Source organism: Ruegeria sp. AA3 (genome assembly GCF_056542905.1).
Map to the genome: position 1 here is coordinate 1 of NZ_JBQGAQ010000016.1, position 57,140 is coordinate 57,140.

Sequence of the window (57,140 nt, forward strand, 5' to 3'; positions counted from 1 at the left end):
GCTCGATTTCATCGCGCTGGCGGCCCAATTCGGATGTGATCGAGCCAAATAGCTCGGGGTCACGATCGGAAAGGGATTGGGTGAAGAAACCGGTATCACGAAGATTGGCGTTCATAATGGCTCCACAGGGCTGGGGTTTATCTGGCGGATTTCCTATCGGAAACGATAGAATTCAGAAAGGCTGTAAAGCGACGAATTGGCCCGCTATGGCGTCAAGTCTGGCCTATTGCGGAAAGGTATGTTTGTTTCGGAACCAAATGTGCAGCACTGGAAACCATAAAACATGACCAAGAGAATCGCCTTTCTGGCCAGCGATGCCAAAGTGGCGCAAACTGCCCGAGACTCTCTTGTGGCGTGCTATGGAAATGCCGCACCCAGGGATGCGGATGTGGTTGTCGCGCTGGGTGGGGATGGCTTCATGCTGCAAACGCTGCAGGGTATCCAGCATCTGAATACACCAGTCTACGGCATGAACCGCGGGACCATCGGGTTTCTGATGAACGAATATGCCGAGACCGATCTGATGGCTCGGCTTGCCGAGGCAGAGGAAGAGGTCGTCAACCCATTGGCAATGACCGCGATGGATCAGTCTGGTCAAAAACACGAAGCGCTGGCGATCAACGAGGTGTCGCTGTTGCGTGCAGGACCGCAAGCAGCGCAACTCAGGATTAGTGTGGATGGGCGTGTTCGCATGGCCGAGCTTGTGTGTGATGGCGCATTACTCGCCACGCCTGCGGGTTCAACGGCTTATAACTACTCTGCGCATGGACCTATTGTTCCGATTGGCGCAGACGTGTTGGCGCTGACACCCATCGCGGCATTTCGCCCGCGAAGGTGGCGCGGTGCTTTGCTGCCGAAAATGGCAAAAGTCAAGTTCGACGTGATCGATGCTGACAAGCGCCCGGTCATCGTTGCGGCTGATTCAATCTCTTTTCCAGATATCGACTGGGTCGAAATTAGGTCTGAAACAAGCATCCAACACCGGATACTTTTTGATCCGGGGCATGGATTGGAGGAGCGACTGATTTCCGAGCAGTTCACATAAATGTGAGCGAATTGATAAATTTCCTGTCGTTTGTGTGAACCAGTTCACATGCACACCGATAATGGTTTGTTAACTTCAACTTGCCCGGAGAACACGCCAAGGTGGAAGTGAGTGGCCATCTGACGGTGTTTTCGAATATTGCGCAGTTTTTGCGCTGGCGAGGGTGGGTGGTGCTACGCTCGTCTTCTGAAATCCGGGCATATTTTATTATGCGGACCCCGGGCACAAAACCCCGGGGTCAATTTTTTGTAGCAAGCTGCTACATAGGCACAAGTTGGACCTAATTGCTCATTTGCTCCCATAAAATCGGGGCCATCTGCCCGACGCGCTCTTCGATGGCGGCTGCGGCATCTACGGCCATATCTTCGCGCCAGCGCCGGGCAGCGATCTGAATGTTGATCGGTTGGGGGCCATTCGGCAATTCCGCAAGGCGTGCGGGAACGCTGGCAGCGGGCAATCCCAGAAAGTTCATCGCATAAGAATATACTGCACAGCCCAGCACCTCATGAACACCCTCCGCGCCTTCGGTGTCTCGATCAGGCTTGAAAAATGGCTGCGGCAGAAATGGAGACAGGACTAACGGATAATCCTGCAGGAACAATGACCATTCGCGCGCATGGTGGCTGCGCTGCGCAAGGGCCTGAATCAGATCGTCTCCGACAATCGGGGGAAACTCTTGGAAATAAACTTCAAAAATATCGCGGATGGTTTGCGATCCGGCAGCTTCGATATCACCTTTCATCAGGGTCAGCACCTCGCCCATCAGCGCGCGGTAGCCCAACCGGCCGCATTCGAACACAATTGGCGGATCAATCTCTTCAACCAGATATCCGGCATCGATTAAGGCGTCCCGTGCCGCATCCAGCGCCTTGTCTACTTCTGGATGCAATGCGTAGCCGAACGTGTTTTTTGTGAAGGCGACCTTGATCGGTCCGTTTTGCATATTGCCGCGCCAGGGCAGAGGAACATGAAAGGGATCCCGAAGGTCTGATTCTATCAGGCTTGGCATAGACAGGTGTAAATCTGCGGCCGTTCGGGTAATCACCCCCTGAACCGACATCGACTGCGCCAGCATTCCCCGCTCGGCCTTTTGGCTTGGGTTCCACGCGGGTACGCGGCACAGCCCCGGCTTCACCGTCACCGCACCATTGGCTGCGGCGGGAAAACGCAGGCTACCACCGATATCGTTGCCATGACCCAGAGCGCCTATTCCCGCCATAACGGCCGCGCCGGCGCCACCAGACGATCCGCCGGGTGAGATATGGCGGCCCCAGGGATTATGCGTGCGCCCATGAAGCGGGTTGTCCGTATCCGCACGAAATGAAAATTCGGGGGTATTGGTCCGCCCGATGACAATCGCACCTGCTTTATGCAAGTTTGAGACCACAGGAGCATCATCTGGTGCAATGACATCCTTCAGGGCTACCACGCCATTGGTGGTTGCGTGATCTTTCTGATCTACATTCACCTTGATCGTAACCGGAACACCATGCAGGGGACCAGCCAAAGCACCATCACGACGGGCACGGTCAAGAGCGGATGCACGCTCCATCGCCTCCGCACCAAGATCTTCCACAACTGCATTCAACTTGGGGTTCACTTGATGCATACGCGCCAATGCATCCTTGACGACTTCCTCCGCGCTCAGATCGCCCTTTTTTGTCAGAACAGTCAGTTCGGTCGCACTCAGACGCCAGATCTCGCCGTTTGTCATGCTCGTCCTCCTCACCTCAACCTGAGGGGAGGCGGGACCAATGACAAGCCCCAGTAAGACAAAACGGATCCACCCTTCATTCGGCCGAAAATATCCCGGAGCGCGAGGCAGAGCTTCGCATTCGCGCTTTGGCGCAAATCAAGTGCGCCTTTTTGGTGCACTGTTGGATTCCATTGCAAAGTTACTGCGCGTAACCGATGGTTTGCAGGGCCGATTTGATCTCGTCCAGAATAACTGGATCATCGATGGTGGCAGGCATCTTGTATTCATTGCCATCCGCAATCGACACCATCGTGCCTCGCAGGATCTTGCCCGATCGCGTCTTGGGTAGGCGATCTACCACCACCGCATTCTTAAACGCAGCGACAGGCCCGATTTTGTCCCGGACCATCTTGACCACATCCGCCACCACATCCTGGTGGTTCCGTTCAGATCCGGCATTGAGGCACAAGAATCCAACCGGCATTTGCCCTTTTAGTTGGTCCGACACGCCAATCACGGCACATTCTGCCACATCGGGGTGCGCAGCCAGCACTTCTTCCATTCCGCCAGTCGACAAACGGTGGCCAGCAACGTTGATGACATCATCGGTGCGCGCCATGATATAAAGATAACCGTCTTCGTCGATCATGCCTGCGTCACCGGTCTCGTAGTAACCTGGGAAATGCTCCAGATACGACTTCTTGAACCGCGCCTCGGCGTTCCAGAGGGTCGGCAGCGTACCTGGGGGCAATGGCAGCTTGACCGCGATAGCTCCCAGTTCACCTGGTTTCATGGGATGGCCACCTTCGTCCAGAATTTGAACGTCATAGCCTGGCATGGGCTTGGCAGGTGAACCCAATTTGATCGGAAGTTCCTCGATACCAAGTGGATTACCCGCGATTGTCCATCCGGTTTCGGTTTGCCACCAATGATCGATGACCGGGACATTCAACGCATCCTGCGCCCAGATGATGGTGTCCGGGTCGGCCCTCTCACCCGCAAGATATAGCGCCTTCAGGTGGGAGAGGTCGTATTTCGACATCAACTCCCCATTGGGGTCTTCGCGTTTGACGGCGCGAATGGCTGTCGGGGCCGTGAAAAAACTTTTAACCTTATGTTCGGAGATCACGCGCCAGAAGATGCCAGCGTCTGGCGTGCCAACGGGTTTGCCTTCGAACACAATGGTCGTATTGCCATGGATTAGCGGAGCGTAGCAAATATAGGAATGCCCCACGACCCAGCCCACATCTGAGGCTGCCCAGAATACGTCACCTGGATCAACGTTGTAGATGTTCTTCATCGTCCAATTCAGCGCGACCAGATGGCCAGCAGTCGGGCGCACGACACCTTTTGGAGCTCCGGTGGTGCCCGAGGTATACAGGATATACGCCGGATCGTTGCCGTTTACAGGCACACATTCTGCAGGTTCAGTTCCGTATTGGAACCCGTGCCAATTGACATCGCGCCCTTCGATAAGTTGTGCAACCTCCTGTTCACGTTGGAAGATTACGCAGAACTCGGGCTTGTGGCTGGCAAGATCGATCGCGCCATCCAAAAGCGGTTTGTAGTGCACGACACGACCCGGCTCCATCCCGCAGGAGGCGGCGATGATCGCCTTGGGTTTCGCATCATCAATACGCACCGCGAGTTCGTTGCTGGCAAAGCCGCCGAACACTACCGAGTGCACCGCACCAAGGCGGGCGCAGGCCAGCATGGCCTCCAACGCTTCAGGGATCATCGGCATATAGATGATGACCCGGTCCCCTTTCTCAACGCCTTTCGCGCGGAGCGCACCGGCCAGATTAGCGACCCTGTTGCGCAGCTCGACGTAGGAGATTTCGCGTTTGGTATGTGTGATGGGACTGTCATAGATGATTGCGGTCTGCTCGCCACGACCGTTTTCCACATGCCGGTCGACTGCGTTCCAGCACGTATTTACCTTGGCATCGCTGAACCATTCATAGTGAGGCGCATTGTCGTCGAACAGAGCTTTGCTGGGCTCTTGAACCCAGTCGATCCCTTTTGCGGCATCCATCCAGAATGCTTCGGGGTCGTTCTTCCAGCTCTCGTAGACGTCCTGATATGCCATGATGGCCTCCTCCCAAATTCCTCGCGTTTTGTGTTAGGCGCCGAAGGTGTCTCGGGCAAGCGACGCGGAATGCGGCGCGTCAGTTTATCGCAAAATCTTTGCAGAACCTTTCAGATTGGACTGCAAAGTTTTGCAAATTCTCTGATATTTATGACCTTCAAGTTGATCCATCTAAGGTTTTGCAAATCTGCAAACTCACCGCTGCAAAAGCGACAGTGCCAATAGAATCAACTTGGGCAACTGATCCGGAGCCCGGTCGTGTATATCCTCTTACCGCCGCGCCCAGTTTACCCGTAATGTGCCACTGGCGTTCCGGCGATGGCCGCCATGTTCAACAGCCCCCGGGCGGTGATTGATGGCGTTACGATATGGGCTTTGTTTCCCATCCCCATCAAGATCGGTCCCACCTCTAGCCCGTCCGCTTTCATCTTGAGGATGTTACGCACCCCGCTTGCTGCATCCGCGTGTGCGAAAATTAGGACATTCGCAGCGCCTTCCATACGCGAGTTCGGGAAAATACGTGCACGCAATTCAGGATCAAGGGCCAGGTCCAAGTTCATCTCGCCCTCATAGCTGAAATCGCGCGGCTCAGAATCGAGGATTTCAAGGCCCGCCCGAAGGCGCTTGCCCGATCCCTCTGCCTGATTGCCGAATTGCGATTGCGAACAGAATGCAATCTTCGGCTCCAGTCCGAACCGCCGTACGTGTCGAGCTGCGCCGATGGTCGTTTCGGCCAGTTCCTCGGGGGTTGGCAATTGCCGTACATGCGTGTCGGCGATGAATAGGGGGCCGTCTTCCAGAATCATAAGTGACAGCGCGCCGTGCGGGCGTAAATCGCCATCATCCAGAACTTGCTCAACATAATTGAGATGCCAGCGGTATTCGCCGAATGTACCGCAGATCATGCTGTCAGCCTCGCCGCGATGCACCATGATCGCAGCAATTGCAGTATTGTTGGTGCGCATGATGGCTTTTGCGAGGTCCGGAGTGACCCCCCGACGCTGCATGATCTGGTGATATGAGTTCCAGTAGTCGTAGTAGCGCGGATCGTCCTGCGGGTTCACGATCTGGAAATCCTGCCCAGGACGAACTGTCAGCCCCAGTCGTTCGCATCGCGCGTCGATTACGTCCGGGCGACCAATCAGGATCGGGGTTTCTGTGGTTTCTTCCAAAATAGCCTGAGCTGCACGCAATACCCGCTCGTCCTCGCCTTCCGCAAAAACGATCCGCCGGGAAGCAACTGCTGCGGCTTCAAATACTGGCCGCATCAGAAGAGCCGATTTGAACACAGTCTGATTCAGCCGTTCTTTATAGGCTTCGAGGTCATCAATGGGCCGTTTTGCGACCCCACTTTTCATGGCTGCTTGCGCAACAGATGACGAAACGACTCCGACGAGGCGCGGGTCGAAAGGTTTGGGGATCAGATAATCCGGCCCAAAGGTCAACTGCTCACCCTTGTAGGCTGCCGCAGCTTCAGCGCTGGTTGTCGCACGGGCCATGTCGGCAATTCCGTCGACGCAGGCGATTTGCATCTCGTCATTGATTTCAGTCGCACCAACATCCAAGGCACCCCGGAATATGAACGGGAAACATAAGACATTGTTCACCTGGTTCGGGAAATCGCTGCGGCCGGTTGCAATGATCGCATCTGGCGCAACTTCGCGTGCCGCTTGTGGCAGGATTTCCGGAGTTGGGTTGGCCAATGCAAAGATGATCGGGGTTTTGGCCATCTTTTCAACCATCTCGGGCTTCAACACGTTCGGTCCACTCAGCCCCAGGAACAGATCGGCATCCGGGATCACATCATCCAGAGTGCGCAGATCGGTTTTTTGGGCAAACTGATCCTTGTGCGGGTTCATATCCTCGGCGCGGCCCTCATAGACCAGACCGTGAATGTCGCACAGCCAGATATTCTCGCGTTTCGCCCCAAGCTTCACCAACATGCTGAGGCAGGCGATCCCTGCGGCGCCACCACCGGTTGAGACAACTTTGATATCCTCAAACTTCTTGCCTGCCACATGCAGGGCGTTCTTGGCAGCGGCCCCAACAACGATCGCGGTGCCGTGCTGGTCGTCGTGAAAGACGGGGATATTCATCCGCTCTCGGCACAGTTTTTCAACGATGAAACAATCCGGTGCCTTGATGTCTTCAAGGTTGATCGCGCCAAAAGTCGGTTCCAGCGCGCAGACGATATCTGCCAGTTTTTCGGGGTCAGGCTGATCCACCTCGATGTCAAAACAGTCGATGCCAGCGAATTTTTTGAATAGGACCGCTTTGCCTTCCATCACCGGCTTTGATGCCAGAGCACCGATGTCGCCGAGCCCCAGAACCGCAGTGCCGTTCGAAACAACCGCCACCAGATTGCCGCGCGCAGTATATTTTTCGGCATTGGCTGCGTCGCTTTTGATCTCGAGGCTGGCTTCGGCCACACCTGGCGAATAGGCGCGTGCAAGGTCCCGGCCGTTTGCCATCGGCTTCGTGGCCTTGATCTCAAGCTTTCCGGGCTTTGGATGGGCATGATATTCAAGCGCAGCCTGTCGCAGGTTCGGTGTGTCAGACATCGGCAATTCAACTCCGTTCCAATATTCGTTTGATGGTTAAACCATTTCTCAACGCTTGGCTATGTCGCCTCGGATTGCTGTCGAAATAAGGTCTCACGGATACGTTAAGGAGTCGCTGGTTGAGATTTGATGCTTTGCTTCTATGTACAGTCAATTCCCGACAATCTATCGGGCCTCAGAAGCGATGGATCTGATCATGCGCAATAAAAACAAAGCTTGTGCTGACGCGCAAATGGCCACCGCTTTTGACAGGCTTGGCACCAAAGGGGGTGCCTTGGTCGGTTCGCTTTCTTTGGCTGTTGTTCTGCTTTGCGTGATCATGATCTGGCCTTTGCAGGCCGCAGCATTCAACCAAGAGGGCGGCTTGATCGAGACAATTTCAGCCACTGCGTTGCTGACTGCCGGGCTGGTCGCGCTGGTGCGTTTTCCAGGCCTCTCGCGCTTATATATTGCACTTGTCTGCCTACTGTTGGCCGAGCGCGAGCTGGAAGCAGAGGTCTACACCGAAGGCAGCGTACTTTTCGTCGTGCTAGAATGGCTGGATTTACTGCTTGATGCGACCACAGTCCGGATCGCTTTGGGCGTGATTGTCATTGGTGGTTTGCTTTGGCACGGGATACCAAACGGAGTACGGGCACTTAAGATCCGCGCACCATTTCTGACGGTATTTGTCCTAGCCGGAAGTGTTGCGGTACTGGCGCAGATACTCGAAGAAGTCAGTGGATTTTTCTCGGAAGGCCTTTCGGTCACGATGGCTACACGCCTGTTCGTGCTGGAAGAAACGCTTGAAATGTACTTTTCAATTGGCATTTTGGCCGCTGTTCTGATCGGATGGCCAAAAATCAGATCCGAAGAGATACAGAATGACAAGCGATCCGAAAGACTTCCAGACGCGCGCTGAAATCCGCCTGCCGACGCAGGAACTCCGCAACGATATTCCGTTCTATACCAAGGTGCTGGGGATGCGGATGGACATGATCTATCCAGCCGACGATCCAAATACCGCTGTGTTTTCCGGACATGGTTTACGTTTGCGGATCGAGAAAGACGCACCCGAGTCTCCTGGGACCTTGCGTATTTTGACGTCTGACCCCGACAGGTTCGCTGACGGCCAGCGCAGTCTTGTCGCACCAAATGGCACCCGGATCGAAATAGAGGAACTGGATCCACCGCTGGTTATGCCGGAAACGGTTCATTCATTTGTTGTTCGCCGCCTCAAAGATCAGGCGCCTTGGATCATTGGGCGGGCAGGAATGCACTATCGCGATCTGGTGCCTGACAGGTTGGGCGGTTCGATCATCGCCAGTCATATCCGCATTCCCGATGGCGGCCCGGTGCCGGACATGGTGCATTTTCACAAGGTTGGGTTTCAGCTTATCTTCTGCATCCACGGTTGGGTGGATGTGGTTTACGAGGATCAGGGTGAGAAAATGCGTCTGACAGCGGGTGATTGCTTTATTCAACCGCCCGAAATCCGTCACCGAGTGCTTGAGGCATCGGACAACGTGCAGGTGATCGAGATTGGTGTACCGGCTGAACATGTGACCGAGATCGACCACGAGATGGACCTGCCAACACCACACTTCCGACCGGACCGGGAATGGCAGGGCCAACGGTTTGTTTATAATCAGGCCAAAGACGCGGAGTGGATACCTTTCCGTCTGCCCGGATATGTCTGTCGCGACACAACCATTGCCGAAAACACCAAGGGTGTCGCGGGTGTGCAGGTCGTCCGTCGCGGGCAAGGTCAGCCAAAGTGGGCCAGCCACGATACTGATATCCACTTTACCTTTGTGATGGATGGCGAGGTCACACTTGAGGGTGAGGGGCGCGAACCCTATCGGCTGGAACAGGGCGACGCCTTCGTCATTCCACCTGGCATGAGAACTCGTTTGTCTGATCCAACTGACGATGTCGAATTGTTGGAAGTAACGCTGCCCGGCACATTCAACACGACTCTGGGCTAAATGCTTGTGATTATCCGCGCTCGGGGGCTTCAAATTCCCCGGCGCTTTCATTTAGGGTATGACATTCTGACCAAGTGATCAAAAATTGGGAATCGTCATGTCTTTGAAAGATGCTGCTTTGGCTGTTCGTGAAAATGCGCACGCGCCTTATTCGAATTTCAAGGTCGGGGCGGCGATCCGGGCAGGTTCAGGAGCGGTTTACACCGGCTGTAATGTCGAAAACGTAGCCTACCCGGAAGGCACCTGTGCCGAGGCCGGGGCGATCGCCGCGATGATCGCCGCAGGCGACAAAGAACTGACCGAAGTTTACGTGGTTGCCAGCAGTCCGCATCCGGTGCCACCCTGCGGCGGATGCCGTCAGAAACTGGCTGAATTCGGAAAAGGCGATGTGGTGGTCACTATGGCGACTGCCGATGGTCTGGAATCCAAAACCACAATAGCTGATCTGTTGCCGGGTGCATTTGGTGCCGCGCATATGGGGGACACCTGATCAGATGGATGCGCGTTCGATTATCGCCAAGCTTCGCCGTAACGAGATACCGACATCAGCCGAATTGCAGTGGTTCGCACAGGGGTTGGCTGATGGTGGTGTAAGTGACGCGCAGGCGGGAGCCTTTGCCATGGCGGTCTGCATGGGTGGGCTGGGGGCTCAGGGCAGGGCAGATTTGACGGTTGCAATGCGTGACAGCGGTGAGGTGCTGAACTGGGACGTTGATGGCCCGGTGATCGACAAACACTCGACTGGTGGAGTCGGGGATTGCGTCAGCCTGGTTCTCGCACCGGCCCTGGCCGAATGCGGGGCCTATGTACCAATGATCTCGGGCAGGGGGCTGGGCCACACCGGCGGCACTTTGGACAAACTCGAAGCAATCCCCGGCGTGACAACACAGATCGGCCAGACAAGGCTGGCGCAGATACTGAATGAGACCGGCGCTGCGATTGTCGGCGCTACGGGGCAGATCGCACCGGCGGATAAACGGCTGTACGCGATCCGCGATGTGACGGCGACGGTGGAAAGCCTTGATCTGATCACTGCGTCGATCCTGTCAAAGAAGCTGGCCGCCAGCCCGGATGCGCTGGTGCTGGATGTCAAGGTGGGCAGCGGGGCGTTCATGAAGACGCTGGATGAGGCGCGCAAGCTTGCTCGGGCGCTGACCGAAACGGCAAATACTGCGGGGTGCCGGACCTCAGCGGTGATCACCGACATGAATCAACCGCTTGCGCCAGCACTTGGCAACGCGCTGGAAGTTGCCGAAGTGATGAAAGTCATGACCAGTGGGCAAACCTCACCCTTGGCCGATATTTCTGCTGAACTGGGTGGCGTGTTGATGGCAGATGCGGGCATGTGCGCATCGGTTGAAGAGGGCCGGGCGCGGATCGCAGAAGTAATACGTGACGGGCGCGCCGCCGAACGGTTTGGCCGCATGATGGCCGCTGTCGGAGGACCTGTGCAATTCGTCGATACCTGGGCGCGATTCCTGCCCGAAGCAAACGTGATCCAAGAGGTGCCTGCGCCCCGCGATGGCTACATCTCTGCGATAGATGGTGAGGCACTGGGGCTGGCGGTGGTTGCCCTGGGTGGTGGACGCCAGGTTGAGAGTGATGAGATTGACCCGGCGGTCGGATTGTCAGGTATCTTGCGGTTGGGTCAGCACGTCCAAAAGGGCGCGCCATTGGCCGTGGTCCACGCAGCCCGAGAAGATGCAGCGCGACTTGCGTCCGAGGCGGTATTGAATGCCGTAAAGCTTAGCGATGCGCCAGTAGAACAACCTCCGCATGTACACGAAAGGATCAGCGCATGAGCCGCGCTTTCCTTGTTGTTATGGATTCGGTTGGTATCGGCGGCGCGCCAGATGCCAATCAGTTCTACAACGGCACCACGCCCGATACGGGTGCAAACACGGTGGCTCATATTGCGCAGGCCTGTGCCGAAGGGCGCGCAGAAGAAGGACGCTCCGGCCCATTGCATTTGCCAAATCTCGACGCTCTGGGACTGGGCGCTGCAACGCGACTGGCCTCAAATGATGTCACGCCGGGGTTAGAAGCCAAACCAACAGGTCTCTGGGGATGCGCGCGAGAGTATTCACCGGGCAAGGACACGCCCTCTGGCCATTGGGAATTGGCAGGCGTTCCGGTGCCGTGGGACTGGCACTATTTCCCGGATACGACACCTGCCTTTCCCGCCGAGCTGAGCCGGGCAGCGGCGCAGGCTGCAGGTACCGTTGGCATTCTGGGCGATTGCCACGCTTCTGGCACGGCGATCATCGCTGAATTGGGGGCTGAGCATATGCGAACCGGCTGGCCGATCTGCTATACATCTGCCGACAGTGTGTTCCAGATTGCCGCACATGAGGAGAGCTTTGGCCTCGACCGTTTGCTGGATCTGTGCAAGGTGCTTGCGCCGCAGCTTCACGAAATGAAAGTTGGCCGTGTGATAGCTCGGCCATTCATCGGAACACCGGAAACTGGATTTACCCGCACCACCAACCGCAAGGATTTTGCCATCGTACCCCCAAGCCCGGTGCTGACAAACTGGGCGCAGGACGCGGGTCGGCACGTGTATGCAGTTGGCAAGATCGGCGACATCTTCTCGATGCAGGGGATCGACTCGTTGCGCAAAGGTTCGGATGCCGAACTGATGGCCCACCTTTCTGATCTGGTGGATGAGGCCGAAGACGGCAGCCTGACATTTGCCAACTTCGTCGAGTTCGACAGCATCTATGGCCACCGTAGGGATATCAGCGGCTATGCCCGCGCGTTGGAGTGGTTTGACCGCGAGTTGGGTGCCATCCTTCAAAAATTGCTCCCCGACGACCTGATGCTGCTAACCGCCGATCATGGCAATGATCCCAGCTGGATCGGAACCGATCACACGCGCGAACAAGTGCCGGTATTGATTGCCGGACATGGCACAGGTGAAATCGGCCGGATCAACTTTGCCGATGTCGCTGCCAGTATCGCGCATCACCTGAATATCCCGGCGCAAGGACCGGGGCGGAGTTTTCTATGACAGCGGCTGACCAACCCAAGATCGAACTTCACCTGCACCACGAAGGTGCAGCGCCCCCCGCCTTTATTCGCCAGTTGGCCCATGAAAAGCGCGTGGATCTAAGCGGGATTTTCAAACCCGATGGCTCGTATGATTTTCGCGACTTTGCACATTTCCTCAGTGTCTACGAGGCTGCCTGCGAGGTTCTGAAATCGCCAGAGGATTTTCGCCGATTGACGTTGGCCATTCTCGAAGAGAGCGCAGCCAACGGGGTGGTGTATTCTGAAACTTTCCTTAGCCCCGATTTTTGCGGCGGAGGAGATTTGCATGCATGGAAGGACTATTTGACCGCGATCCAGGATGCCGCTGATGAGGCCGAGCGCAAATTCGGGGTTACGCTGCGCGGTGTCGTGACCTGTGTGCGCCATTTCGGACCCGAGCAAGCCAAGCGCAGTGCACATTGTGCGGCCGAAACTGCTGGGAACTGGATCACCGGATTTGGCATGGGCGGCAATGAATCCGTCGGAACGCAGGGTGATTTCAAATGGTCCTTTGAGTGCGCGCGCGAGGCAGGGCTGCAGTTGACCACACATGCCGGTGAATTTGGGGGTCCCGATAGTGTGCGGGACGCAATTCGCGATTTGGGGGTCGAGCGTGTGGGCCATGGTGTCCGTGCCATCGAAGACCCGGACCTTGTGCATGAACTGATCGACCGAGATATCACGTTGGAAGTGTGTCCGGGCTCGAACGTGGTTCTTGGCCTATTCCCCGATTTCGCGGCGCATCCCATTGCGAAACTGCGCGATGCAGGTGTCAAAGTGACCGTGTCTACTGACGATCCACCGTTTTTCCATACCACGATGCGGCGCGAATATGAGATGTTGGGTGCAGCATTCGGCTGGCAAGCCGAAGATTTTGCCGCCCTTAATGTAACGGCCCTTAATGCGGCCTTTTGTGATGAAGAGACCCGCGCACGGGTCAAGAAAAGACTGGAGACATCATGAGCGATCACCTGACCGTCGTCGACCACCCGTTGGTGCAGCATAAACTGACGCTCATGCGGGACAAGGGCACCTCGACCGCCGTGTTCCGGCAGTTGTTGCGCGAGATCACGTTGCTGTTGGCCTATGAGGTCACCCGCGAGATGTCGCTGACGACGCGCCACATCGAAACCCCGATGGAAGAGATGGACGCACCCATATTGGCGGGCAAGAAGCTTGCGTTGGTTTCGATCCTGAGGGCCGGAAACGGGATGCTGGACGGGGTGTTGGAGCTGATCCCCTCGGCGCGGGTCGGCTTTGTGGGTCTCTATCGCGATGAAGAGACGCTTAAACCTGTACAGTATTATTTCAAAGCCCCCGAAGGGCTGAAGGACCGTCTGGTCATTGCTGTTGATCCGATGCTGGCAACTGGCAACAGCTCTGCCGCAGCGATCGATCTGCTGAAAGAGCAGGGGGCCGCAGATATCCGTTTCCTTTGTCTTCTGGCTGCACCCGAAGGCGTGGCTCGCATGAAAGAGGCGCATCCGGATGTCAAAATCGTGACTGCGGCGCTGGATCGTGAGTTGAACTCCAAGGGCTACATCATGCCGGGCCTGGGCGATGCCGGGGATCGGATGTTCGGCACCAAATAGGCGCTATTGCCCGCAGATATTCTGCAGCCGTACCCAATCGCGGTCCGGCAATACCTGTTCCAAAGTTCGACCTGCCATGGGGTCCGCCTCGATCAACCCGAGAACGGACTCACCTGTGATGTCAACAGCATAAGCGTACGGTGTTGAGGGAAGGGCGGCCTGAGCGAACACTGCCAGCAGATCATCATCGCTAATTTGTGGTTGAGGTTCAGCCAGGATTTCTTCGGTGTAGGTATCGACTATTTCAGTGGTCAACTCGCCAGTCGTCAACAGCCGAAACGCGGTTGTTGGGCCGGTACGATCTAACAGGTCGTCCAACGGTGCCTGTTGTGCCGCGCGAGCGCGCGCGGCGATAACATACCCCGCGGCAACGGCGGGGTCTTCATGATCTTCGACCAGCGCGCGATTCAGCAATACAGTCCCCCCCGGCAGGCTTAGGCTGTTGGACAAACCTGCGGGCAGAATCACGATCTGTCGAACACCAGTTCGTTTTGCAAGCCGGTCCAATGAGTCCTGCGCTTCGGGTGAATTGCATGCCTTGCCTGATACCCTTTCAATGCGCTGCAGGATCGTATCTCCGATCTCTTGCTGTTTGATCTCTGGCACGACTGAAACGACATGACGCTGCAAAGCGCCGGGCAACCACAGCAAAAGAACTGCCACAACGGCCAGCGCCACCCCCGCAACGCTGAGCCAGCGCAGACGACCGGGGTGCGGTCTGGCGCGGTCGATAGCACGTTGCAGACGATCGATGGCCTCGATCATCGTGGTTTCCGTTTCTGCAAGCTCCAGCGTTTCGCCAGGATCGCCGTCGGGACAATAGATGGCGGGATACGCACCCGGGTTTTGACGCTCTAACGCAGCCAAAGACCAATGCGTGAGCGCGCTGTCATTAAAATCCGAGATCGTCAGAGTGGCTTCGCCAATCGAAACCACAACCTCACGCCGCTGTTCATCGGGCGAAGGGCGCCACAAACCGGTGGCTTCGATCCGCTGGTACTGTTTGAGTGCGGTCATCGGTTAATGCTGCTCGAGTATTATTTTGCACTAAGCTTAGCATGGCAAAAACCAGCGGCGCAAACCTGTTGCGTCAGGTTTGTGAAATGTGCTGATTGTAGCGGGTAGTTTTCTGGCCAGCACTGGCTAATCAAGCGCAGAGGCGGGAATGCAGTCACAACAACAATCCCATTCGATGCTGGCCTCTTTACTGATGGTCGCCTCGATGGCCATTATCGGCGTCATCGATAACTTTGTGATCCGCGTCGCCGAAAGCATTGGGCTATGGCAGTTTCATCTAAGCCGAGCGACGTTGATGTTACCCCTGATTGCGCTTCTTTCGGTTCTTGGCTTGGGCGGTTTGAAACCGCGCCGGTACGGCATCGTCGCGGTGCGTAGCGTATTGATAACCATGGCGATGCTTTTTTATTTTACAGCTCTGGCTCTGATGCCGATTGCGCAGGCGTTGGCAGGGCTGTTTACCTCACCGATTTTTGTGCTGCTGATTTCCGCGCTTTTTCTGAAGCAGCATATCGGCCCCTGGCGGATCGTGGCCGTTCTTTTGGGCTTTGCCGGAATACTCAGTGTTTTGCAGCCTGACCCCAATTCATTTGATCTTAAGACATTGATCCCAGTAGCTGGAGGTTTTTTCTATGCTCTCAGCGCCGTTGTAACCCGCACGCATTGCCGTGATGAAAGCACCGTCGCCCTGCTGGCCGCGATGGTGGTAACTCTGGGATTGGCTGGGTTGATTGGTCTGATATGGCTGGCTGTGTTTCCGGTTGACGTGCCTGAAGGCCCAGAGGGGTTTGCCATGCGCGGTTGGGTCTGGCCGATACATGAAGCCCTGCCTTGGGTGGTGCTGCAGGCGATTGGGTCTACGATCGCCGTTTTCATGCTGATCAAAGCTTACCAGTTAGGAGAGCCTTCCTACGTCGCCGTATTCGAGTATTCGGTCATGATATTCGGACCCTTCTTTGCATGGATCGCCTTTGGACAATCGGTAGGATTAATGCAGGTCGTCGGTATTGGCATGATCGCAACTGCAGGAATTTTATTGGCATGGAGAGAGAAGCGCACTGCCGGAAAGCTGCCCAAAGCTCTGCCAAATTGAGGACGTGTGTAGATAAAGCAAAGTTACTTGCACATCGCCTATAGTTTCCAGGTGTCGTGCAAAGCGATCTTCGCCGCCCATATTGTTCCGGAACGTCACGTGAAATATGGCCAAAAGGTCCTTATTTCGCCGCAATTGTGGCAAAACTTAGTCAGCTCGTGGCACATAAGCATGGTCAATCTGAACTATGTCGAAGTGCCAAGAGGGGGGCGCAAGTGTTAGAGTTAGTGAGTGTTTCGGGGTATTCGAAACGTGAGGGTCAAGGCCCGCAACCTGTTCAAGAGTCAGCCGTTTCAGTGCGCCGCGGTGGATTGCTGCATGGGACCAGGGTTGCAACAACCAGTGGTTGGAAGCCGGTTGAAAATCTGGTTACTGGCGAACTGGTGCGAACGCTGGATCACGGGTTTAGAGAATTGCGCCGTGTCTGCGCCGACAGCGTCGTGGTTCCAGGGGGGGAACGCAGGCCAGAGTATCTGCCGGTCCTTGTCCCGGCTCGCGCCGCGTATAATGGGCGGCCGGTCTGGCTGATGCCAGAGCAGGGAATGGCGCTGGATCAGACTAAACTGGATCTGGGAATTGAGGGGCTCTCAATTGTTCCTGCGCGTATGCTAAGCGGTGTTGGCAATCTCAGATCAAATACTCCGGCGCAAACCTTTGATGTGACGTCGTTGTATTTTGATCAGGATGAAATTGTCTTTATCGAGGGGGGATTCCAAGCCTACTGTCCTGCGGGAGGTATGGGACCGGTCTGCACATACGAAGTTGCCGACCAAGAAGATGCTGATCTGTTGATCGAAGCGGTGGCCATGAAAGGCGACATATCGGTTTTTGCAAACCCATTGGGTGCGCTGCCTGCGCCCATCCCGCAGGAACCAATATTCCCTATTCGCCCCCCCAAGGGCATGCGTAGGCCAGGGCGGCCAGGGCGGCCTAATGCCCCGATCTTGTTTCTGCGATCGGACTGGCGCATCTGAACGTAATCTGCTGGCGCAAAACAGGTTGCGCCAGCAGTTCAATATCAGGCAGCTTTGGCCGCTGGGTTGAAGCGACCATAGAAACTCTGACCTTTCTCGGCCATTTCGCGCAGGAGCGGCGGGCACGCAAAACGCTCGCCATAGGCCTCGGTCAGTTGGTCGCAACGCTCAGCCGCATAGGGCGTGCCGATGATGTCCAGCCAACTGAGCGGACCACCCGACCAAGGGGCAAAACCCCATCCAAGGATCGCACCCACGTCGCCTTCGCGGATGTCTTCCAGAACACCTTCTTCCAAAGCGCGAACCGCTTCCAAAACCTGCGCGAACATCAGGCGTTCCTGCACTTCGATCAGGTCGGGTTGTTCGGCAGCCAGCGGGTATTTGTCCTGCAAACCCTTCCAGTATTCGACGCGCTTACCCTTGTCGTCATAGTCGAAGAATCCGGCATTGGCCTTGCGGCCTAGACGCCCCTTTTCCTCCATCCAGAAGATCAGATCGTCCGAGGGGCTATCAGGATAGGCATCGCCCATCGCTGCTTTCGTGGCCCGTGCGATCTTGGCCCCGAGATCGATTGAGGTTTCGTCCGTCAACTGGATCGGTCCTACCGGGAACCCCAACTGCCGCGCGGCATTGTCTATCAAGATCGGACTGACGCCCTCGGTGATCATCCGAGCACCCTCGTTGATATAGGGGATGATGCAGCGGTTGGCGTAGAAGAAGCGTGCGTCGTTGACCACGATCGGCGTTTTGCGGATCTGACGCACGTAATCCAGTGCTTTTGCCACTGCCCGATCGCCAGTTTCCTTGCCCTTGATGATCTCAACCAGGAACATCTTCTCAACTGGTGAGAAGAAGTGGATGCCGATGAACTGCTCAGGCCGCACACTCGCCTTGGCCAGATCGGTAATCGGCAGAGTCGAGGTATTCGAGGCAAAGATGCAATCCTCAGGGATGATCGCTTCGACCTTCTTGGTCATCTCGGCCTTGACGCCCGGGTCTTCGAACACGGCTTCGATAATCAGATCGCAGCCTTTGAGGTTCTCTAGATCGGGGGTCGCGGTGATCTGGCACAGCATGGCCTCTTTCTTCTCAGCCGTAACCTTGCCGCGCTTGATGCCCTTGTCCAAATAGGCCTCGGAGTAGGCTTTGCCTTTGTCGGCTGCTTCCTGATCACGGTCGATCAGAACAACTTCCATGCCCGCTTGAGCCGAGACCAGAGCAATGCCTGCGCCCATCATGCCGGCACCCAGAACGCCGACCTTCTTGACCCTCTGATCGGGCACATCCTTGGGCCGCACAGCGCCTTTTTCCAGCGCTTCCTTGTTCAGGAACAGCGACCGGATCATCGCCGACGAGGACGGGTTCATCAGGACGTTTGTAAACCAACGCGCCTCAATCTTCAGGGCGGTGTCAAAGTCAACCAAAGCGCCTTCGTAGATTGAACTCAGCAGAGCCTTGGCGGCGGGGAATGCACCTTGGGTCTTGCCGTTCACCATTGCGCTTGCGCCGACGAAGGTCATGAAGCCTGCAGGGTGATAGGGCGCACCGCCGGGCATTTTGTAGCCTTTCGCATCCCATGGTTTGACCAGATCGGCATCCTTGGCGTTCAGAACCCATTCCTTGGCCACGGCAACCGGATCGTCCGCCACGGCGTCGATCAGTTGCGCGCCTTTGGCCTTCTTTGAGTCCATCATCTTGCCTTCCAGCAGCACAGGAGCCGCCGCCATTGCACCAACCATCCGGCTGTAGCGCATGGTGCCGCCGCCGCCGGGGAAGATGCCCAGAAGGATTTCAGGTAAGCCGATTTTAGCTTTGGGATTGCTGGTCATCACGCGGTGATGGCAGGCCAATGCGATCTCGGTGCCGATCCCAGCACAAGTGCCGTTGATGGCGCAAGCCACTGGTTTGCCGCCTTTTTTGGACTTGGGGTCCATGCCCGCCAGCTCCAATCGACGCAGGATGTTGTGGCCGCTCATGACAAAGTCGAACAAAGCCTGAGCCGGCTCGTCTCCGGCTTCCTGACGGATCGTGGCGAGGGTGCTCAGATCCATGCCGCCCGCAAACGACCCTTCCTTACCGCTGGTGATAACAATCCCTTTGATCTCATCATCTGCCAGCGCCTGATCGATCAGTTCACCGACCAAAGTAAAAGCCTCGCGGCTTAGAACATTCATGGATTTGCCCGGAACGTCCCAGGTAATGAAGGCAACGCCGTCGGCGTCTTTGCTGAGGGTGAAATCAGTCATTGTCATCTCCAATCTGGTCAGCCGTCAGCGGGCTGCCGTCTTTGCGGGTAAAGCGAAAGTCGTCGCTCTCAAACTTCACCATCATGTCTATGTCGCTGTAATAGCCGGTCTCGGTCGGGGTCCGTGTGCCCACCACCAGAAAGGATGCGGGCGCGTCGGTTTTGTTCACAAGGTGATGGCCATTGGCGTCACCTGCAGGCCAGGCGGCGCAGTCACCGGGCAGCATCTCATGCTCGCCATCATCATCGATCAGCACACATTTGCCGCTGAGCATGATGGCAAACTCGTCCTGCTCCATGTGGTAATGGCGCAGCGAGGACAGGCCGTTCGGTTCCAGCCGTACGATGTTGACCCCAAATTGCGTCAGACCGTTCGCATCGCCCAAGGGTTGGACGTAGCGGTCGTCACCTGCTCTTGCCAGTTTGCCGGGATAGCCCGAACCGTTCCGAAACGGTATTTTGGAAAGATCAATTTTAGGCATCAGACACGCTCGATAATGGTTGCCGCACCCATGCCGGACGCGATGCAGAGTGTGGCCAGACCGGTTTCTTTGTCTTGGCGCTCCAGCTCGTCCAGCAGCGTACCTATGATCATTGCACCAGTCGCACCCAGCGGGTGACCCATCGCGATCGAGCCGCCATTGACGTTCACCAGCGCAGGATCGACATCAAATGCCTGCTGGAACCGCAGTACGACCGAGGCGAAGGCTTCGTTGACTTCAAACAGGTCCAGATCGCCAATCTTCATGCCATTGTCGGCCAGAATCTTCTTGGTCACAGGAACCGGGCCGGTCAGCATGATGGTCGGGTCGGTGCCGATTTTTGCGGTCGCCTTGATGCGCGCGCGCGGCTTCAGGCCGTATTTCTCGCCGAACTCCTTGTTGCCGATCAGTACAGCCGCCGCTCCATCCACGATGCCCGAGCTGTTGCCGGCGTGGTGGATGTGATTGATGCGCTCAAGATGCGGGTACTTGATCATCGCAACCTTGTCGAAGCCCGGCATTTGCTCGCCCATCATCTGGAAGGATGGGTTCAGCGCACCGAGGCTCTGCATGTCTGTGCCGGGGCGCATGTATTCGTCGCGGTCCAGAATGGTCAGGCCATTTTGATCTTTGATGGTGATGACCGACTTATCAAAGCGGTTGTCTTCCCACGCTGCTGCAGCGCGTTTCTGAGATTCAACGGCCAGCGCATCCGCATCGTCGCGGCTGAAACCATATTCGGTTGCGATGATGTCGGCCGAGATACCTTGCGGCACAAAATAGGTTTCCATCGCCAAAGACGGATCAACGGCAATCGCCGCACCATCGCTGCCCATGGCCACCCGGCCCATCATCTCGACGCCGCCTGCGACATACGCTTCACCCGCGCCGCCTTTGACCTGGTTTGCGGCCAAGTTCACGGCCTCCATGCCCGAGGCACAGAAACGGTTGATCGCCAGGCCGGGGATCGATTCATCCAGATCCGAAGCCAGAACTGCTGAGCGTGCCAGACAGCCGCCTTGCTCCATCACCTGCGTGACGTTGCCCCAGATCACATCCTCGACGGCGTGACCTTCCAGATTATTGCGCTCTTTCATTGCGTTCAGGGTCAGGGCCGACAGACGCACCGAGGTTACCTCGTGCAGGCTGCCATCCTTGCGGCCCTTGCCGCGCGGAGTACGCAGGGCGTCATAGATATAGGCTTCGGTCATGGGGTCTTCTCCTTAAGCTCGATCCGACGGGTTGCCGGGCATCAGGTCGTAGGGGTGTTTCCAGCCGGGTTGTTCGCTGAGGCGCGTCAGCCAGGCGTCAATATTGGGCCAGTCAGCACGATCAAAGCCGAATGGTTCGGGGTAATAGAGGTAGCCGCAGCAGCTGATGTCGGCGTTGGTTACGCCGTCGCCGACGATCCAGTCACGGCCGTCAAGATGGGCGTTCAGCGTCTGATAAGCTGCCTTGAGGCGACCCTGATTAAACGCGATAACATCCGGGTTGCGGTGCTTCTCGGGCAAGAAGTTGATCAGGAAACGGGTCAGCCCGGCCATCGAGCTAAGCTTGTGGTTGTCCCACAGAACCCATCTGAAGATCTCGTAATTTTCATCACGATCTTTGCCGCCGAATTTTCCGGATTTTTCCGTCACATAAGCCTGAATCGCGCCGGACTGACTGGTGCGAAAATCACCGTCCACCATCACGGGGGCTTCACCCATCTCATTCACTTCTGCCCGAAATTCAGGGGTGCGCGTCACACCCCCGAAGAAATCAACAAAGACCGGCTCCCAGTCCAGGCCGGACATTTCCAACGCAAGTGCGGCTTTGTAGCTGTTTCCGCTTTCACCAAAGCAATGCAGTTGAATGGTCATGAGCGCGCCCCTCCCAAGGCATAAAGATATGTTTTCTGTGCTACCTTCAGTGGCCAGCACGAAGTTTTAACGTTTTCGAGCTTCCAGCTCTGAATTAAATATGCGCAGCCTATGCGTCAGGTTTTCGTGATCGATCACGCTGTTGAAATTCTCAAAAAGGAACGACAAAGCCTCACCTTCATCCAATCCCGCCTCTCGTGCGAAACCGCGGAGCTTACGGTAGCCGTCCTCGGTCATCGCGACCGGAAATCGGCGGGTCAGGCGAAAGCGTTTTGGCATCTTGTCTCCTCCGTTGGTGGGCTCGGGTTGCTTTAACCGAGCCCACACTGAGATCAGAAGTTCGCCGCGTCCAGTGCCATTACCGTGTCTGCTCCGGTCTGGATGCGGGCCAGATGCATGGCTGTCGCGGGCAGGCGGCGGGCCATATAGAAGCGACCGGTATTGATCTTGGTCTCGTAGAACTCTTTATCCGAGGCACCGCCGTCCAGTGCGTCCTGAGCGGCCTTTGCCATCTGCGCCCACATCAGGCCCAGGCAGACATGGCCGAACATGTGCATGAAGTCGTATGACCCGGACAGAGCGTTGTTGGGGTTCTTCATGCCTTCCTGCATGAAGTACATGCCAGCGGCCTGCAGGTCCTTGGAAGCGGCCTTCAGCGGTTCGATGAAGGCTTTATCGTAAGCTTCTTCCTTGCCGCCGTTTTCCTTGCAGAAGCTTTTGACCATCTCGAAGAAGGCCATGACATGCTTGCCGCCGTCCTGGGCCAGCTTCCGACCCACGAGGTCCAGCGCTTGAACACCGTTTGCGCCTTCGTAGATCATCGCGATGCGGGCATCGCGGGTGTATTGCGACATGCCCCATTCTTCGATGTAGCCATGGCCGCCATAGACCTGCTGCGCCTGAACAGTCATGTCGTAGCCTTCGTCAGTCAGGAAGCCTTTGATGACTGGCGTCAGCAGTGAGATCAGCCCGTCCGCGTCTTTGTCTCCCGAGCGGTGCGCCTTGTCGATCATGGTCGCGCCCCACAGGATGAACGCACGTGCACCCTCGGTGAAGCTTTTTTGATCCATCAGGTTGCGGCGGATGTCGGGGTGCACGATCAGCGGATCGGCGGGGCCGTCCGGGTTTTTCACGCCTGTAACATCGCGGCCCTGCAGGCGATCTTTTGCGTATTCCAAGGCGTTTTGATAGGCCGCTTCGGCCTGAGACAGGCCTTGCATGCCCACACCTAGACGCGCTTCGTTCATCATGGTGAACATGGCGCGCATACCTTTGTGCTCTTCGCCCAGCAGCCAGCCGGTTGCCTCGTCATAATTCATGACGCAGGTCGAGTTGCCGTGGATGCCCATCTTCTCTTCGATTTTGCCGACCGAAACACCGTTGCGCTCGCCCAGCGAACCGTCTTCGTTCACGATGAATTTGGGGACGATGAATAGCGATACGCCCTTGATGCCTTCGGGACCGCCAGGGATTTTGGCCAGCACCAGATGGATGATGTTGTCAGCCATGTCGTGATCGCCAGCCGAGATAAAGATCTTCTGGCCGGAAATCTTATAGCTGCCATCGTCCTGCGGTTCCGCCTTGGTGCGCATCAGGCCCAGATCGGTGCCGCAATGCGGTTCCGTCAGGTTCATGGTACCGGTCCATTCGCAGCTGACCATATTGGGCAGGTACTTGTTCTTCTGCTCGTCAGTGCCGTGCGCCAGAATGGCTGAGGCCGCGCCGTGGGTCAGGCCCTGATACATCACAAATGCCTGGTTTGCGCCCGAGAACATCTCACCCACCGCTGTACCGATGACATAGGGCATATTCTGGCCGCCATACTCTTCCGGCATGTCGAGGCCCGTCCAGCCGCCTTCTTTCATCTGCTCAAAGGCGTCTTTGAAACCTGTGGGAGTGTACACAATACCGTTTTCCAACCGGCACCCTTCGGTGTCGCCCACCACGTTCAGCGGGTGCAATACGTTGGAGGCAACCTTGCCAGCCTCTTCCAGAACCGCGCCGGTAAACTCGGCTTCCAGTTCGTCATAGCCGGGGATATCCGACTGTGAGATTTTCAAAACGTCGTGCAGGATGAACTGCGTGTCTTTGGTCGGCGCGTTGTAGACGGGCATGTGAAGCTCCCTTAATTCATATGTCCGGAGGCGGGTTTATTCAGCCGCCTTCTTTTCCTGTTTCATCGAGGCGATCACCTTCTCGCCCCAGCGCAACTGCTCTTTCAACTCGTCGATGGCCTGTGTCAGCTCTTCGCGGCGCGATTCCATGTCAGCAAGGCGCTCGCACGCGATTTCATAGGTGCGGGACATCTGTGTCAGCTGTTGGTCACCCACGTGATACAGGTCCAGAAGCTGGCGGATTTCCTCGAGGCTGAAGCCAAACCGCTTGCCGCGCAGGATCAGTTTCAGGCGTGCACGATCCCGTTTGGTGAACAGGCGTTTTTGGCCCTCTCGGATCGGAAACAAAAGCTCTTTGGCCTCGTAGAACCGCAATGTGCGGGGCGTGACATCATATGTCTCGCACATTTCGCGGATGGTCAGCAGATCTTCGGTCATGGTTCAAACTCTCATCACTGGCGTCATGCAACCTGAGTTGCGCAGTCGATGAGCGTTTTACAACACACAAGTGACGTTTACGTAATGCGGACGCTGCGTCACAAATAAGTTGACGTAACATCCGGTCGCGTAAACAGGGGTTTCGGCAATTTTGTTGCCGTAAGGGAAGGGGGCTATTTCAGCAATTCGACAGTCTGATCGCGCAATTGCTGCAACGCATCCATCGCCTCATCCAACTGCGCGCGTTGCTGACGTAGCTCTTCCATTTGTCGATCTGCCATCTCGATGAAGGTCGCCATCTGGGCCTGATCGCCCTGATCTTCGTAGATCAGCAACCACTGGCGAATCTCTTCCAGAGGAAATCCAAACTTGCGACCACGTAGGATCAGTTTCATTCTTGCGCATTCACGAGCACCATAGAACCGCGACCGACCTTCGCGGTCCGGTTGCAGCAACTCGATATACTCGTAATAGCGCAGGGTGCGCGGGGTCACGTCGAACTCGGCGCACATCTCTTTGAATGACAAACGGGTGTCGGACATTCTGGGTCTCCTCGGCTGCAACCTAGGGCGTCGTTGCGGCAAGCGCAACAGGTGGGCTTGCCCTTGGCGTAAACGCAGGCCCATAAAGGGGCGGCTATAAGGATAGGACCCAACCCCATGGTCGATAAGACAGTTTTAGCGCGGCAGTTCATCGAGGCGATTCCGCATGCAAAAGCCCTGGGGCTTGATTTGACCCATATCGGAGAGGGTGAGGCCGAAATCTCGATGCCCTACAACGAGCAACTAATCGGCGACCCCAGAACCGGAGTAATCCATGGTGGCGCGGTTTCTGCCATGCTTGATACTTGCTGTGGTGCCGCGGTGATGAGCCACCCATCGGCCCCCGGAGGAACCGCTACAATCGATCTTCGTATTGACTACATGCGGGCCGCGACGCCCGGTCAAAGTATCCGGACGCGGGCGACCTGCTATCACATCACGCGCAATGTGGCCTTTGTTCGTGCGACGGCGACGGATGATGACAGCGACCGACCGGTTGCTACTGCCTCGGGCGCATTCACCGTGGAGGGGCGCTGAGATGGCAAGACCTCGCCCCGAACCCATGCAGGTAGTCAAGCAACGCCGTGATGCCGCTCTGACCGCTTTGGTCGAAGGTGTGCCGTATATTCGGTTCCTCAACATAACATTCGACCGGCGTGGGGACGAACTGACAGGTGTACTGAATTTCGATGAGAAGTTGATCGGCAATCCTTTTCTGCCTGCCATCCACGGCGGTGTGACGGCGGCGTTCCTGGAAGTCACTGCCGTTATCACGCTGAGTTGGGAGCATATGTTCCCCAGGATTGAAAGCGGTGAGATCGGTGCCGAAGATATCCTGACCGACGAGAATATCCGCTTTCCCAAAACTATCGACTTCACGGTCGATTACCTGCGGTCTGGTTTGCCGCGAGACGCTTATGCACGCGCATTCATCAACCGATCAGGTCGGCGTTATGCTTCTGTCCGGGTCGAGGCTTGGCAGGATAACCACGCCAAACTCTTTGCGCAAGGCACCGGGCATTTCTTAATGCCGCAGCCTCCGACAAAGCCGTGAGCTTGGAGGAGGCCAACGCGCCCGTCACCCATCGGCGCGTCCTGAAAATCGCGATGCCGATCGTGCTGTCGAACGCGACCGTGCCGATCCTTGGCGCGGTCGATACCGGCGTTGTCGGTCAGATGGGGCTGGCAGCACCTATCGGGGCAGTGGGCATGGGTGCGGTGATCCTGTCGGCGATCTACTGGATTTTCGGCTTTCTGCGGATGGGGACCACCGGGTTGGCCGCGCAGGCGCGCGGTGCGGGCGATACAGCAGAAACCGGAGCGTTGCTCATGCGCGGCTTGCTGCTGGGCGCAACGGCCGGTTTGGTCTTTATCGCTGCTCAAGTTTGGGTATTCCTTGGGGCTTTTGCACTGTCTCCAGCCAGCGCCGAGGTCGAGTCTCTGACGCGCGCCTATCTGGAAATTCGCATCTGGGGCGCTCCGGCCACGATTGCCCTTTATGCGGTGACAGGCTGGCTGATCGCAGTCGAACGCACGCGAGGCGTATTCATCCTGCAGATATGGATGAACGGGCTGAATATCGTGCTGGATCTATGGTTCGTGCTTGGCCTTGGATGGGGTGTCGAAGGCGTTGCCATTGCCACTCTGATCGCCGAATGGACAGGCCTTGCGTTGGGCTTATGGCTGTGTCGAGAGGCGTTTGGCGGCAACCAGTGGCGGGATTGGCCGCGAATTTTTGACCCAATGCGTTTGCGTCGGATGATGCAGGTAAACGGTGATATTATGGTGCGCTCGGTTTTGTTGACCGGGGCATTCACAACGTTTCTGTTTGTCGGATCCGATTTGGGCGACGTGAATTTGGCGGCCAATCAGGTGCTGTTGCAGTTTCTCGAAATCACTGCATTTGCTTTGGACGGCTTTGCCTTTTCGGCTGAAGCTCTTGTCGGTGGAGCCGTCGGCGCGCGCGACCGCCGGAAGGTCCGTCGTGCATCGATCATGGCTTCGCAATGGGGCGTTGGCGGGGCCATCGGGCTAGGGCTGGTGTTTTATCTGGCAGGGCCAGCGCTGATCGATTTGATGTCAACATCGCCCGAGGTTCGGGCGACGGCACGCGAATATCTGTTCTGGGCCGCTCTGGCGCCGATCATCGGAGTGGCAAGCTGGATGTTTGACGGTATCTATATTGGGGCCACCTGGACTCGCGATATGCGCAATGCGATGATCCAGTCGGTCGCACTATACGTGGTCGCGCTGTTCGTGCTGGTGCCGACGATGGGTAATCATGGCCTCTGGGCCGCGCTGATGGTCTTGAACATCGCGCGTGGGCTTACGCTTGGTTGGCGCTATCCTCGACTTGAGGCACAGATCGCCTAAAGCAAGTCCAGCAGGTTTTCCGGCGGGCGTCCGATAGCGGCTTTGTCGCCTGCGATGGCCAACGGACGTTCGATCAGGATCGGGTGGTCGGCCATGGCCTGAATAAGCTCGTCATCGGGCGAGGTCTTGGTCAAACCCAGCTCTTTGAACGTCTTCTCGGCGGTGCGCATCAAGCTAATCACCGGGATATTCAGCTTGGCCAGAACCGTCCGGATTTCATCAGCCGAGGGCGCGTCTTCAAGATATTTGCGCACCTCAGGCTGTGCACCGTTTTCCTGCAGCAATGCCAACCCCGCGTGGGACTTGGAGCAGCGCGGGTTGTGCCAATATTCGATCATAGCCAGTCCTCTCGTTTGCTGCCCACCGCCTGCGCGACTGAGGTGTATCCGTCGCGTGCCAGCAGGTCATCCAACCCCAGCGCGATTTCAGCGGCCAGAGAAATCCCGCCATAGACCATCGCTGTGTAGAACTGCACTGCGGACGCTCCGGCACAGATCTTTGCATAGGCCTGTTCTGCTGAGCTGATGCCGCCGACCCCGATCAGCGGGATATCTGCGTCCGTCAACTGGCTGAGTTGCGCCAGTATGCGGGTTGATTTTTCGAACAGGGGCGCGCCGGATAGGCCACCGGCCTGATCCTTGTGTGCACTGCGCAGGCCATCGCGCGATAGCGTGGTGTTAGTGGCGATCACCGCGTCCACACCGGTTTCACCGGCGACATCGGCGATGTCCTGCAATTCGGCCTCGGTCAGGTCCGGGGCGATTTTCAGGAAGATCGGGATCGGGCGGGGCAGGGCATTTCGGGTTTCGATCACACCGCTCAGCAACGCGCTCAGCGCCGCTTTGCCCTGCAGTTCCCGCAGCTTTTCGGTATTGGGCGAAGACACGTTGACGGTGGCAAATTCCAAGTACGCAGCGCAATGTGCAAGCACTTTGGCGAAGTCTCCGGGCCGATCATCACTGTCTTTGTTGGCCCCAAGGTTCAGACCGATCACCGCGTCCTTGGGACGCTGCGCCAGACGCGCGGCCATGACCTCCATACCTTCATTGTTGAAGCCAAAGCGGTTGATCGCGGCGTGGTCTTCCGTCAGGCGGAAGAGGCGTGGTCTAGGATTTCCGGGCTGAGGGCGGGGTGTCACCGCGCCCACTTCGATAAACCCGAATCCGGCGCGCGAGAGCGGTGTCAGTGCCTCGCCATTCTTATCAAATCCCGCGGCCAGTCCAACGGGGTTGGGCAAATCCAGACCCGCGACTCGGGTCTTCAGCCGGTCCGAAGTGACCGGCCCGGGCGTTGGTGCCAGCCCCGAGGTCAGGGCCTTGATCGAAAGCCCATGCGCGATTTCAGGGTCAAGGCGGTGCAGGGCGGCCAGCCCCAGTTTCTCAGTCATTTTCATCCGAAGGAATCTCCACCTTCTGTCGGCGCACAACGGATCAGGCGCGAGGTTTCAACGGCGGCTTGCCGGTGCATCACGGCAGCGCGATAAGCTGGGTCGGTCACCATCTCAAGAAACGCATGGGCGGTGGGATAACGGGCGATGAACACTTCGTCCCATTCTTCATCATGCGGCCCGATAAGCGTAGTCTGAAACGTACCGCGCCAAAGGATCGTGGCACCTATGCGGGCGATGATTGGGGCAGTCTCTGCCCCGTAGTTGCGGTAGGCTTGCGCTCCGGTCAACCCAGCATTAGCCAGCGGATGATCCGACGGATACTGTGCTGTCTCGCGGAACTTCACCAGGTTGAGCATCTCGATCGGATGGTCACGGTTGAGGTCTTTAAATGCCTCAAACTGTTCCCGATCCGGGTCGATGAAGTGGGTCATTCCATCCCCTCCGGGAACCGGTGGGCTTGACCATCAAAGGGCAGGTCTTGCGACCAAATCACGTCCGACATTCGAATTTGACGATAAAGGTGAGGAAACAGCGCGCCGCCGCGCGAGACCTCCCATTTCAGATCGTCGCCCATAGCATCGGCATTACATGCCAGAAGTGTTAACCCCGCGATACCAGCGAAATGCTTGGCCGCGGTCTCCTCAGCCTGCTCTGCGGTTGAGAAATGGACGAACCCATCTGTCACATCAATCGGAGCCCCGTTCGAGGCTCCGTGTGCCTGCAAGTCGGCCCACTCGTCGGCCCGGAAAATCTTGTAAATCAGCATATCGGTCTGATGCCTTGCGCGGCTGATGGAATCAAGCTGGATTTCCCCCTTTGACTCTTTGCTGCGCAACGCGCACGATCACGACAAAACAACGATAGGGAGTTTTGAGATGTTCACCCGATTTTTAACTTCGGTCGCTGTATTGGGCCTGACAGCCGGTATGGCAGCGGCCGAATACAAGCTTACGATTCTGCATACGAATGACATTCACAGCCGCATCGAATCCATTAACAAATACGATTCGACCTGTGACGCCGAGGGTGAGGCCGAAGGCAAATGCTTTGGCGGCGTTGCGCGCCTGAAGACAATTGTGGATGCCAAGCGTGGCCAATTGGCGGACGAAAATGTCCTGCTGCTGGATGCGGGCGATCCGTTTCAGGGTTCACTGTTCTATACGACCTACAAAGGTGCTGCCGAAGCGGAATTCATGGAAGCCATCGGTTACGATGTGATGGCGGTTGGCAACCACGAGTTCGATGACGGCCCTGCGGGCTTGGCCGCTTTCGTAGATACTGTCAGTTTCCCTGTGATTTCGGGCAACCTGGACCTGTCTTCTTCGGCTGAACTGAAGGGCAAGGTGGATAACCACGTTGTACTGGACGTCGGCGGCCAGAAAGTAGGCATCATCTCAGCCCTCGCAACGGATACCGTTGAAACTTCGAGCCCGGGCAAAGACGTCGTTTTTCAAGACGAAATTGAAAGCCTTCAGGCCGATGTCGCTGCCCTGCAGGACGAGGGTGTGAACATTATTATCGCGCTGACCCATGTGGGGCTGCCTAAAGATATCGAGATCGCCGAGAAAGTGCCGGGTCTGGACCTCGTAGTTGGCGGGCATTCGCACACATTGCTGTCGAACACGAATGAAGACGCCGCAGGCGCCTACCCGGCAATGGTGGGCGACGTCCCGGTGGTTCAGGCCTATGCGTATTCGAAATATCTGGGTGAGATCGTGCTGACATTTGACGATGACGGCAACCTGATTTCGGCAGAAGGTGAGCCGATCCTGCTAGATGCCTCGGTCACTCCAGATGCAGATATCGCGGCGCGTGTCGCGGAAATGGGCGCCCCGATTGAAGAGATGAAGCAGCGTGTTGTTGCCAATTCTGGCGCGACCATCGAAGGATCTCGTGATGTTTGCCGTGTGCAGGAATGCGAGATGGGCAATCTGGTTGCGGACGCGATGCTTGCGCGTGTGGCAGATCAGGGTACTCAGATCGCTATCGCCAACGCTGGTGGGCTGCGTGCTTCAATCGATGAAGGCGAAGTGACCATGGGCGAAGTTCTGACGGTTCTGCCGTTCCAGAACACGCTCTCGACCTTTGAGATCAGCGGCCAGGGTGTCATCGACGCACTTGAGAATGGCGTGAGCCAGGTTGAAGAGGTCAAAGGTCGCTTCCCGCAGGTGGCGGGCATGACCTTTACCTGGGATCCATCGGTCGCACCGAATGAAGGCCGGATTGTCGAGGTCATGGTCGCCGACGGTGACGGCTTTGCGCCTATCGATCCGGCGGCGACATATCTGGTTGTCACAAACAACTATGTCCGCAATGGTGGTGACGGGTACAGCGTATTCTCGGGCGATGACAAGAACGCTTATGACTTTGGCCCCGATTTGGCGGATGTAACGGCCGAATACCTTGCCGAAAACGCCCCATATCAGCCCTATCTGGACGGTCGTATCAAACAAAAGTAAGGCTAGCACAACAAACGGAGAGGCCGCCCATTACAGGCGGCCTTTTTTGGTTCAGTCGAACTTGTACTCAGGCCAAAGCGCTTGGTCGAAGCCGTCTAACATAGGTTGAATGTGGTCTGTGACATCACGCCAGCCGCCTATGGAACGGGTCGAGATTCTCTGGCGTACCTGATCGACACTGGCAGTGCGCACTTGCTGTGTATTTCTCTCAGGGTGCATCATCTGTTCGTCCCATCCGATGCCGCAAAACGCTGTAATGTTCTTGCTATGAGTTTCAGGATCGGCGACCAGCTCTTCGTAAGATACCGAGAGGATACGGTCCCCGAAGATGTTGTTCCAGTGCGCCATATAGCACCTGTACAGGTTGGCTGAATGCGCAATTGCCTTAAGATCAGACGCATAGCGCAGCCCCGGTTCAGGAAAACGCCTGATCCATTTGGATAGACCCACATCCCGCGGATCGCGGATCATGTTGATAACCCGGGCTTCAGGGAAAGCCGCTAATAAAAATCCAACCCGCTGATAATTGTGAGGCATCTTGTCGACAAATGCGGTTGTACCCTTGGGGATCGGTGGCATTAGTCTGCGGAATTCCTGCGCAAAGTCTGCGGCTGCTTTCGCGTCAAAAGGCGTGTTCGAATCCAGGTAGTAATTTGAGAGATCAGCCCCCAGCATAAGCTCTCCGCAGCCAACAACACCGGGTAGGGAACTCAACATCATTTCCATCAATGTCGTGCCCGACCGGGGCTGCCCCACCACAAAAATCGGTCTCGGGTCGCCGTCAGGCATCGAACCAATTGAAGACATATCATCGGTGAACAGGCTGGAAATTTCGCTTTGTTTTTTCTCTTCAATTGCGAAGTCATACGGGTTCGTCGCATGTTGTGCCGCATTGGCGCGCGCGAATAGAGGCAACGCCACATGCAACCCTTTGCGTGCCAAAGTCACGTTTGCCTTTGCAAAGCCAAGCAATGAATCGTCGTGATCGCTTTGTGAAATCGCGGTTTCAATGGTGTCGGCAAGTTCGTCTGCTTGCTTTTCATCCGCGACCATGGACATTTGGTATAGCGCCGCAGCTGAAACAGGATTTGCGGCAAGAACAGAGAGCAAGATCTGCCTTGACCCGTCCTTGTCCCCGGCCTGATGCAGGTTCACTGCTTTTCGGATGGCGATGTCTTCTTTTTTAGGTGCTATCTCAAAGGCGCGTGAAATATCTTCGGTGCTTTGTTGCGCAAAGCCGATCTGCCCATAGGCCCGGGCACGCGATGATAGCAGACCAGCGTTATCAGGATCAGTCGCTAATTTTTGCGTGGCATGTTCGATGATCAGGCGCCAGTTCTGCCCTTTGAGGTGGATTTCGTCGATGACACGAACCAGTTCTTTGCTGTTGGGGAAACGCGCCAGCTTTTGTTCGGCATACGTAAGCGCGCGTGGGATTTGCCCTGTTTGCATCAGCGCATTTGCCAGATTTTCAACAAATTGCACATCGTCTGGCTTCATGCGCGATGCTTCGGCGAAATGGGGAATGGCTTGCTTGTACCGCTTCATCTCGGTGAGCACAAAACCAGCAATGGCTTGATAATCTGAATCCTTGGGGAATTTCTTGATGCCCAGTTGCGCCTTTTTCAGTGCCTGAGGCAGCTTTCCCGCCTCAAGGTCACTTAGTGCTTTGCTTTTGAGAGAGTTCGGGGTCTGTTGTGCCATTCGAGCGCAGGTCCCATGAATGAAATCTATTTAGAAAGTTCATTACCCAAGCGCACGCGTATTGCAATGGCTCATCAATGCAGCGTTCCGGTGTCACTGATGGCCGCTTGCTTTTCTTCTGCCGATAGGCGCGATAGACCGTTGGCATGACATTGAAATTCTCCAGTCTGGCACAGCTTTACAGCCACGAGTTTGATACGGTCATTGACGTGCGAAGCCCAGCTGAGTTCGCCGAGGATCACATGCCCGGCGCCATCAACCTTCCCGTTCTGAACGATGAAGAGCGTGCGCGGGTTGGCACCATGTATGTCCAGCAAAGCCCGTTTCTGGCCCGCAAGTTGGGTGCGGCACTGGTGTTTCGCAATGCAGCGGGTCACATTGAGAACCGACTTAGCCACCATGAGGGAGACTGGAAACCCTTGGTTTATTGCTGGCGTGGTGGTCAGCGATCCGGGTCCTTCGGCTGGATGCTACAACAGATTGGCTGGCGTGCCGAGGTGGTTGAAGGCGGATACCGATCCTACCGCCGGATGGTGAAGCAATATCTTTATGATGATGCGCTGCCCTATCGGTTGGTCGCGCTGGACGGATACACCGGGACTGCCAAAACTGACCTGCTGGCGCACCTGCGGACGCTAGGTGTTCAGGTGGTTGATCTGGAAGGGTTGGCCAATCACCGAGGATCATTGTTGGGCGAAATGCCCGGCGGCCAACCCAGTCAGAAAGCGTTTGAATCTGCTTTGACCGCAGCTCTGGTTGAATTGGACGAGGCGCGGCCCATCGTGGTTGAGGCGGAATCGTCGAAAATCGGAAACCTGATCTTGCCACCCAGCCTGTGGTCTGCCCTGTGTTCGGCACCCCGAATTCAGATCAATGCGCCGATCGAAGCGCGCACGGCGTATCTGGTTTCGGCCTATGACGACATCTTGTCAGATAGAGAAAGGCTACGAGACCGATTGTCACCGCTGCGGCTTCATCGTGGCCATGATGTTGTCGATGGTTGGTTGGATTTGATTGACGCGGGGGACAAAAGGGCTCTGACTCAGGCACTGATGGAGCAGCACTATGATCCGGCTTACGCCAAATCCCGTAAAGCACAACACGCTGAGGTAATCGCCCAGATTGATGCCCCGTCACTTGATGGCAAGGGGTTGTCCGCGACAGCGGAACAGATCGAAAGGATACTTGATCAGTTGTGAACGCGCAGGCCCGGTGTCGTGTTCAGGTGGCCGATCAGAGCAGCAGGATAGCCGACGGCCTGCAGTTGGGCACATAGATGTTCAGCCTCCTCGGATGCAACAGCTGCCAACAGGCCTCCGGCTGTTTGGGGGTCGAACAACAGGTCAGCTTTGCCTCCGGTTGGAAGTTCAGGGGTTATGGCGCGGTTATCGGCGTAAATTGTGGATCGGATGCCCTGATCACTTAGTTCAACTGCACCTGTCATAACCGGGATCTGGGCCAAAGACAGGGTCGCGCCACATCCCGAAGCCTCACACATGCCCTGCAGATGACCTGCCAGACCGAATCCTGTGACATCGGTCATCGCGTGGGCGCCTCTTAAGATGTGGGATGCCTCGCCTTGCGGCTGTATCATGTGCTCTAAAGCGGAAACGACCCAATCTCCTTTTGCTTGCCCGGCCATTTCAGCAGCCATCAACACACCGCTGCCTAGTGGCTTTGTCAGGATCAAGGCATCACCGGATTTCGCACCGCCTAGCGTGATGGGTTCGGCTTCGCAAAGACCTGTCAACGTGAAGCCAATGGTCAATTCATCACCCATCGAACTGTGCCCGCCGACAATTTCAGCACCGGCCTGATGCATGACGGTGCTGGCAACCTGCATGATCTCGGCCATCGTGCGTTGCTGGAGTTCAGCGGACATGCGGGGCAGGATGATTGTGGCCGTCGCGGCCTGTGGCTGTGCGCCCATCGCCCATATATCACCAAGTGCATGAACGGCGGCAATTCGGGTCATCAAGGTCGGATCATTAGTGAAGCTGCGCAGATGATCCGAAGTAATAACCTGTCGTACACCACCGGTCTTCAGCAATGCCGCGTCGTCGCCAGGTAGGTGAGTGATGTCAGGCTTTTCAAGCCGCGGCAGTTCGGCCAGCGCTGTTTGCAGCGCTCTTCGACCGATCTTGGCACCGCATCCACCGCACATCGGCTTTTCTCCCAGTAACTCTTGCATCCCAGCAGTGTGATACCGAGGCAGAGTGGGGGCGGGCATTTGGGGCAGTTCACGAAATCTGTTCATGAAACGCTGATCGATGCGGTTCTTCCACTTCCACATGAGCGGTCCGCTGAACGAGGTTCCCAATCGTTCGGCAAGCGCAGATTTTTGGCCGAGCGAGATGAGCTTCAGGTAATCCTTTTGAGGCGCATACCGCCTCATCTTCCCGGCACCCAGTGCAGCGCGCAGATTGTCATACAAGATCGGTGCCTCGCGCACCGCGTATACCCCGGCTTTGGGACGCGGGTTATCTGAAAGGTGCGCACAATCACCAGCGGCAAAGATCGCAGGATCGCTGCATTGCAGGAACGCGTTCACCTGGATGAAGCCGTCTTGAAGCGCGAGGCCGCTGTTGGAAATCCAATCATATGGCCGTGCGCCTGCCGCTCCGGTGATGAATTCGGCAGCGATCTGATGACCGTTTGACAGATCAATTCGCCCCTTTGAAATTTGTTGAATGGAAGCTTGCTCAAGAACCTCGATCCCTAGTTGCTTCATGGCCTGACGGATGGTTGCTGAGGCTTTTGGACCTGTTGCGGACAGGGCGGTTGCATTATCGATCAAAGTGAGCTTTGCCGTGCGCCCCTTGGTACGCAGGGCATGGGCCATTGCCATGACCAATTCAGCACCGGCAACACCGCCACCGATCACCGCGACCGAGGCGGGGCCGGGCTCTGAAAGATACTCCTCCCATTGTGCGGCGAAGCGGCCAAGGGGTTTGGCGGGGACCGCATGGTCGGAAAACCCGGGCAAGGCAGGCATATCTGACGTGATACCCACGTTGACCGAGGCGACATCAAACTCCACCGGCGCGCGTCCGGGAACATGGATTTGACGTCTGTCCGGATCGATCCCCTCAACTGTGCCCAATATTATCCGAGCCCCTGCATAGCGGGCGAGACGGACCAGATCGATATCAAGTTCCCAACGCTGATAATGGCCTGCAACAAAGCCCGGCAACATTCCCGAATAGGGCGCGGTCGGGCCGGGATTGATCACCGTAATACGCGCACCCGGCAACGGGTTCATCCCCCATTTGCGTAGCAGTAGCGCATGGGTGTGACCCCCGCCAATCAGAACCAGATCGCGGGTCAGGGGCAGCGGTGGTGTGTGCATTGTAACTAGTTCGCGCTGTGATCCGGGACGTCTTCAACCTGCTCAACGGCGTGGGTGGCCCAAAGCTCATCCTCGCCCGCATCAGGCAAATCACTGGGCTTTTCATGTCGATGAATGTGCCATTTGGCAATGAACAGGGCCGTGATCGGTGCCGTCAGGAAAAGGAACAGCGTAATCAACAGCTCATGCAGTGAAAGTTTGCCCTCAAGCAGTACTGAATGTGCGATCGAAGCCAGGAGTACACCTCCCACGCCCAGCGTTGTCGCTTTGGTTGGTGCGTGCAATCGCGACATCGGGTCTTTCAGCTTAATCATGCCAAACGAGCCGACAAAGCCGAATATGCCCGAGACGATCAGGAAGAAGGCAATGAGCAGTTCGAAGATAAATGTCATGCCGCCCTCACTCGATGATGTTGCCGCGCAGCATGAAGCGCGCGTAGGCCACGGTTGAGACAAAGCCTAGCATGGCGATGATCATCGCGGCCTCAAAGAAAATCTCGGTTTCGATGCTCAGCCCATACAGTATCAGCAATGCGATGGTGTTGATCACCATTGTATCCAGTGCCAGTACACGGGTTCCCACGCCATCTGCAGTGATGATCCGCCAAAGGCACATCATGATCGCCGCTCCGAAACAGGCGAATGCAAAATATATCGCATATTCGATCATTCGAAAATCTCCTTAAGGCGGCGCTCGTAGCGGCTTTTGATCTGGTCGCGCACTTCCTCGGGGTTTGGCGCATCCAAGCAGTGTACCAGCAGATTGTGCCCTTGTGCGGACAGATCACAGCTAACGGTACCGGGTGTCATGGTGATAGTTCCAGCAAGTACTGTGATCGCTTCTGGCGTACGCAGTTCGAGCGGGACACAAACGAAACCAGGTTGGCGGTCGGCATCCTTTTTAAACAGGATAATTCGAGCGACTGCGATATTGGCCATCACGATATCCCACAGCACGACCAGCATGTACTCCACGACCATTGGCCAATTGCGCAGCTTGGGACGGTCAGGCCAATAGGGTTGCGTGATGAACGGAATAATGATCCCCAGCAACAAGCCGAACACAAGCGAATTCAGAGACGGCGAATTCGCCAGTAAAATCCAGACGATCGTCAGCAATACGGTCAGATGAGGGTGGGGGAATATCCGGCGTAGCAGCTTAATCATTCTTCCCTCCCCAGCACGGCCGAGATGTAGTTCTCGGGGGTAAACAACTGTTCTGCGGTTTTACTGGTGTACTGCAGTGCCGGGCCAGCAAATAGTGTGAGCAGTACCAGACCAAGAACCGCGCCAAAGACTGAGCTAAACGCAAGGGCTGCGTGTGGTTCGGGCGCAATTGCGGTGGCAACTGATTCTTCTTCTGAATCTGGTTCAGTTGGCGGGATTGCCTGTACGTCGTGGCACTTCCAGAAAATGAGTGTGCCGGCACGGGCCAATCCGACAATGGTCACGAATGATCCGATCAAGATCACAGCCCAGACCGCATTGGCATCCGGCGCCCCGCGCGAGGCGTCAAGAACAAGCAATTTGCCGATGAAGCCGGATAGTGGGGGCATTCCTGCCATCGCAATGGCACCAACAAAGAAGAGGGCCGAGATCAGCCCGGTTTGCGGCATCGGTGCAGTCGGCGTGATGGCACCTCCACGACGTTCCATCACCATATCCGCCACCAAGAATAGCAAAGCGGTCGCGAGCGTCGAATGGAAGACGTAATATAGGGCTGCCGCCGTTGCGACCTCGCTGAATAGTGAGATAGCGATGAGCAATGTTCCCATCGAGGTAATGGCGCAGAAGGCAACCATCCGTGCGATATGCTGTGAGCCCAGAATGCCTAAGGCACCAACCGCCAAGGTGACCAATGCTGCAGGTTGCAACCACGCACCAACCAGCCCTTCGGTTGCGGCAACGTCCGGCCCGAAGACCAGAGTATACACCCGCAGGATAGAGTAGGCCCCGACCTTTGTCATGATTGCAAACAGGGCGGCCACAGGTAGAGGCGCATTGGCATAACTTGCAGGAAGCCAGAAATGCAGCGGCAGCACGGCAGCCTTGATACAGAACACCAACAGCAGCAGAACGGCCCCAACCCGTAGCAGGGCGGTATCCTCGGGTTGAATTTCTGCGACCCGAACAGCCAGATCAGCCATGTTGAGCGTGCCGGTGACGGCGTAGATAGTTCCAAGCGCAAACAGGAAAAGGGTTGATCCCAGCAGGTTGTAGGTGACGTATTGCACTCCCGCCTTCAGCCGGACCGCTCCGCCTCCGTGGGTCATGAGCCCGTACGAAGCGATCAGAAGGACCTCGAAGAACACAAATAGGTTAAAGGCGTCCCCGGTCAGAAAGGCCCCGCAAACGCCCATGAGCTGGAAATGGAAAAGGGCGTGGAAATGCTTGCCCCTATCATCCCACCCTGATCCGATGGCGTAAAGAACGATGGGCAGGGCCAGCAACGCAGTAAGCAGCACCATCATGGCCGACATCCGGTCCAATACCAGCACGATGCCGAATGGCGCAGGCCAATCGCCCAGCTCATAGACCTGGATTTCCCCGGTTGTGGCTTGCGCTGTGATGGTCAGTGCGATCCCCAGCAGCCCGACTACCCCCGCGACCGAGAATATGCGTTGCAAATCCAGATGATATCGCAGGACCATGATGATGAACGGGGCCAGGATCGCGGGCAGGACGATCGGCGCAACGATCCAGTGGTTCATGCGTCTTCTCCCGGTGCATCCACGCTGTCGCTCGCACTCATGTCAATATGGTCATCCTTCGAGGACAGATAGGCAGACAGGGCGATCATCACGATCACCGCGGTCATCCCGAACGAGATCACGATTGCCGTCAGAACCAGCGCTTGCGGCAGCGGATCGGTATAGGGCACATCTTCGTATTTGTTCAGAACGGCCGGGGCGTCCAGCGCTAAACGTCCTGTGGCGAACAGGAATACGTTTACGGCATAGGTGATCAGAGACAGGCCCAAAATAACCGGGAAGGTTCGGCGGCGCAGGATCAGGAAAATCCCGGCGGCGGTCATCACACCTACTGCAGAGGCTACGAGCGCTTCCATCAGGCCTGCTCCTTCTCATTTTCATCTTCCGGAGGATTGTCCCGCAACGGATTGATATCCATCGGGAATTCCTGCGCCATGCCTGGCTGCCAGGCGAACCGCGACAGGCTGTCGAGCGCCAGCATCACCGCCCCCAATACGGCGAGGAACACTCCGGTATCGAACAGAATTGCAGTGGCCCATTCGAACTCTTCCAGAGGTGGCCAGTGGATATAACCGAAATCACTTGTCAGGAACGGGCGCTCATTAAACCACGCGCCTAAACCGGTGGCGGCGGCAATCAGGACACCCCAGCCGATCGTGCCGTGGTAGTAGAACCGTTGCCGTTCGATGGCCCATGTGTATCCACTGGCCATGTATTGCATCAGATATGCGATGGCGACGATGAGGCCTGCGATAAAGCCACCTCCGGGCTGGTTATGGCCACGGAAGAAGATGTAGGCACCAACCATCAAGGCAATTGGCATCATTACCCGTGTGGCAACAACCATCATCAGAGGATGCGAGTCACCCGACTGCGGCCAGTGCGGTTTGCGGTTCAGCAAATAGCCGCGCACATTGGTGCTCAGAACCGCTTCGGTCAGGGCAAAGATGATCAGGGCGGCAATACCCAGCACGATGATCTCGCCAAACGTATCAAATCCCCGGAAGTCGACGAGGATTACGTTCACCACATTGGTGCCGCCACCGCCTTTGTAGGAATTCGCAAGATGGAAATCTGAAATCGTCGGAAATGCGAAATCCCGCATCATCAGCGCGTAAATCAACGCGCCCGAGCCGATCCCGGCCACAACAGAAATCGCTGCATCGCGCCAGCGCCGTGCGGCGCTGCTGTCCCAAGGCGTTTCGGTGGGCAGGAAGTTCAGCGACAGCAACAAAAGGATCATGGTTACAACTTCAACTGAGATCTGCGTCAGTGCCAGATCGGGGGCCGAGAGATAGTTGAACGCCATGGATACGATCAGACCGACAACCCCAATCAACACTAGCGAGAGCAGGCGGTTGCGGTGAAACCACATGATCGCAAGTGTCGCCGCGACAAGGCAAATCCAACCGATGATGGGAATGATCTGGGCCGGGAGCGGCACCCTGGTTTCTATGCCTATCGTGCCAGTTGCAAAGGCGTAGTAACCGATGCCGACCGTGAAGGCGATCAGGATGATGGCATAGCGGCTGATCACGCCGTTGTGCAGCTCATCCGTGATCCACTGGCTAAGGCGGGTCAACGCGCTGATGACTGCTTCGAAGATCACCTTGGCCTCGGGGCGGGGCAGGGCATTCCAGATCTGCTCACCCCTGCGATGCAGGGACAGCAGGAATAAACCACCCAGTGTTGCTACCGCTGACATGTAAAGCGCGGGCGTGAAACCATGCCACAGTTTCAGCGAATAATAGGGCAGCTTCTCACCACCAATCACGGCGCTGGAGACAACCGCGACCAGAGGGCCGACGATCGCCGCGGAATAGAGGCCAATAAGGACCACCAAAACCACAAGGAACGCAGGCGCCAGCCACAACCCGATAGGGGGGTCATGCGGGTGAGCTGGATAATCTTTGCGTTCAGCACCCAGAAAAACATGCGCGACAAAGCGGAAGGAATAAGCGGCAGAGAACAGTGCGGCCAACAGCGCCAGACCGGGAACCAGATAATGCGAGTGCAGCCAGGTCGTATGCACCGTCTCTTCCAGCATCATCTCTTTCGACAAGAAACCATTTAGCGGAGGCAGGCCGGCCATCGACAGCGCTGCAATGGTACCGATGGTAAAGGTGATCGGCATCAAGTGACGCAATCCACCTAGGCGCTTGATGTCTCGTGTGCCGGTTTCGTGGTCAATGATACCAGCGGTCATGAACAGAGCGGCCTTGAATGTAGCGTGGTTGATGATGTGGAAGATGGCCGCCACAGCCGCGATCTTGGTGCCAAAGCCCAGCAGCATGGTCACCAATCCAAGGTGTGAGACTGTCGAAAAGGCCAGCAGCGCCTTTAAATCGTCCTTGAACAGCGCAATCACCGCGCCCAGCAACATGGTGATCAGGCCGGTTGTGGCGACGATGTAGAACCACGCCTCTGTACCTGCCAGAACCGGCCACATCCGGGCCATCAAGAACAGACCGGCTTTTACCATTGTGGCAGAGTGCAAATAGGCTGAAACTGGTGTCGGTGCAGCCATGGCGTGCGGTAGCCAGAAATGAAACGGGAATTGCGCCGACTTGCTGAAACAGCCCAGCAGGATCAGGATCAGCGCGGGCAAGTAGTAGGGCGACGCCTGTATCAGTTCTTTGTTCTGCAGGATGACGCTTAGATCGTAGGAGCCGACGATGTTGCCCAGGATCAGCATCCCGGCGATCATCGCCAGCCCGCCTGAGCCGGTGACCGCCAGCGCCATCCGGGCACCTTGCCGCCCTTCGGGCAGATGCCTCCAATAGCCGATCAAAAGGAATGAGCTTAGGGACGTAAGTTCCCAGAAAATAAGAAGAAGTAATATGTTGTCAGACAGAACGATACCGACCATCGCGCCCTGAAACAACAGTAGATAGGTATAGAACTGCCCCATCGGATCTTCGCGTGACAGGTAAAACCGCGCATACAGGATTATCAGCAAGCCGATCCCTAAGATCAGCAGCGCGAACAGAAAACCCAGCCCGTCGAGCATGAAATTCGCGTTCAGCCCCAGCCCCGGTATCCAGTCAAATCGCGCAGTCACCACCTCGCCGCGCATGACGCTGGGAATATGGATCAATAGTCCCATGAGGGCGAGGAATGTGGTCAGCCCTGCCGCGGAAGCTGCTGCGTTTCGTCCTGCCCGGATCAAGAGGGCTGGAAAAACAGCTCCGAGGAAGGGAAGGGCCGCGATAAGGAATAGGGACAAGTGCGATACTCCGGTCTGTGCGGTCAAGTTAGTCCTGATTTTGTAGGGAAAAATTCCGAACTGTCCAGAGATTGGGCTGTTTTTTCGAAGAGATTGACCATTGCAAAGTTGTTCGGGGGGCGATGACGATATCTTGAACAACGCGCACGAACAGGGACGCGAAAAGGTGGCGTGCTTGTGATATGACCCAAATTTACACCAGGAGTCGCAATTTGGCAGAACACGCGATCAAAACCCGTCGATGGGTCTTGCTTGGAGCAGGAACGGTGATAGCCGGAGGCTTCGCACTCCGGGAATACCGTTTGATTCCACAGGATTACGCAGGGCATCAGATCGCGGTTTCCACTGCCCACCAGCACGTGCGGCAGGGGGATATTGTTCTGATCGACATCCGTACCCCTCGCGAATGGCGCGCAACGGGGATCGGTGAAGGTGCCCATCCGCTCGACATGCGACGCGAAGATTTTGTGCCCGTTTTGGATCAATTGCTCGAGGGCGATCGCACCGCGCCGGTGGCATTGATTTGCGCGCGTGGTGTACGTTCTGCCCGGTTAAGCAACCAACTGACCGAAGCGGGTTTCACCAATGTCATCGATGTGCCTGAGGGTATGTTGGGGTCGGCCGCCGGACCAGGTTGGGTTCGTGCGGGTCTGCCGGTCAATGATTACAAAGAGGATAGGTAATGCGAGCGAGATTATGGCTGGCTTTGGGCCTTGCCTTCACGGGGGAAACCGCTCTGGCCGTTTGCGGTGATCAAGATGGGGTTTGCAAGACAGATGCAGGCGCGTATCAGATCGAGTTGCCGGCAGATGACAATCCGCCGCTAGTCGTATTCATGCATGGCTACGGAGGCACGGGCACCGGGACGCTCAAGAACCGGGCTATGGTCGAAGCATTGCTGAAACGAGGCTACGCCGTGATGGCCCCCGAAGGTTCCGAGCGGAATGGTCGTCAAAGCTGGAACTTCTTTCCTGGTTGGGACGGACGTGACGAGGCCGATTTTTTGACCGAAGCCGTTCAGGATGCGGCCAATCGGTTTGACATTGACCCCGGTCGGGTAGTGCTAAGCGGTTTTTCAGCGGGTGCATTTATGGTTTATTACCTTGCCTGCGCGGCGCCGGAAACCTTCTCGGCCTACGCACCGGTTTCAGGCGGTTTCTGGAGGCCGCATCCGGAGACTTGCGAAGGACCGGTCCGTCTGTTCCACACCCACGGTTGGACAGACAATGTGGTTCCGTTGGAAGGGCGCATACTGGGCGGAGGCCGGTTCCATCAAGGTGATATCTTTGCTGGTCTCGAAATTTGGCGCATTGCCAATGAATGCGTCGATACCAAACCCAGCGGGTTTTCAACCACTGGCCAGTTCATGCGTCGGAACTGGATGGGATGCGCTGAAGGAAGCGCGCTGGAATTCGCGCTGTTTCCAGGTGGACATACAGTGCCCAAAGGTTGGGCCGATATGATGGTGGATTGGTACGAGGGCTTACCCGGCAGTTGACTATTCTGCTGGAGTGACGATGCCCTTACCTTCGATCAGGCGCTTCAACTCATCACGATAGCGACGCGCTGACCGGGTGATAGCAGGCTCGCTGACGTCTTCGCGCATCCCGACCATACGACGCGCAGCGCCCGCTGATACGCCGCTCAGCGCCGAAAGCGGGATTGCCAACGCAAGACTGATCGCGATTGGGGCCAACCAAACTGAGACGAGACCAGCAAGAATACCAACGCTCAATGCCACACCGCTTACGGTTTCAAGCGCGTGGCACAAGATCAAGGTCCGCACCCCATAGCTGCCGCCATCGCGGGCCTGCGGTGACCAGCCTTTTTGAATGCCCAGAGCAGTCCGGAAAACCGCGATCATCTGCTGCACCATCAAAATCGGAGCATAGAGAACGGACAAAACGACCTCGGACAGGAATGAAGTAAAGAACTTACGGGTGCCGCCGAAATCGGAATATCGTACGCCGCTGAGGGGCAGTGCGGCCACGCCCAGAACCTTGGGGGCCAGCAGCATTGCGTACATCACCAAAATGATCAGTACGTGGCGTGTTTCGGACATCTCAGGCCATTGCGGGAAAAGCGGATTATCGGGGCTGAAGTAATGCAGAACCGAGGCATCCTTGCCCTGGCCGATCAAAGCCCACATCACCAAAAGCGCAAACCATAGCGGCGACATCAGATATCCGACCGCACCGTGAAACATATGGAAGCGTGAGACCGCACGGAACCCCGTCGAACCAAGCAGTTTCAGGTGCTGCAGGTTGCCCTGACACCAACGGCGGTCGCGCATTGCGTGGTCGATGAGGGTGGGTGGTGTTTCTTCATACGATCCGCGAATGCGTGGCAAAAAACGCACGGCCCATCCGGCGCGACGCAGCAGTCCGGCCTCGACGAAATCATGGCTCATGATCAGCTTGTCCTGCCCATTGAGAGACTTCAGCTTCGGCAAGCCTGCGCTGGTAGCAAAAGCGCTTGTGCGGATGATGGCGTTATGGCCCCAGTAATTGCCTTCTTGCCCGCACCAGCGGGCCAGACCTTCGGCAAAGGCGATACCATAGACACCATTGGCAAATTGCTGCATCCGGGCGAAAACCGACTGCGCGCCGATCAGTTGCGGATAGCTCTGGATCAGGCCTGCACCCGGATCACGCGCCAGCGCGTCGGTCAAACGGCTGATCGCGCGACCTGTCATCAAGCTGTCGGCATCCAGCACCAGCATCGCATCCCAATCCGCGCCCCAACGGCTGACCCAATCGGCAATGTTCCCGACCTTGCGATCCGTGTTTGTAGGGCGGCGGCGATAGTAAAGCTCCAAACCTGGTGCCAAGGTTGTCCGCAACGCCTCAACGCTGGCCCGTTCCTGCGCGGCGATCTCGGGTTCGCGCGTGTCGGACAGGATGAACATTGCATAATGGTGCTGACCGCCGCGTTGCTGCAGGTCTTCAAGCATTATGCGAGCATTGCCCAGAACGTTCCAGGGCACCTCGTTGTAGACCGGCGTCAACAGCGCCACGCGTAGCGGTTGCGGTCGGCCCTCACGTTTGGGCTGCTCCTGACGGGATAGCGAAACCATCCCTAGCAACACGGTACAGACCGTGAATGAAATCCAGAAGAAGTTGAAAGAGATCAACGTTAGCAGGATACCTTCGACCAGGTTGATCCCTTCGGCGCTAAACCAGTCAGACATGACCCAGAGCAGGCCCAAAGTTGCCGCCATCGCCGGTGAAAAGGCCAGCGCACGCCAGAATCCGGTTGATGGTCTCCGACCGCCAGTCGGGGCCTGCGCATCGCGGAACCCCTGCGCAAAGTTCTGCGCGGGCATCGCCAGAGGGGCCTCGGGTGGCATGATATGAAGATCGCGGCTCATGAGGTCCAACGGTATAGCCAGACTTCAGAGGCCGGCTGTTTGTCTTTCAGCAATTGCGCGCGCAATTCGACATGGTTGCGATCACCCGGCTCAAACGAGAACGCCAGTCGCAATCCACCGGTATCAGGATTACGCTGCAACACCCCGTCCGATGTCTCAGCATGGGGCGAGTCGACAAAAACAGTCATCTCCTCGGGGTCGTCAAACAGATCGCTTGGTTCAAAGTCGATCACGGCCAAACGGCCTTCGCCAAAGGTGTTATCGCCCATGGCCGTATTGATGACCCGCGCAACGGGTGTGCGCTGAGGCTCTTCGCCCCAGATCAGGCGATAGGACATATCAACCTGGCTGCCTGCTGCGTACGGCTCCATCGGCCGCCAGTAGGCGACGATATTGTCATAGATTTCCTGATCTGCGGGTATTTCTACCAGCGTGACAGACCCCTTGCCCCAGTCCCCATTGGGCTCGACCCACAGGCTGGGGCGCTTGTGATAGTTGGCCTCAAGATCAGCGTAGTCTGAGAATTCGCGCTTACGCTGCATCAGGCCAAAGCCACGTGGATTCATATCCACAAAGGAGGCGATCTGCAGGCGGGTTGGATTGGCCAATGGCCGCCATAGGACTTCGCCCGCACCATTCCGGATCAGCAACCCGTCGCTGTCGTGAACTGCGGGGCGAAAATCATCGAACCGGCTGTGATTGGTCTGATCGAACAGGAACATGGATGTGCCTGGTGCGATGCCGACATGGGACAGTTCGGTGCGTGGAAACAGCGTTGCGCTGACGTCCATGATGGTGTCGTCACCTGGCGTGATTTCAAACCGGTACGCACCACTGACGCTGGGGCTGTCCATCAGGGCGTGGACCACCATGTTCCGCTGTCCCGATGCAGGCTTTTCGAGCCAGAAGCGAATGAAATCGGGAAATTCCTCCCCATCGGGATCGCCGGTTTTCAGCGCCAAACCGCGTGCTGACAAACCATATGCTTCGTGCAAACCGATCGCGCGGAAATAGCTGGCACCCTGAAAGACGCAGAACTCGTCGGTTAACCCGGGCCGATGCATCTCGGCACGCAGGCGGAACCCCGAAAAGCCCAGCGTTTCATCTGCAGGCAAAGAGGGAACGTCTTCGCTTTTTGTGAACATGTCCAGATCAAAGGCAACAGGTGTCACATGACCATGGTCGACGGTTGAAATTTGCACTGCGCGAGGGAAGTAAAGTCCGGGCGCGAAGAAGTCGACTTCGAACGGTGACTTGGTGCTGTACCAAAGGCCTTTTTCCAACTGGAAACGGATCGAGCGATATTGCTCATAATTCAGATCCTGCCATTCTTGCGGCACCATCTCGCGTTCTACATAAGGTCGGCTCGCCAGATCGCGCGCCATTTCGATAACTGTGTTGCGGTCAAAGGCGACCTCACCGCCGGTCGCATGAGCTGCCGGAGCGAGGATCAATGCCGTTGATGAGGCGAGGAATGCGCGGCGTGTAAAATTCATTTCTTAGTCTTCCAAGGGTGTGACTTAAACCACGCGGCCAGATAGGCCACGCCGATGATCATGGCAAAGCCAATCATGTTGGCGACAAAGACACTGGCAACATCCCGCCCACTCAGGTCCAATCCGACGCCGATAAGTCGTGCTGCAGCCATGGAAAATACAAAGACCGCAAGCGACTGCTGCCCGACTTTGGTGATGACACTCAGCAGGAACTGCCAAACCTTCGCTGCGGTTCCCTGACCGGTGACGATCAGGCGGTGGCCATGCTCACCGGCAACAACCCAGCCCAGATAGGCCAGTGAGAGGAAATGCAAATATCGGAAAAGGCCAAAATCTGTCTTGTTGCGGAACTCTTTGGTTACCGGCCAGACTTTACGGATTTCATCAGCGAGATCGGGTGCTGCGGCATTTATCCAGGTAAAAACCTTCCACGAACCAAACGGCATCGAGAAGATCAGGAATAATGAGGCCGCCCAGATCAACGTTTTTGAAACCGGCGGGGCGGGAATCCAGCCGCGCATGAACGCGAAGCCAGTGAAGAACAGCAATTGCCAGCCAAACGGGTTGAAGAACCATTGCCGGTCCGACCAGGGCTCTGCAGGCAGATCAAGGTAATCGTATTGCGCGATCAGCCAGATCGTGACCGATGCCAGCGCGACTGCCCAGAATCCGACGCGATAGAGCCCCATGAACAGCGGCATCATCGCAAGCACCACCAGATACATCGGTAGGATGTCAAAATAGTTGGGCACATAGGTCAGAGTGAACAGCCCCACGATCTGCGTTGCGGGGTCATTGAAGAAATGCTGCAGGTTTAGCGACGAGATATAGTTTTTCTCAAACAGCCCGCTTTGGTTCAGCGCTGCCATAGTCATAGCGACGAAGAAAAACAGACAAATATGGGCCCAATAGACCTGCCAGATACGGAACGAGACGCGCGCGGTGCCCATCAACCAGCCCTTGCGCATGAACGCTCCGCCAAAGGCGATGGCCGAGGCCATGCCGGAGCAGAAAACAAAGATTTCGGTTGCATCCGAAAACCCGAACCGGGCAGGAATCCACTTGGCCCAGGGATCGTTCGGGATATGGGCAATAAGGATGATGAACATCGCGATACCGCGATAGAAATCAAGGCGCAGGTCGCGCGTGCGGGCAGGGGCGGCGCTTTGAGAGGCCACCGGAGCAAAATCAGAAGCGGGCGATGCAGTCGCCATACGGTTTCTGTCCTTCTTGGTCTTTTTTATTGTTCTTATTCGGCGGGGACGCTTTGTGCGTCGCCATTATCGCGTGCGGCCTCGATCAATGCGCGGCGGGCGAGGGCATAGTTGTCTTCGCCACCGGAGCGCTTGGCGCGGCGGTCGTCAAGAATGCGCTCGACAGCATCCAGACGGCCGGCGCGCAGGCCTGAATCAATTGTGATGCGCTCGAATACATCACGTTGGGCGTGGCTGCCACCAGCCAGCTGCATTCCACCACGTGCGTCTGACAAAAAGTCAAAGGCTTGGCGATAGAGGCCTTCGCCAAAGGCCTCAAGCCCCTTGGCCGCAGCGACGCCGGGATCAGACATGCGGATCGGCGTATCGCCCTGGTTACGCTGGGCATCGCTCTGGATGCGGTGCAGTATTTTGCTGGTCGCATCCGAACGGTTGTCGCCAGTCAGGGCCAGCAAGTAATGCAGGTCGGCAAAGATCAGGCAGCCGTCTTCGGTTCGGGCAGCGCTGAGATCGGCCAGTTCTTCCCAGCGGTTGCCGACATCCACCCCTTCAAGCTCTAGCCGGGACAGCAGCGAAGTCGCATTCGAGATATCGCGGTAATCGTCGGTCTTGTCCTGACGGATGTGATGATCATACAAAGCCATCACTTGATCGACCTGACCCAGATCCAGATGCATCAGCGCCTTGTGCCACCACACATGATAGCGGAAATTGTTACAATGCGCCCAGGCATCCTCGCGCCCCGCAAGCCAGTCAAGGCCCAACTGAGCATTTCCCGTCATCTCATGCACATGCGCGACGGCGTGCAATCCCCACGCATCGTCGGAAACCATCCAAAGAGCCTGACGCCCGGCGATCTCGGCTTTCTCGTAGGCACCCGTTTCCTCAAGAGCAAATGAATGGCAGCCCAGCAGATATCCACGCCCAGCGTGGTCGGGTTCGTAAGCGGGCATCACGCGCTCAATCGAACGGCGCATACCTTGCGAATCCCCCAGAACGAACCGAGTGGCGTGGCTGAGTTTCATCGCCAGAGTGTCCGTGGGGTGCGCCCGAAGGATTTCTTCGAATTTCTGTACCGCTTGCGTGGGGAGGTCAGCCATATACATCGCCAGTGCCTCGACATACAGCCTTTCACGGTCCGAAACTGGCTGACGCTCCATCGCGGCATTGGCTGCGGTCAATGCTTCGGCTGCGACCGCGATCATCTCGCGCCGTCCCAGCAGGACCATGAACAGACCTTTGACCGCGTGACCCAGGGCAAAGTCCGGTTCAAGCTCTAGCACCTTGCCCAGATGCTGCGGCGTTACGGCTGCGTGCGCCATGAACCCAAGGAGAACACCATCCCACGCCTCGACGCTTGCGGGCTGGGTCAGGGTGTTCATCTGTCCAAAGACGTCTTGTTTCATGCTTGGGTCCAATCTGATTGCGGCATTCTATAGTGTTTGATGTAACAGAGTGTGCCGCGGGGTCGTAACAGTATCGACCCTGCTCTCGAATTGGTGAAAACGCGTGTGTGGAAAACGCGAAAAAAACCGCCGATTCAAGGGCATGTTTCAGCAACTTGCCGCCTAATCAGGCAGAGTGTTTCAATCTTCGAAGGGATTTTCTGCGTTTAGAACAGCTTGTGTGTCAGCGCCACAGACTGGAGGTGCACTGCGATATGTTACAGGTGTACGGGACAGGTTCAGAGGGTTTCCGATCAATTGCACCTCACCGGGTGCAGCCTGCATGGTGACCTGCATCTGCCGGGCAGCAACTTGATCAGAGGCAAAGACCTGATCAAGTGTTTGCACAGGACCAACCGGTACTTTCAATTCTTCCAGTCCTGCAATAACGCGGCTGGTATCCAGCGCCTGTACGGCAGGGCGAAGGATTGCATTCAATGCGTCACGATTTTTAAGACGGGCAGGATTGGTGGCAAATCGCGGATCGTCAGCAAGCTCTGGGTGTTGGATGAAACTGCAGAATCTTTTGAACTGGCTGTCGTTTCCGACCGCAAGAATCACGTGCCCGTCGCTGGTTGCATATACGTCGTAAGGGACAATGTTTGGATGCCCGTTGCCGCGCCGTTGAGGCACATTGCCCGAGGTCAGGTAGTTCACGCCTTCGTTGATCAGCCAGGCCACTTGCGAATCCACCAGCGCAAGGTCGACCTGCTGGCCTTCGCCGGTCAGATCGCGATGCCGCAGAGCCGCCAAAATACCGACGCAGGCATACATGCCGCACATCACATCGGCGATGCCAACGCCAACCTTCATTGGTGCGCCTTCGGGATCTCCAGTCAGCGACATAACCCCGCCATAGCCTTGTGCCATCAGGTCATAACCGGGTTTCGATGCGTTCGGACCGGTCTGCCCGTAACCCGAGATCGAACAGTAGACGAGGCTCGGAAACTCTTTGGACAGGGTGGCGTAGTCGAGCCCGTATTTCGCCAGCCCGCCTGGCTTGAAGTTCTCGATCAGGATATCCGCATGAGACGCCAATCTCCGGATTTCCGCTTGACCTTCCGCCGAGGCGATATCCAACGCGACCGATTTCTTGTTGCGATTGGATGACATGAAATAGGCGCTCAAATCCGAGCGGTTACCATCCGCGTGTTCGACGTAGGGAGGACCCCATTGCCGCGTGTCGTCACCTCCGGTCGCGGGGTTTTCGATCTTGATGACGGTGGCTCCCAAATCACCCAGCAGTTGCGTGCAGGTCGGGCCAGCCAGAATGCGCGACAGATCCAGTACCTTGACGCCCTTCAGGGGTCCTTCAGATGCGGCCATCATATCCTCCACGGTCGATCTCCGCAGCAATGACAGTGAATTTGTCGGCTTTCAACGCCTGATCCAGCGCTGCCCGCAATTCGTCGCGGTTGCGCACCGCATGACCGTACCCGCCAAAGGCGCGCCCCATGGCTGCAAAGTCGTGGCGGTCGAAATCGACACCTCGATTGCCCATCTGGCGCTGGCGTTGCTTCAATTCAATCAGGGCAAGGCTGGCATCGACAAACACAAGAAAGATCGGGTTGCCGCCCATTTCGGCGGCGGTCGAAAGCTCTCCGGCGACCATCAGAAACCCGGCGTCGCCCGAGAAGCTGATCACGGGGCGGTCCGGTTCAGCCAGTTTCAAGCCAATCGCCATTGGAACAGCGCACCCCATTGTGCATAGCGCCGAAGACTGGATCAGCCCGCGTTCCTCTGAACATTCCCACATCTGGCTGAGCAGAATGCGATGGGCGCCACTGTCGGCTGTGGCGAGCGTTTCTGCCGGTAACGAGGCACGGGTTTCCGCGATGATCGCCGCTGGCCCCCAGTCTTCATCGGTTGGGAAGGCTTCTGCCAGTGCTGTCTTGACTTGATCCGGTTCACCATTCGGCCACGTATTTCGGGCGGGGTTGCCTTTCGCGATAGCCTCTAGCGTTGCGCCGGTGTCGGCGACTAGATTTAGTCCGGCCTGATGCATGTAGTGATCGTTCACAACGGCTGATATGTCGATCACGCGCTTGTCTTCAGGATCCCAAATCTCGCGCCAGCCGGGGCGCATCTCGATAGGGTCGTAGCCCAGGCACAGTACCAGATCAGCCTGTTCTACCAGCGGAACCAGATGCTTGTCGGCCAGCGGAGACAGACCCGCTCCACCCAGGCACAGCGGATGATCCTCGGGCACCACACCCTTTGCCTTGTAGGTGGTGACGAATGGAATGTTGAAATGCTCCAGAAACGCCCGCACGACGCAGCGCGAGTCGTCGTAGAGAATATCGAGACCAATGATCGCCAAGGGGCGTTCGGCCTCGGCCACCCAACGGCGAGCCTTTTCCAGACATTCAGCGCCAGGTGCGACGGGTGCGACTTTCGCGAGACGACGGTGTTTAACCCCCGATACGCGCGTATCGGCCACCGAGATTGGCACATCGATGTGCACCGGACCGGGGCGCGGCTGGTTCGCAAGCGATACCGCCTTGTCGGCGATGATATCGGCCCCGTCAGCAGTTAGCCTGAAAGTGCCCTTGGTGATCGAGCGGTAGACTTGCGAGTGATCCATCACCTGATGAGTGTAGGTCAGCGCTTCGTCCGCATCGACGCATCCGGTCAACACGATCATCGGCACCCGATCCTGCAGAGCGTTCGCGACCACGTTGATCCCATTCATCGCGCCGGGGCCAAGCGTGGCCACCAGAATCGCAGGCGCGCCATCGCGATGATGAACGGCTTCGGCCATGAAGCCGGCTGCGTTTTCATGTTTGGTCAGATGAAAGGTGATACCTGCGCTTTCCAGCGCATCCACCAAGGTCAGAACCTCGCCACCGGGCATTCCGAACGCGTGGCGGCATCCGGCCTCGAAAAGGCGTTGTGCCAACAGATCCGCAGCGCGGGGGGACAGGTCCTGCATCAATCAAGCTCCGACAAGTTTATCTTTCAGCAGATTGCGGAGGACGCGCCCGGACGCAAGCAGCTTCACGTCAGTGTGACTATTTGACGGCGCTTTCCGCCACGGCCTGAAACTTTTCGTCTAATTCGGCGGCAATATCGCGCAGCGCCTCACCGCCTTCATCCGTATATGGGGCGAACACAAAACTTGGCGTTTTGTAGGACAGGGTCGCAGTGCCATCCTTGTTCTCGGTCACGTAGAAACGGATGGGCGCTTCGATCATCGCATTCGTCGAGGTTTCAAGGACCCGAACCGCGTAGTCGTTGTTGAATGCGCCGATCACTCGGTTGCCCGGAATGGTAATGCCGCGCGAGGCCGCTGCTTTGGTCGGTCCGGCCTGAGTGACCACGATCAGGCCGTTCTCTTTTACCGCGGCCTTTGTGTCTTCCACGAGGCTCTCATAGCTTTTTCCGCTGGAGTAGATCGCCCATCCTGCAAGAGGTTCGATGCCGTCGGCCCACGCAGGCATGGCCAGCAGGCAGATCGCAGCACAAAGCGCCCTCATGTTCTATCCCTTCCTGTTGTTTGGAGAATAGATGACAGAAAAGCGCTGAAACGGGGCTCACAATCCTGTGCGCGCGTCAGGCCGTACGTTTCTTCAGCAGATAGATATCCATGATCCAGCCGTGATCAGAACGGGCTTGCGCGCGCGAGTCCAGAATGTCTTGCGCCACATCCGCCAATGGGCCTTTGATCAGAATCTCTTCTTTCATGCCCACATATGCCCCCCACCAGATGTCATAATCGGCCATCTCTAGGCTTTGGAACGAGCATTCGCCATCCAGCATAACAGCCACTTTCGATGCCGTTTCAGGCCATCCCTCATCGCGGATGCGGCGACCGGTGGTCACGACATAGGGTGCCCCCAGATCATTGATCGGGATCGCATGGGCCGCAGTTAACGCCTGCAACGCGGTGATGCCCGGCACAACCTGGACCTGCGGCTGCGGGTCCAGTCGAGCGGCGATCCTGAGCGAACTGTCATACAGCGACGGATCACCCCAGATCAGCAACGCGACCTTCTGCGCGTCGGGGTGGGCTGAAATCGCTTCGTGCCAGCGCAGGGCAATTGCGTCGTGCCATTCGTCGACACCTCGTAGATAACCGTCATCTGCCCGACGTTTGGGAACATCGAAATAGGCGATTCGCGCGGGATTATCGGTGACCTGCGCGATGATGTCTTCGCGCAAACCGGCCAGATCAGCTTTGTTCTCTCCCTTACGCGGGATCAGGATCAGGTCTGCAGATCTGATCGCCTGCGCGCCCTGAAAGGTCAGGTGGTCGGGATTGCCGGTGCCGATCCCGATCAGTGTGAGATCATACATCTTCGAACTCCGCCAGCGGGCCATACAGGATCAAGGCAGGAGCAGTACCGATCTCGGTGCGCAGTTTGTCGGAAAGCTCTCCGATGGTGGAACGATGCAAAGATTGTTCGGGGGTTGAAACGGATTCGGCCATCAAGGCAGGTGTGTCCAGCGGCAGGCCATGCGCGCTCAGCGCTTCGACCAGCAATGGAAAAGTGCGCTTGCCCATAAATACGACCGTTGTCGCGCCAGCATCAGCTAGGGCGGGAAGATTCAGATCGGCAGGCAGTTTTCCACTCGCATCATGCCCGGTGACGAATTGAACACGACGCGCAGTCAGGCGTCGTGTCAGAGGAATTCCCGCAGTCGCAGCCGCCGCGACGGCAGAGGGGATGCCAGGAATGATCTCGTATTTGATACCGGCGGCCTGCAACGCGACCAGTTCTTCCTCTAGTCGACCGAACAATCCTCCATCACCGGATTTCAGCCGCACGACATGCTGGCCGGTCTGCGCATACTCAACCAGCAACCGGCTGACGTGATCCTGCTTGGGCGAGGGGCGACCGGCGCGTTTACCTACGCCCACCAGATCAGCGTCGTCACGTGCATGGGTCAAGATCGGGCCACTGCTGAGATCATCAAACAGCACCGCATCGGCCTTCTGCATCCGGTCCACGGCCTTGAGCGTTAGCAGCTCCGGATCACCCGGACCGGAGCCGATGAATGAGACAAACCCGGTCATACCGTTGCCTCCGCAATCAGGTGAAAGAACGTGCCGGTGACATTGCCGCGTCGCGATCCTGTCTGAGGGCCTTCAGCCCCTTCGGCATCGAAGACCTGCGCAAGAGGAGCGTCAGGTTGTTCGATGATCGAGGAATAATGGAACTCATGTCCGCGCAGGGCGGTACCTGTCGCAAAGCCGGGCATCGGAGCCAAAAGTTCAGCTCTACGATAGCCAAGGTTGAATTTGCGCTTTTGGTACGAGGTTTGCAGGCCCAACAACCCCGCCATCTGATGTGGGGAGCCCTCCTTGTCGACCAAGACTTCCCCCAATGCCATATAACCCCCGCATTCACCATGGACGGGCCGCGTTTCAGCGTGTTTCCGCAGCCCGGTCAAGAAGGTATCTGCTGCCGCCAATGTTCCTGCGTGCAGCTCAGGATATCCCCCCGGTAGCCAGACCAGATCGGCATCAGCGTCAGGCGCTTCATTGGCCAGCGGGGAAAAGGGCAGTATCTCTGCACCCGCGCTGCGCCATCCTTCCAGAAGATGCGGATAGGTAAACGAAAACGCTGCATCTCGGGCCAGAGCGATCCGCTGGGCCGGGGGGCGCGGCAGCGCGGCCGACGATGGCCCAACGGGGCCTGAGGAGGCCGCCTTTTTGATCGCATCCAGATCAACATGTTCACGCAGGAACGCGGCATAACCGGCAATTGCGGTTTCCAGATCAGGGTGCTCAACGGCCTGAATCAAACCCAGATGCCGCTCGGGCAGAGCCAGGTCACCCCGGCGCGGTAGGACCCCCAGAACGGGTAGTCCGGCGCGCTCCATGCCTAAACGGGTCAGTCGTTCGTGGCGAGGACTGGCACAGCGGTTCAGGATAACACCGGCAAAAGGCAAATCGGGGTTATACATCCGAAACCCGAGCGCGGTCGCCGCCGCAGATTGCGCCTGTCCTCCGACATCCAGAACCAAGACGACCGGCCATCCCATACGCTGAGCCGTTTCGGCGCTCGACCCATGCCCCAGCTCTCCGGGTTCGGCTACGCCATCAAACAAACCCATTGAGCCCTCGGCCACCACGATATTCGCGCCCGTAGCCTGCTCTGAGATCGCGCTCAGCAGCGGCTCTCCCATCGCCCAGCTATCCAGATTGAACGAGGCACGGCCCGCTGCGGCCCGATGAAAGGCCGGATCGATGTAGTCCGGACCACTTTTGAACGGCTGCACGGTCAATCCGTCCTCAGCCAGCGCCCGGAGCAACCCCAGCATGACCGTGGTTTTGCCCGTGCCCGATGACGGTGCAGAAATCAGTAGTCCCGGGGGGTTAGTCATCACCATGGCTCCAGCTCGACCACGGGCTGTCGGCGCTTTGAGGGCGATAGCGGCGGTCGTATGTTTTTGAATACAGGCAGCTTTCGTCAAACCCTTCACCTGCGAGCGCCGGACCAACCATTATCAGTGCGGTGCGCGAGATGCTTTCGTCCAGCGCCTCTTTCAGCGTGGCCAGCGTCGCACGGATGATCCGTTCATCCGGCCAGCTGGCGCGGTAGACAACGGCGACCGGGCAGTCCGCACCATAGGCAGGGGTCAGGTCTGCGATGACATTGTCCAGATTTCCGATCGACAGGTGAATGGCCAGAGTAGCACCTGTTTTAGCAAAGTTTTTCAGCGTCTCACCTTCAGGCATCGAGGACGCGCGCCCAGGCGTCCGGGTCAACACCACCGATTGCGCCAGTCCCGGCAGGGTGAGTTCGGTCCCCAGAGCAGCAGCTGCGGCGGCAAAAGACGGGACACCGGGCGTGACGCTGACCAGGATGCCCATGTCTTTCAGACGTCTGATTTGCTCTCCCATCGCGGACCAGACAGAGAGGTCCCCGGAATGCAGCCGCGCCACGTCTTGCCCGGCTTTGTGCGCTATTTCGATCTCGGCCATGATCTGATCCAGATCCATCGGAGCCGTGTTCACGATCTTTGCGCCGTCGGGGCAGTGGCTCAGAATCTCCTCGGGAACCAATGAGCCTGCATAGAGGCACACAGGGCAGGAGGCGATGATATCGCGCCCGCGCAGGGTTAGCAGGTCGGCAGCACCCGGTCCGGCGCCGATGAAATGAACGGTCATTGTTGTCCTCCGATGGCGACGGCGCAGGTTGCAAGCCGGTCGTCCGAGATTTGTCTGGGTGAAATCAGCCGCGCGCCATGCCCGGCGGCAGCAAGAGCGGATGCTTCGGCCACGCTGCCGGTGCCGTATGTGGCACGACTGCGGGGCGAGCAGGTCAGGGTACGTTGTCCGGCAAGATCATGTGCCGGGACGAAATGAACCGGTAGATCAGTTGCCTCTGCAAGTGCGACTAGTGCGGCATGTCCGTTCTTGTCTGCAACGGTTGCCAGGGCATCGACAGTTTTTCCTGTCAAGGCCAGATCAAAGGCAGCGCGCAGACTGGCTAGCGTAGCAGAAGACGAGAATCCGAGCCCGGCGACGATCATAACGCGAGGCTCCACTGCACAACTGGGTAAGCAGATTTCCAACCTCGCCGTGGACCAAGCAAAGCAGCCTGCGCAAGTTCGATGCGCAACAGGTCTCCGCCCATCTTGTCGTGCCACGCGGCCAGCAATGCTTCGCTTTCCAATGTCACTGCGTTGGCGACAAGCCGCGTACCGG

General features: G+C 57.1%; 54 protein-coding genes (1 of these 54 running past the window's edge). 17 read left to right on the forward strand and 37 right to left on the reverse strand.

Annotated features, from left to right (window positions below; all coding sequences use genetic code 11):
* Positions 1 to 283 precede the first annotated feature (283 nt).
* Complete coding sequence (locus tag ACR0JR_RS20205; protein ID WP_480457758.1) at positions 284 to 1,045, forward strand: NAD kinase; 762 nt, start codon at positions 284 to 286, stop codon at positions 1,043 to 1,045.
* Between the two features lie 280 nt (positions 1,046 to 1,325).
* On the opposite strand, the gene ACR0JR_RS20210 is transcribed toward ACR0JR_RS20205, so the two are convergent.
* The 3 genes from ACR0JR_RS20210 to ACR0JR_RS20220 form a co-directional block, all read right to left on the reverse strand.
* A complete protein-coding gene (locus ACR0JR_RS20210) occupies positions 1,326 to 2,759 on the reverse strand; it encodes an amidase family protein (RefSeq protein WP_480457759.1) in 1,434 nt (477 codons plus the stop codon).
* A 181-nt stretch (positions 2,760 to 2,940) separates the two neighbouring features.
* Positions 2,941 to 4,830: a propionate-CoA ligase PrpE gene (gene prpE / locus ACR0JR_RS20215; protein WP_480457761.1), complete on the reverse strand. Its 1,890-nt coding sequence runs from the start codon at positions 4,828 to 4,830 to the stop codon at positions 2,941 to 2,943.
* 287 nt (positions 4,831 to 5,117) lie between these two features.
* A complete protein-coding gene (locus tag ACR0JR_RS20220; protein WP_480457763.1) occupies positions 5,118 to 7,391 on the reverse strand; it encodes an NADP-dependent malic enzyme in 2,274 nt (757 codons plus the stop codon).
* Positions 7,392 to 7,587: 196 nt separating this feature from the next.
* Here ACR0JR_RS20220 and ACR0JR_RS20225 point away from each other — a divergent pair, with 196 nt between their 5' ends.
* The 7 genes from ACR0JR_RS20225 to upp all read left to right on the forward strand — a co-directional run bounded on the left by ACR0JR_RS20225 (position 7,588) and on the right by upp (position 13,980).
* On the forward strand, positions 7,588 to 8,292 hold the full coding sequence (locus ACR0JR_RS20225) for a hypothetical protein (RefSeq protein ID WP_480457765.1): 705 nt from the start codon (positions 7,588 to 7,590) through the stop codon (positions 8,290 to 8,292).
* Positions 8,255 to 9,358 (forward strand): cupin domain-containing protein, encoded by a 1,104-nt coding sequence (locus ACR0JR_RS20230; RefSeq protein ID WP_170770100.1) that lies wholly within the window; start codon positions 8,255 to 8,257, stop codon positions 9,356 to 9,358. Before ACR0JR_RS20225 ends, ACR0JR_RS20230 begins: the two co-directional genes overlap by 38 nt.
* A 97-nt stretch (positions 9,359 to 9,455) precedes the next feature.
* Positions 9,456 to 9,848 (forward strand): cytidine deaminase, encoded by a 393-nt coding sequence (locus tag ACR0JR_RS20235; RefSeq protein WP_480457767.1) that lies wholly within the window; start codon positions 9,456 to 9,458, stop codon positions 9,846 to 9,848.
* A 4-nt stretch (positions 9,849 to 9,852) separates the two neighbouring features.
* On the forward strand, positions 9,853 to 11,160 hold the full coding sequence (locus tag ACR0JR_RS20240) for a thymidine phosphorylase (RefSeq protein WP_480457838.1): 1,308 nt from the start codon (positions 9,853 to 9,855) through the stop codon (positions 11,158 to 11,160).
* Positions 11,157 to 12,368 carry a phosphopentomutase gene (locus ACR0JR_RS20245; protein WP_319546772.1) on the forward strand — a complete coding sequence of 404 codons (1,212 nt, stop codon included), beginning with the start codon at positions 11,157 to 11,159 and terminating at the stop codon, positions 12,366 to 12,368. Before ACR0JR_RS20240 ends, ACR0JR_RS20245 begins: the two co-directional genes overlap by 4 nt.
* The gene (locus tag ACR0JR_RS20250; RefSeq protein WP_319546773.1) at positions 12,365 to 13,351 is read left to right on the forward strand and encodes an adenosine deaminase; all 987 of its coding nucleotides are present in this window, start codon (positions 12,365 to 12,367) and stop codon (positions 13,349 to 13,351) included. Before ACR0JR_RS20245 ends, ACR0JR_RS20250 begins: the two co-directional genes overlap by 4 nt.
* On the forward strand, positions 13,348 to 13,980 hold the full coding sequence (upp, locus tag ACR0JR_RS20255; protein WP_010438870.1) for a uracil phosphoribosyltransferase: 633 nt from the start codon (positions 13,348 to 13,350) through the stop codon (positions 13,978 to 13,980). The genes ACR0JR_RS20250 and upp overlap by 4 nt, the downstream gene beginning before the upstream one ends.
* Before the next feature lie 3 nt (positions 13,981 to 13,983).
* Here upp and ACR0JR_RS20260 read toward each other — a convergent pair whose 3' ends face one another.
* On the reverse strand, positions 13,984 to 14,997 hold the full coding sequence (locus ACR0JR_RS20260) for a hypothetical protein (protein WP_480457769.1): 1,014 nt from the start codon (positions 14,995 to 14,997) through the stop codon (positions 13,984 to 13,986).
* Between the two features lie 148 nt (positions 14,998 to 15,145).
* Between ACR0JR_RS20260 and ACR0JR_RS20265 the strand changes: the two genes are divergently transcribed.
* Both ACR0JR_RS20265 and ACR0JR_RS20270 read left to right on the forward strand, forming a co-directional pair.
* Entirely contained in the window at positions 15,146 to 16,090 is a 945-nt protein-coding gene (locus tag ACR0JR_RS20265; RefSeq protein WP_010438875.1) for a DMT family transporter, read from the forward strand.
* Positions 16,091 to 16,305: 215 nt separating this feature from the next.
* Positions 16,306 to 17,064, forward strand: coding sequence for a Hint domain-containing protein (locus ACR0JR_RS20270; RefSeq protein WP_238528764.1), 759 nt, complete (start codon positions 16,306 to 16,308; stop codon positions 17,062 to 17,064).
* A gap of 44 nt (positions 17,065 to 17,108) precedes the next feature.
* Here ACR0JR_RS20270 and ACR0JR_RS20275 read toward each other — a convergent pair whose 3' ends face one another.
* From ACR0JR_RS20275 to ACR0JR_RS20310, 8 genes are all read right to left on the reverse strand, one after another.
* Entirely contained in the window at positions 17,109 to 19,310 is a 2,202-nt protein-coding gene (locus tag ACR0JR_RS20275; RefSeq protein ID WP_480457771.1) for a 3-hydroxyacyl-CoA dehydrogenase NAD-binding domain-containing protein, read from the reverse strand.
* Positions 19,303 to 19,791, reverse strand: coding sequence for a cupin domain-containing protein (locus ACR0JR_RS20280; RefSeq protein ID WP_480457773.1), 489 nt, complete (start codon positions 19,789 to 19,791; stop codon positions 19,303 to 19,305). The genes ACR0JR_RS20275 and ACR0JR_RS20280 overlap by 8 nt, the downstream gene beginning before the upstream one ends.
* Entirely contained in the window at positions 19,791 to 21,002 is a 1,212-nt protein-coding gene (locus ACR0JR_RS20285; RefSeq protein WP_480457775.1) for an acetyl-CoA C-acetyltransferase, read from the reverse strand. The genes ACR0JR_RS20280 and ACR0JR_RS20285 overlap by 1 nt, the downstream gene beginning before the upstream one ends.
* A gap of 12 nt (positions 21,003 to 21,014) precedes the next feature.
* Complete coding sequence (locus tag ACR0JR_RS20290; RefSeq protein WP_480457776.1) at positions 21,015 to 21,653, reverse strand: glutathione S-transferase family protein; 639 nt, start codon at positions 21,651 to 21,653, stop codon at positions 21,015 to 21,017.
* Between the two features lie 66 nt (positions 21,654 to 21,719).
* Positions 21,720 to 21,932, reverse strand: coding sequence for a hypothetical protein (locus tag ACR0JR_RS20295; RefSeq protein WP_010438892.1), 213 nt, complete (start codon positions 21,930 to 21,932; stop codon positions 21,720 to 21,722).
* A 53-nt stretch (positions 21,933 to 21,985) separates the two neighbouring features.
* Positions 21,986 to 23,767, reverse strand: a complete 1,782-nt coding sequence (locus tag ACR0JR_RS20300; RefSeq protein WP_480457778.1) for an acyl-CoA dehydrogenase C-terminal domain-containing protein — start codon at positions 23,765 to 23,767, stop codon at positions 21,986 to 21,988.
* A 36-nt stretch (positions 23,768 to 23,803) separates the two neighbouring features.
* The gene (locus ACR0JR_RS20305; protein WP_039536426.1) at positions 23,804 to 24,205 is read right to left on the reverse strand and encodes a MerR family transcriptional regulator; all 402 of its coding nucleotides are present in this window, start codon (positions 24,203 to 24,205) and stop codon (positions 23,804 to 23,806) included.
* Between the two features lie 173 nt (positions 24,206 to 24,378).
* Positions 24,379 to 24,747 (reverse strand): MerR family transcriptional regulator, encoded by a 369-nt coding sequence (locus tag ACR0JR_RS20310; RefSeq protein ID WP_170468808.1) that lies wholly within the window; start codon positions 24,745 to 24,747, stop codon positions 24,379 to 24,381.
* A gap of 117 nt (positions 24,748 to 24,864) precedes the next feature.
* Between ACR0JR_RS20310 and ACR0JR_RS20315 the strand changes: the two genes are divergently transcribed.
* Genes ACR0JR_RS20315 through ACR0JR_RS20325 form a run of 3 tightly spaced genes read left to right on the forward strand, consistent with a single transcriptional unit; the run spans position 24,865 to position 27,120 of the window.
* The gene (locus ACR0JR_RS20315) at positions 24,865 to 25,284 is read left to right on the forward strand and encodes a PaaI family thioesterase (RefSeq protein WP_010438901.1); all 420 of its coding nucleotides are present in this window, start codon (positions 24,865 to 24,867) and stop codon (positions 25,282 to 25,284) included.
* A gap of 1 nt (position 25,285) precedes the next feature.
* Positions 25,286 to 25,801 (forward strand): PaaI family thioesterase, encoded by a 516-nt coding sequence (locus tag ACR0JR_RS20320; protein WP_010438904.1) that lies wholly within the window; start codon positions 25,286 to 25,288, stop codon positions 25,799 to 25,801.
* A gap of 2 nt (positions 25,802 to 25,803) precedes the next feature.
* Positions 25,804 to 27,120 (forward strand): MATE family efflux transporter, encoded by a 1,317-nt coding sequence (locus tag ACR0JR_RS20325; protein WP_480457840.1) that lies wholly within the window; start codon positions 25,804 to 25,806, stop codon positions 27,118 to 27,120.
* Here the strand turns inward: ACR0JR_RS20325 and arsC are convergent.
* From arsC to ACR0JR_RS20345, 4 genes are read right to left on the reverse strand one after another with little or no spacing between them, the layout of a single operon-like run.
* A complete protein-coding gene (arsC, locus tag ACR0JR_RS20330; protein ID WP_480457779.1) occupies positions 27,117 to 27,458 on the reverse strand; it encodes an arsenate reductase (glutaredoxin) in 342 nt (113 codons plus the stop codon). The two genes, ACR0JR_RS20325 and arsC, sit on opposite strands and share 4 nt — an antisense overlap.
* A complete protein-coding gene (locus tag ACR0JR_RS20335; protein ID WP_480457780.1) occupies positions 27,455 to 28,513 on the reverse strand; it encodes a quinone-dependent dihydroorotate dehydrogenase in 1,059 nt (352 codons plus the stop codon). The genes arsC and ACR0JR_RS20335 overlap by 4 nt, the downstream gene beginning before the upstream one ends.
* Positions 28,510 to 28,941 (reverse strand): DUF1330 domain-containing protein, encoded by a 432-nt coding sequence (locus ACR0JR_RS20340; RefSeq protein ID WP_480457782.1) that lies wholly within the window; start codon positions 28,939 to 28,941, stop codon positions 28,510 to 28,512. Before ACR0JR_RS20340 ends, ACR0JR_RS20335 begins: the two co-directional genes overlap by 4 nt.
* Positions 28,938 to 29,276, reverse strand: coding sequence for a DUF952 domain-containing protein (locus ACR0JR_RS20345; protein WP_170770124.1), 339 nt, complete (start codon positions 29,274 to 29,276; stop codon positions 28,938 to 28,940). Before ACR0JR_RS20345 ends, ACR0JR_RS20340 begins: the two co-directional genes overlap by 4 nt.
* Before the next feature lie 109 nt (positions 29,277 to 29,385).
* Between ACR0JR_RS20345 and ACR0JR_RS20350 the strand changes: the two genes are divergently transcribed.
* A complete protein-coding gene (locus ACR0JR_RS20350; protein WP_480457784.1) occupies positions 29,386 to 30,969 on the forward strand; it encodes a bifunctional metallophosphatase/5'-nucleotidase in 1,584 nt (527 codons plus the stop codon).
* 51 nt (positions 30,970 to 31,020) lie between these two features.
* On the opposite strand, the gene ACR0JR_RS20355 is transcribed toward ACR0JR_RS20350, so the two are convergent.
* Complete coding sequence (locus ACR0JR_RS20355; RefSeq protein WP_480457785.1) at positions 31,021 to 32,673, reverse strand: tetratricopeptide repeat-containing sulfotransferase family protein; 1,653 nt, start codon at positions 32,671 to 32,673, stop codon at positions 31,021 to 31,023.
* A gap of 146 nt (positions 32,674 to 32,819) precedes the next feature.
* Between ACR0JR_RS20355 and mnmH the strand changes: the two genes are divergently transcribed.
* Entirely contained in the window at positions 32,820 to 33,872 is a 1,053-nt protein-coding gene (gene mnmH, locus ACR0JR_RS20360; protein WP_480457787.1) for a tRNA 2-selenouridine(34) synthase MnmH, read from the forward strand.
* Here the strand turns inward: mnmH and selD are convergent.
* The 7 genes from selD to ACR0JR_RS20395 are packed head-to-tail and all read right to left on the reverse strand — an operon-like array spanning position 33,863 to position 41,958.
* Entirely contained in the window at positions 33,863 to 36,022 is a 2,160-nt protein-coding gene (selD, locus tag ACR0JR_RS20365) for a selenide, water dikinase SelD (protein ID WP_480457789.1), read from the reverse strand. The two genes, mnmH and selD, sit on opposite strands and share 10 nt — an antisense overlap.
* Positions 36,023 to 36,027: 5 nt before the next feature.
* Positions 36,028 to 36,414 carry a Na+/H+ antiporter subunit G gene (locus ACR0JR_RS20370; protein WP_010438925.1) on the reverse strand — a complete coding sequence of 129 codons (387 nt, stop codon included), beginning with the start codon at positions 36,412 to 36,414 and terminating at the stop codon, positions 36,028 to 36,030.
* Between the two features lie 7 nt (positions 36,415 to 36,421).
* Positions 36,422 to 36,691, reverse strand: a complete 270-nt coding sequence (locus ACR0JR_RS20375; protein ID WP_010438928.1) for a K+/H+ antiporter subunit F — start codon at positions 36,689 to 36,691, stop codon at positions 36,422 to 36,424.
* Positions 36,688 to 37,185 carry a Na+/H+ antiporter subunit E gene (locus tag ACR0JR_RS20380; protein ID WP_170470849.1) on the reverse strand — a complete coding sequence of 166 codons (498 nt, stop codon included), beginning with the start codon at positions 37,183 to 37,185 and terminating at the stop codon, positions 36,688 to 36,690. Before ACR0JR_RS20380 ends, ACR0JR_RS20375 begins: the two co-directional genes overlap by 4 nt.
* A complete protein-coding gene (locus ACR0JR_RS20385) occupies positions 37,185 to 38,732 on the reverse strand; it encodes a monovalent cation/H+ antiporter subunit D (RefSeq protein WP_480457791.1) in 1,548 nt (515 codons plus the stop codon). The genes ACR0JR_RS20380 and ACR0JR_RS20385 overlap by 1 nt, the downstream gene beginning before the upstream one ends.
* Positions 38,729 to 39,088 (reverse strand): Na+/H+ antiporter subunit C, encoded by a 360-nt coding sequence (locus ACR0JR_RS20390; protein WP_010438934.1) that lies wholly within the window; start codon positions 39,086 to 39,088, stop codon positions 38,729 to 38,731. The genes ACR0JR_RS20385 and ACR0JR_RS20390 overlap by 4 nt, the downstream gene beginning before the upstream one ends.
* Entirely contained in the window at positions 39,088 to 41,958 is a 2,871-nt protein-coding gene (locus tag ACR0JR_RS20395) for a monovalent cation/H+ antiporter subunit A (RefSeq protein WP_480457792.1), read from the reverse strand. Before ACR0JR_RS20395 ends, ACR0JR_RS20390 begins: the two co-directional genes overlap by 1 nt.
* A gap of 212 nt (positions 41,959 to 42,170) precedes the next feature.
* Here ACR0JR_RS20395 and ACR0JR_RS20400 point away from each other — a divergent pair, with 212 nt between their 5' ends.
* Both ACR0JR_RS20400 and ACR0JR_RS20405 read left to right on the forward strand, forming a co-directional pair.
* Positions 42,171 to 42,641: a rhodanese-like domain-containing protein gene (locus tag ACR0JR_RS20400; protein WP_480457794.1), complete on the forward strand. Its 471-nt coding sequence runs from the start codon at positions 42,171 to 42,173 to the stop codon at positions 42,639 to 42,641.
* On the forward strand, positions 42,641 to 43,456 hold the full coding sequence (locus tag ACR0JR_RS20405; protein WP_480457796.1) for a CE1 family esterase: 816 nt from the start codon (positions 42,641 to 42,643) through the stop codon (positions 43,454 to 43,456). The genes ACR0JR_RS20400 and ACR0JR_RS20405 overlap by 1 nt, the downstream gene beginning before the upstream one ends.
* Here the strand turns inward: ACR0JR_RS20405 and mdoH are convergent, their stop codons facing one another.
* The 13 genes from mdoH to cbiE all read right to left on the reverse strand — a co-directional run.
* Entirely contained in the window at positions 43,457 to 45,328 is a 1,872-nt protein-coding gene (gene mdoH, locus ACR0JR_RS20410) for a glucans biosynthesis glucosyltransferase MdoH (protein ID WP_480457797.1), read from the reverse strand.
* Positions 45,325 to 46,824: an OpgD/OpgG family glucan biosynthesis protein gene (locus ACR0JR_RS20415; RefSeq protein WP_480457799.1), complete on the reverse strand. Its 1,500-nt coding sequence runs from the start codon at positions 46,822 to 46,824 to the stop codon at positions 45,325 to 45,327. Before ACR0JR_RS20415 ends, mdoH begins: the two co-directional genes overlap by 4 nt.
* The gene (locus ACR0JR_RS20420) at positions 46,821 to 48,038 is read right to left on the reverse strand and encodes an OpgC family protein (RefSeq protein WP_480457801.1); all 1,218 of its coding nucleotides are present in this window, start codon (positions 48,036 to 48,038) and stop codon (positions 46,821 to 46,823) included. The genes ACR0JR_RS20415 and ACR0JR_RS20420 overlap by 4 nt, the downstream gene beginning before the upstream one ends.
* A 35-nt stretch (positions 48,039 to 48,073) precedes the next feature.
* The gene (locus ACR0JR_RS20425) at positions 48,074 to 49,444 is read right to left on the reverse strand and encodes a tetratricopeptide repeat protein (protein WP_480457802.1); all 1,371 of its coding nucleotides are present in this window, start codon (positions 49,442 to 49,444) and stop codon (positions 48,074 to 48,076) included.
* Positions 49,445 to 49,624: 180 nt separating this feature from the next.
* Positions 49,625 to 50,809, reverse strand: a complete 1,185-nt coding sequence (locus tag ACR0JR_RS20430; protein ID WP_480457804.1) for a CaiB/BaiF CoA transferase family protein — start codon at positions 50,807 to 50,809, stop codon at positions 49,625 to 49,627.
* Positions 50,796 to 52,415: a thiamine pyrophosphate-binding protein gene (locus ACR0JR_RS20435; protein WP_480457806.1), complete on the reverse strand. Its 1,620-nt coding sequence runs from the start codon at positions 52,413 to 52,415 to the stop codon at positions 50,796 to 50,798. The genes ACR0JR_RS20430 and ACR0JR_RS20435 overlap by 14 nt, the downstream gene beginning before the upstream one ends.
* A 79-nt stretch (positions 52,416 to 52,494) precedes the next feature.
* Positions 52,495 to 52,959, reverse strand: a complete 465-nt coding sequence (locus ACR0JR_RS20440) for a DUF302 domain-containing protein (protein ID WP_480457808.1) — start codon at positions 52,957 to 52,959, stop codon at positions 52,495 to 52,497.
* Between the two features lie 76 nt (positions 52,960 to 53,035).
* Complete coding sequence (gene cobF, locus ACR0JR_RS20445; protein WP_480457809.1) at positions 53,036 to 53,779, reverse strand: precorrin-6A synthase (deacetylating); 744 nt, start codon at positions 53,777 to 53,779, stop codon at positions 53,036 to 53,038.
* Positions 53,772 to 54,500, reverse strand: a complete 729-nt coding sequence (gene cobA / locus ACR0JR_RS20450) for a uroporphyrinogen-III C-methyltransferase (protein ID WP_480457811.1) — start codon at positions 54,498 to 54,500, stop codon at positions 53,772 to 53,774. The genes cobF and cobA overlap by 8 nt, the downstream gene beginning before the upstream one ends.
* The gene (locus tag ACR0JR_RS20455) at positions 54,497 to 55,819 is read right to left on the reverse strand and encodes a cobyrinic acid a,c-diamide synthase CobB (protein WP_480457812.1); all 1,323 of its coding nucleotides are present in this window, start codon (positions 55,817 to 55,819) and stop codon (positions 54,497 to 54,499) included. Before ACR0JR_RS20455 ends, cobA begins: the two co-directional genes overlap by 4 nt.
* Positions 55,806 to 56,600, reverse strand: coding sequence for a precorrin-4 C(11)-methyltransferase (gene cobM / locus ACR0JR_RS20460; protein WP_480457813.1), 795 nt, complete (start codon positions 56,598 to 56,600; stop codon positions 55,806 to 55,808). Before cobM ends, ACR0JR_RS20455 begins: the two co-directional genes overlap by 14 nt.
* A complete protein-coding gene (locus ACR0JR_RS20465; RefSeq protein ID WP_480457814.1) occupies positions 56,597 to 56,965 on the reverse strand; it encodes a cobalamin biosynthesis protein in 369 nt (122 codons plus the stop codon). Before ACR0JR_RS20465 ends, cobM begins: the two co-directional genes overlap by 4 nt.
* Positions 56,962 to 57,140, reverse strand: partial view of a precorrin-6y C5,15-methyltransferase (decarboxylating) subunit CbiE gene (gene cbiE / locus ACR0JR_RS20470; RefSeq protein WP_480457816.1) — the final stretch only. The gene runs 1,021 nt beyond the window's last position; the window shows 179 of its 1,200 coding nt (coding positions 1,022–1,200); its start codon lies beyond the right edge, outside the window — the gene reads right to left on this strand; the stop codon is at positions 56,962 to 56,964. The genes ACR0JR_RS20465 and cbiE overlap by 4 nt, the downstream gene beginning before the upstream one ends.

Coding starts and splice junctions, on each gene's coding strand:
- ACR0JR_RS20205 (WP_480457758.1), top strand. CDS start 284: ATGACCAAGAGAATCGCCTTTCTGGCCAGCGATGCCAAAGTGGCGCAA.
- ACR0JR_RS20210 (WP_480457759.1), bottom strand. CDS start 2,759: ATGACAAACGGCGAGATCTGGCGTCTGAGTGCGACCGAACTGACTGTT.
- prpE (WP_480457761.1), bottom strand. CDS start 4,830: ATGGCATATCAGGACGTCTACGAGAGCTGGAAGAACGACCCCGAAGCA.
- ACR0JR_RS20220 (WP_480457763.1), bottom strand. CDS start 7,391: ATGTCTGACACACCGAACCTGCGACAGGCTGCGCTTGAATATCATGCC.
- ACR0JR_RS20225 (WP_480457765.1), top strand. CDS start 7,588: ATGCGCAATAAAAACAAAGCTTGTGCTGACGCGCAAATGGCCACCGCT.
- ACR0JR_RS20230 (WP_170770100.1), top strand. CDS start 8,255: ATGACAAGCGATCCGAAAGACTTCCAGACGCGCGCTGAAATCCGCCTG.
- ACR0JR_RS20235 (WP_480457767.1), top strand. CDS start 9,456: ATGTCTTTGAAAGATGCTGCTTTGGCTGTTCGTGAAAATGCGCACGCG.
- ACR0JR_RS20240 (WP_480457838.1), top strand. CDS start 9,853: ATGGATGCGCGTTCGATTATCGCCAAGCTTCGCCGTAACGAGATACCG.
- ACR0JR_RS20245 (WP_319546772.1), top strand. CDS start 11,157: ATGAGCCGCGCTTTCCTTGTTGTTATGGATTCGGTTGGTATCGGCGGC.
- ACR0JR_RS20250 (WP_319546773.1), top strand. CDS start 12,365: ATGACAGCGGCTGACCAACCCAAGATCGAACTTCACCTGCACCACGAA.
- upp (WP_010438870.1), top strand. CDS start 13,348: ATGAGCGATCACCTGACCGTCGTCGACCACCCGTTGGTGCAGCATAAA.
- ACR0JR_RS20260 (WP_480457769.1), bottom strand. CDS start 14,997: ATGACCGCACTCAAACAGTACCAGCGGATCGAAGCCACCGGTTTGTGG.
- ACR0JR_RS20265 (WP_010438875.1), top strand. CDS start 15,146: ATGCAGTCACAACAACAATCCCATTCGATGCTGGCCTCTTTACTGATG.
- ACR0JR_RS20275 (WP_480457771.1), bottom strand. CDS start 19,310: ATGACTGATTTCACCCTCAGCAAAGACGCCGACGGCGTTGCCTTCATT.
- ACR0JR_RS20280 (WP_480457773.1), bottom strand. CDS start 19,791: ATGCCTAAAATTGATCTTTCCAAAATACCGTTTCGGAACGGTTCGGGC.
- ACR0JR_RS20285 (WP_480457775.1), bottom strand. CDS start 21,002: ATGACCGAAGCCTATATCTATGACGCCCTGCGTACTCCGCGCGGCAAG.
- ACR0JR_RS20290 (WP_480457776.1), bottom strand. CDS start 21,653: ATGACCATTCAACTGCATTGCTTTGGTGAAAGCGGAAACAGCTACAAA.
- ACR0JR_RS20295 (WP_010438892.1), bottom strand. CDS start 21,932: ATGCCAAAACGCTTTCGCCTGACCCGCCGATTTCCGGTCGCGATGACC.
- ACR0JR_RS20300 (WP_480457778.1), bottom strand. CDS start 23,767: ATGCCCGTCTACAACGCGCCGACCAAAGACACGCAGTTCATCCTGCAC.
- ACR0JR_RS20305 (WP_039536426.1), bottom strand. CDS start 24,205: ATGACCGAAGATCTGCTGACCATCCGCGAAATGTGCGAGACATATGAT.
- ACR0JR_RS20310 (WP_170468808.1), bottom strand. CDS start 24,747: ATGTCCGACACCCGTTTGTCATTCAAAGAGATGTGCGCCGAGTTCGAC.
- ACR0JR_RS20315 (WP_010438901.1), top strand. CDS start 24,865: ATGGTCGATAAGACAGTTTTAGCGCGGCAGTTCATCGAGGCGATTCCG.
- ACR0JR_RS20320 (WP_010438904.1), top strand. CDS start 25,286: ATGGCAAGACCTCGCCCCGAACCCATGCAGGTAGTCAAGCAACGCCGT.
- arsC (WP_480457779.1), bottom strand. CDS start 27,458: ATGATCGAATATTGGCACAACCCGCGCTGCTCCAAGTCCCACGCGGGG.
- ACR0JR_RS20335 (WP_480457780.1), bottom strand. CDS start 28,513: ATGAAAATGACTGAGAAACTGGGGCTGGCCGCCCTGCACCGCCTTGAC.
- ACR0JR_RS20340 (WP_480457782.1), bottom strand. CDS start 28,941: ATGACCCACTTCATCGACCCGGATCGGGAACAGTTTGAGGCATTTAAA.
- ACR0JR_RS20345 (WP_170770124.1), bottom strand. CDS start 29,276: ATGCTGATTTACAAGATTTTCCGGGCCGACGAGTGGGCCGACTTGCAG.
- ACR0JR_RS20350 (WP_480457784.1), top strand. CDS start 29,386: ATGTTCACCCGATTTTTAACTTCGGTCGCTGTATTGGGCCTGACAGCC.
- ACR0JR_RS20355 (WP_480457785.1), bottom strand. CDS start 32,673: ATGGCACAACAGACCCCGAACTCTCTCAAAAGCAAAGCACTAAGTGAC.
- mnmH (WP_480457787.1), top strand. CDS start 32,820: ATGACATTGAAATTCTCCAGTCTGGCACAGCTTTACAGCCACGAGTTT.
- selD (WP_480457789.1), bottom strand. CDS start 36,022: ATGCACACACCACCGCTGCCCCTGACCCGCGATCTGGTTCTGATTGGC.
- ACR0JR_RS20370 (WP_010438925.1), bottom strand. CDS start 36,414: ATGACATTTATCTTCGAACTGCTCATTGCCTTCTTCCTGATCGTCTCG.
- ACR0JR_RS20375 (WP_010438928.1), bottom strand. CDS start 36,691: ATGATCGAATATGCGATATATTTTGCATTCGCCTGTTTCGGAGCGGCG.
- ACR0JR_RS20385 (WP_480457791.1), bottom strand. CDS start 38,732: ATGAACCACTGGATCGTTGCGCCGATCGTCCTGCCCGCGATCCTGGCC.
- ACR0JR_RS20390 (WP_010438934.1), bottom strand. CDS start 39,088: ATGGAAGCGCTCGTAGCCTCTGCAGTAGGTGTGATGACCGCCGCCGGG.
- ACR0JR_RS20405 (WP_480457796.1), top strand. CDS start 42,641: ATGCGAGCGAGATTATGGCTGGCTTTGGGCCTTGCCTTCACGGGGGAA.
- mdoH (WP_480457797.1), bottom strand. CDS start 45,328: ATGAGCCGCGATCTTCATATCATGCCACCCGAGGCCCCTCTGGCGATG.
- ACR0JR_RS20415 (WP_480457799.1), bottom strand. CDS start 46,824: ATGAATTTTACACGCCGCGCATTCCTCGCCTCATCAACGGCATTGATC.
- ACR0JR_RS20420 (WP_480457801.1), bottom strand. CDS start 48,038: ATGGCGACTGCATCGCCCGCTTCTGATTTTGCTCCGGTGGCCTCTCAA.
- ACR0JR_RS20425 (WP_480457802.1), bottom strand. CDS start 49,444: ATGAAACAAGACGTCTTTGGACAGATGAACACCCTGACCCAGCCCGCA.
- ACR0JR_RS20430 (WP_480457804.1), bottom strand. CDS start 50,809: ATGGCCGCATCTGAAGGACCCCTGAAGGGCGTCAAGGTACTGGATCTG.
- ACR0JR_RS20435 (WP_480457806.1), bottom strand. CDS start 52,415: ATGCAGGACCTGTCCCCCCGCGCTGCGGATCTGTTGGCACAACGCCTT.
- ACR0JR_RS20440 (WP_480457808.1), bottom strand. CDS start 52,959: ATGAGGGCGCTTTGTGCTGCGATCTGCCTGCTGGCCATGCCTGCGTGG.
- cobF (WP_480457809.1), bottom strand. CDS start 53,779: ATGTATGATCTCACACTGATCGGGATCGGCACCGGCAATCCCGACCAC.
- cobA (WP_480457811.1), bottom strand. CDS start 54,500: ATGACCGGGTTTGTCTCATTCATCGGCTCCGGTCCGGGTGATCCGGAG.
- ACR0JR_RS20455 (WP_480457812.1), bottom strand. CDS start 55,819: ATGGTGATGACTAACCCCCCGGGACTACTGATTTCTGCACCGTCATCG.
- cobM (WP_480457813.1), bottom strand. CDS start 56,600: ATGACCGTTCATTTCATCGGCGCCGGACCGGGTGCTGCCGACCTGCTA.
- ACR0JR_RS20465 (WP_480457814.1), bottom strand. CDS start 56,965: ATGATCGTCGCCGGGCTCGGATTCTCGTCTTCTGCTACGCTAGCCAGT.